General features: G+C 37.8%; 49 protein-coding genes and 1 pseudogene (1 of these 50 running past the window's edge). 14 read left to right on the top strand and 36 right to left on the bottom strand.

The annotated features are described in order from the left end of the window. The 3 genes in view from H592_RS0117160 to H592_RS22665 are tightly spaced (at most 51 nt apart) and all read right to left on the bottom strand, a layout consistent with a single transcriptional unit that may run on beyond the window. On the bottom strand, positions 1 to 476 hold the beginning of the coding sequence (locus H592_RS0117160) for a TRAP transporter large permease (protein WP_028869853.1). It extends 799 nt beyond the left edge of the window; only the first 476 of its 1275 coding nucleotides appear in the window; it begins with the start codon at positions 474 to 476; its stop codon lies beyond the left edge, outside the window. Positions 477 to 527: 51 nt separating this feature from the next. After that, positions 528 to 1514 (bottom strand): TRAP transporter substrate-binding protein, encoded by a 987-nt coding sequence (locus H592_RS0117155; protein ID WP_037072063.1) that lies wholly within the window; start codon positions 1512 to 1514, stop codon positions 528 to 530. A gap of 39 nt (positions 1515 to 1553) precedes the next feature. Continuing rightward, positions 1554 to 1970, bottom strand: a complete 417-nt coding sequence (locus tag H592_RS22665; RefSeq protein ID WP_051369234.1) for a cupin domain-containing protein — start codon at positions 1968 to 1970, stop codon at positions 1554 to 1556. A gap of 562 nt (positions 1971 to 2532) precedes the next feature. Between H592_RS22665 and H592_RS0117145 the strand changes: the two genes are divergently transcribed. After that, a complete protein-coding gene (locus H592_RS0117145) occupies positions 2533 to 3321 on the top strand; it encodes an IclR family transcriptional regulator (RefSeq protein WP_028869851.1) in 789 nt (262 codons plus the stop codon). Between the two features lie 156 nt (positions 3322 to 3477). On the opposite strand, the gene H592_RS24960 is transcribed toward H592_RS0117145, so the two are convergent. Continuing rightward, complete coding sequence (locus tag H592_RS24960; protein ID WP_169727672.1) at positions 3478 to 3861, bottom strand: transposase; 384 nt, start codon at positions 3859 to 3861, stop codon at positions 3478 to 3480. Positions 3862 to 4189: 328 nt separating this feature from the next. Here H592_RS24960 and H592_RS24090 point away from each other — a divergent pair, with 328 nt between their 5' ends. Then, positions 4190 to 4342, top strand: a complete 153-nt coding sequence (locus H592_RS24090; RefSeq protein ID WP_156916148.1) for a hypothetical protein — start codon at positions 4190 to 4192, stop codon at positions 4340 to 4342. 293 nt (positions 4343 to 4635) lie between these two features. On the opposite strand, the gene kduI is transcribed toward H592_RS24090, so the two are convergent. From kduI to H592_RS22660, 6 genes are all read right to left on the bottom strand, one after another. After that, positions 4636 to 5475, bottom strand: coding sequence for a 5-dehydro-4-deoxy-D-glucuronate isomerase (gene kduI, locus H592_RS0117135; protein WP_028869850.1), 840 nt, complete (start codon positions 5473 to 5475; stop codon positions 4636 to 4638). A 1430-nt stretch (positions 5476 to 6905) separates the two neighbouring features. Continuing rightward, complete coding sequence (locus H592_RS0117130; protein ID WP_028869849.1) at positions 6906 to 7235, bottom strand: YbaB/EbfC family nucleoid-associated protein; 330 nt, start codon at positions 7233 to 7235, stop codon at positions 6906 to 6908. Between the two features lie 38 nt (positions 7236 to 7273). Next, positions 7274 to 9928 (bottom strand): DNA polymerase III subunit gamma/tau, encoded by a 2655-nt coding sequence (gene dnaX / locus H592_RS0117125; protein ID WP_028869848.1) that lies wholly within the window; start codon positions 9926 to 9928, stop codon positions 7274 to 7276. Between the two features lie 3 nt (positions 9929 to 9931). Then, the gene (gene apt / locus H592_RS0117120) at positions 9932 to 10477 is read right to left on the bottom strand and encodes an adenine phosphoribosyltransferase (RefSeq protein WP_028869847.1); all 546 of its coding nucleotides are present in this window, start codon (positions 10475 to 10477) and stop codon (positions 9932 to 9934) included. A gap of 561 nt (positions 10478 to 11038) precedes the next feature. Beyond that, the gene (locus tag H592_RS24085; protein ID WP_156916147.1) at positions 11039 to 11194 is read right to left on the bottom strand and encodes a hypothetical protein; all 156 of its coding nucleotides are present in this window, start codon (positions 11192 to 11194) and stop codon (positions 11039 to 11041) included. An 8-nt stretch (positions 11195 to 11202) separates the two neighbouring features. Next, positions 11203 to 12159 (bottom strand): S49 family peptidase, encoded by a 957-nt coding sequence (locus tag H592_RS22660; RefSeq protein ID WP_037072061.1) that lies wholly within the window; start codon positions 12157 to 12159, stop codon positions 11203 to 11205. Between the two features lie 147 nt (positions 12160 to 12306). Here H592_RS22660 and H592_RS22655 point away from each other — a divergent pair, with 147 nt between their 5' ends. Continuing rightward, positions 12307 to 13224: a tetratricopeptide repeat protein gene (locus tag H592_RS22655; RefSeq protein ID WP_182692083.1), complete on the top strand. Its 918-nt coding sequence runs from the start codon at positions 12307 to 12309 to the stop codon at positions 13222 to 13224. Positions 13225 to 13491: 267 nt separating this feature from the next. Here H592_RS22655 and H592_RS23400 read toward each other — a convergent pair whose 3' ends face one another. Then, the gene (locus H592_RS23400) at positions 13492 to 13908 is read right to left on the bottom strand and encodes a hypothetical protein (protein WP_051369233.1); all 417 of its coding nucleotides are present in this window, start codon (positions 13906 to 13908) and stop codon (positions 13492 to 13494) included. Positions 13909 to 14191: 283 nt separating this feature from the next. On the opposite strand from H592_RS23400, the gene H592_RS0117095 reads away from it, so the two are divergent. The 6 genes from H592_RS0117095 (at position 14192) to H592_RS0117065 (ending at position 20704) form a co-directional block, all read left to right on the top strand. After that, positions 14192 to 14995 carry a class I SAM-dependent methyltransferase gene (locus tag H592_RS0117095; protein ID WP_028869846.1) on the top strand — a complete coding sequence of 268 codons (804 nt, stop codon included), beginning with the start codon at positions 14192 to 14194 and terminating at the stop codon, positions 14993 to 14995. A gap of 892 nt (positions 14996 to 15887) precedes the next feature. Further along, the gene (locus H592_RS0117085; RefSeq protein WP_028869845.1) at positions 15888 to 16841 is read left to right on the top strand and encodes a tRNA-dihydrouridine synthase; all 954 of its coding nucleotides are present in this window, start codon (positions 15888 to 15890) and stop codon (positions 16839 to 16841) included. A gap of 278 nt (positions 16842 to 17119) precedes the next feature. Continuing rightward, positions 17120 to 18121 (top strand): response regulator, encoded by a 1002-nt coding sequence (locus tag H592_RS0117080; RefSeq protein WP_028869844.1) that lies wholly within the window; start codon positions 17120 to 17122, stop codon positions 18119 to 18121. Next, positions 18118 to 19074, top strand: a complete 957-nt coding sequence (locus tag H592_RS0117075) for a sensor domain-containing diguanylate cyclase (RefSeq protein ID WP_028869843.1) — start codon at positions 18118 to 18120, stop codon at positions 19072 to 19074. Before H592_RS0117080 ends, H592_RS0117075 begins: the two co-directional genes overlap by 4 nt. Positions 19075 to 19998: 924 nt before the next feature. Then, positions 19999 to 20346, top strand: coding sequence for a YidH family protein (locus H592_RS0117070; protein WP_028869842.1), 348 nt, complete (start codon positions 19999 to 20001; stop codon positions 20344 to 20346). Next, positions 20336 to 20704: a DUF202 domain-containing protein gene (locus tag H592_RS0117065; protein ID WP_028869841.1), complete on the top strand. Its 369-nt coding sequence runs from the start codon at positions 20336 to 20338 to the stop codon at positions 20702 to 20704. The genes H592_RS0117070 and H592_RS0117065 overlap by 11 nt, the downstream gene beginning before the upstream one ends. A gap of 577 nt (positions 20705 to 21281) precedes the next feature. Here the strand turns inward: H592_RS0117065 and dauA are convergent. The 15 genes from dauA to leuC form a co-directional block, all read right to left on the bottom strand. Further along, positions 21282 to 22973 (bottom strand): C4-dicarboxylic acid transporter DauA, encoded by a 1692-nt coding sequence (gene dauA, locus H592_RS0117055; protein ID WP_028869839.1) that lies wholly within the window; start codon positions 22971 to 22973, stop codon positions 21282 to 21284. 245 nt (positions 22974 to 23218) lie between these two features. Next, positions 23219 to 24184: a PstS family phosphate ABC transporter substrate-binding protein gene (locus tag H592_RS0117050; protein ID WP_028869838.1), complete on the bottom strand. Its 966-nt coding sequence runs from the start codon at positions 24182 to 24184 to the stop codon at positions 23219 to 23221. A 273-nt stretch (positions 24185 to 24457) separates the two neighbouring features. Then, positions 24458 to 26287, bottom strand: a complete 1830-nt coding sequence (locus H592_RS0117045) for a DUF3466 family protein (protein ID WP_028869837.1) — start codon at positions 26285 to 26287, stop codon at positions 24458 to 24460. 7 nt (positions 26288 to 26294) lie between these two features. Further along, the gene (uup, locus tag H592_RS0117040) at positions 26295 to 28208 is read right to left on the bottom strand and encodes an ATP-binding cassette ATPase Uup (protein WP_028869836.1); all 1914 of its coding nucleotides are present in this window, start codon (positions 28206 to 28208) and stop codon (positions 26295 to 26297) included. Between the two features lie 6 nt (positions 28209 to 28214). Continuing rightward, positions 28215 to 28448, bottom strand: coding sequence for a glutaredoxin family protein (locus H592_RS0117035; RefSeq protein ID WP_028869835.1), 234 nt, complete (start codon positions 28446 to 28448; stop codon positions 28215 to 28217). Positions 28449 to 28476: 28 nt separating this feature from the next. After that, positions 28477 to 30762: a bifunctional 23S rRNA (guanine(2069)-N(7))-methyltransferase RlmK/23S rRNA (guanine(2445)-N(2))-methyltransferase RlmL gene (rlmKL, locus tag H592_RS0117030; RefSeq protein ID WP_028869834.1), complete on the bottom strand. Its 2286-nt coding sequence runs from the start codon at positions 30760 to 30762 to the stop codon at positions 28477 to 28479. Positions 30763 to 30923: 161 nt separating this feature from the next. Further along, the gene (gene udk / locus H592_RS0117025; protein ID WP_028869833.1) at positions 30924 to 31562 is read right to left on the bottom strand and encodes a uridine kinase; all 639 of its coding nucleotides are present in this window, start codon (positions 31560 to 31562) and stop codon (positions 30924 to 30926) included. Positions 31563 to 31717: 155 nt separating this feature from the next. Further along, the gene (locus tag H592_RS0117020; protein WP_028869832.1) at positions 31718 to 32074 is read right to left on the bottom strand and encodes a VanZ family protein; all 357 of its coding nucleotides are present in this window, start codon (positions 32072 to 32074) and stop codon (positions 31718 to 31720) included. A gap of 41 nt (positions 32075 to 32115) precedes the next feature. Continuing rightward, the gene (locus tag H592_RS0117015; RefSeq protein ID WP_028869831.1) at positions 32116 to 32985 is read right to left on the bottom strand and encodes a DnaJ C-terminal domain-containing protein; all 870 of its coding nucleotides are present in this window, start codon (positions 32983 to 32985) and stop codon (positions 32116 to 32118) included. Between the two features lie 291 nt (positions 32986 to 33276). After that, a complete protein-coding gene (locus tag H592_RS23745; RefSeq protein ID WP_084296321.1) occupies positions 33277 to 33489 on the bottom strand; it encodes a cysteine-rich CWC family protein in 213 nt (70 codons plus the stop codon). Between the two features lie 131 nt (positions 33490 to 33620). Continuing rightward, a complete protein-coding gene (locus H592_RS0117010) occupies positions 33621 to 34151 on the bottom strand; it encodes a hypothetical protein (protein WP_028869830.1) in 531 nt (176 codons plus the stop codon). Between the two features lie 520 nt (positions 34152 to 34671). Next, entirely contained in the window at positions 34672 to 35103 is a 432-nt protein-coding gene (locus H592_RS0117005) for a DUF3010 family protein (protein ID WP_028869829.1), read from the bottom strand. Between the two features lie 183 nt (positions 35104 to 35286). Next, positions 35287 to 36816, bottom strand: coding sequence for an alpha-isopropylmalate synthase regulatory domain-containing protein (locus H592_RS0117000; protein WP_028869828.1), 1530 nt, complete (start codon positions 36814 to 36816; stop codon positions 35287 to 35289). Between the two features lie 152 nt (positions 36817 to 36968). Beyond that, positions 36969 to 37589, bottom strand: coding sequence for a 3-isopropylmalate dehydratase small subunit (gene leuD, locus H592_RS0116995; protein ID WP_028869827.1), 621 nt, complete (start codon positions 37587 to 37589; stop codon positions 36969 to 36971). Positions 37590 to 37599: 10 nt separating this feature from the next. Beyond that, positions 37600 to 38997, bottom strand: a complete 1398-nt coding sequence (leuC, locus tag H592_RS0116990) for a 3-isopropylmalate dehydratase large subunit (protein WP_037072059.1) — start codon at positions 38995 to 38997, stop codon at positions 37600 to 37602. Positions 38998 to 39302: 305 nt separating this feature from the next. Here leuC and rnd point away from each other — a divergent pair, with 305 nt between their 5' ends. Together rnd and H592_RS0116980 are read left to right on the top strand one after the other, a co-directional pair. Next, positions 39303 to 40412: a ribonuclease D gene (gene rnd / locus H592_RS0116985; protein ID WP_028869825.1), complete on the top strand. Its 1110-nt coding sequence runs from the start codon at positions 39303 to 39305 to the stop codon at positions 40410 to 40412. A 139-nt stretch (positions 40413 to 40551) separates the two neighbouring features. Next, positions 40552 to 41895: an AmpG family muropeptide MFS transporter gene (locus H592_RS0116980; RefSeq protein ID WP_037072058.1), complete on the top strand. Its 1344-nt coding sequence runs from the start codon at positions 40552 to 40554 to the stop codon at positions 41893 to 41895. Between the two features lie 93 nt (positions 41896 to 41988). Here the strand turns inward: H592_RS0116980 and H592_RS22645 are convergent, their stop codons facing one another. From H592_RS22645 to pomA, 4 genes are all read right to left on the bottom strand, one after another. Then, entirely contained in the window at positions 41989 to 43413 is a 1425-nt protein-coding gene (locus H592_RS22645; RefSeq protein WP_051369232.1) for an MltF family protein, read from the bottom strand. 36 nt (positions 43414 to 43449) lie between these two features. Beyond that, on the bottom strand, positions 43450 to 44133 hold the full coding sequence (locus H592_RS24710; RefSeq protein WP_051369231.1) for a transporter substrate-binding domain-containing protein: 684 nt from the start codon (positions 44131 to 44133) through the stop codon (positions 43450 to 43452). Between the two features lie 386 nt (positions 44134 to 44519). Continuing rightward, positions 44520 to 45521, bottom strand: coding sequence for a flagellar motor protein MotB (locus tag H592_RS0116970; protein WP_037072056.1), 1002 nt, complete (start codon positions 45519 to 45521; stop codon positions 44520 to 44522). A gap of 2 nt (positions 45522 to 45523) precedes the next feature. Next, entirely contained in the window at positions 45524 to 46294 is a 771-nt protein-coding gene (gene pomA / locus H592_RS0116965) for a flagellar motor protein PomA (RefSeq protein WP_028869822.1), read from the bottom strand. Between the two features lie 219 nt (positions 46295 to 46513). Here pomA and xseB point away from each other — a divergent pair, with 219 nt between their 5' ends. The 3 genes from xseB to dxs are packed head-to-tail and all read left to right on the top strand — an operon-like array spanning position 46514 to position 49509. Next, a complete protein-coding gene (xseB, locus tag H592_RS0116960; protein ID WP_028869821.1) occupies positions 46514 to 46747 on the top strand; it encodes an exodeoxyribonuclease VII small subunit in 234 nt (77 codons plus the stop codon). Positions 46748 to 46756: 9 nt separating this feature from the next. Further along, positions 46757 to 47647, top strand: coding sequence for a (2E,6E)-farnesyl diphosphate synthase (gene ispA / locus H592_RS0116955; protein ID WP_028869820.1), 891 nt, complete (start codon positions 46757 to 46759; stop codon positions 47645 to 47647). Between the two features lie 2 nt (positions 47648 to 47649). Next, positions 47650 to 49509, top strand: coding sequence for a 1-deoxy-D-xylulose-5-phosphate synthase (dxs, locus tag H592_RS0116950; protein ID WP_028869819.1), 1860 nt, complete (start codon positions 47650 to 47652; stop codon positions 49507 to 49509). Between the two features lie 95 nt (positions 49510 to 49604). Here dxs and H592_RS0116945 read toward each other — a convergent pair whose 3' ends face one another. The 6 genes and pseudogenes from H592_RS0116945 to H592_RS24275 form a co-directional block, all read right to left on the bottom strand. After that, positions 49605 to 51143 (bottom strand): ABC transporter substrate-binding protein, encoded by a 1539-nt coding sequence (locus H592_RS0116945; RefSeq protein ID WP_028869818.1) that lies wholly within the window; start codon positions 51141 to 51143, stop codon positions 49605 to 49607. Positions 51144 to 51162: 19 nt separating this feature from the next. Further along, entirely contained in the window at positions 51163 to 51684 is a 522-nt protein-coding gene (locus H592_RS0116940) for a phosphatidylglycerophosphatase A family protein (protein ID WP_028869817.1), read from the bottom strand. A gap of 12 nt (positions 51685 to 51696) precedes the next feature. Beyond that, positions 51697 to 52779: a thiamine-phosphate kinase gene (gene thiL / locus H592_RS0116935; RefSeq protein WP_028869816.1), complete on the bottom strand. Its 1083-nt coding sequence runs from the start codon at positions 52777 to 52779 to the stop codon at positions 51697 to 51699. Further along, complete coding sequence (gene rluF, locus H592_RS22640; RefSeq protein ID WP_037072055.1) at positions 52776 to 53744, bottom strand: 23S rRNA pseudouridine(2604) synthase RluF; 969 nt, start codon at positions 53742 to 53744, stop codon at positions 52776 to 52778. The genes thiL and rluF overlap by 4 nt, the downstream gene beginning before the upstream one ends. Before the next feature lie 510 nt (positions 53745 to 54254). Next, positions 54255 to 57437 carry a sensor domain-containing protein gene (locus H592_RS23390; protein WP_084296320.1) on the bottom strand — a complete coding sequence of 1061 codons (3183 nt, stop codon included), beginning with the start codon at positions 57435 to 57437 and terminating at the stop codon, positions 54255 to 54257. Further along, positions 57385 to 57671: pseudogene (locus H592_RS24275) on the bottom strand (ISKra4 family transposase); the annotation flags it as partial. The gene H592_RS23390 and the pseudogene H592_RS24275, both read right to left, overlap by 53 nt.

The raw sequence follows: 57671 nt of genomic DNA, 5'->3' as shown, positions 1-57671 counted from the left end.
CCATAAATAACAAATGGAATACTCGGTGGAATAACTGGACCTATAGTAGAAGACGCAGCAGTGATAGCCGCTGCAAATTTTGCATCGTAGCCATTATCAACCATGGCTTTTATTTCAATTTTCCCAAGACCCGCTGCATCAGCAACAGCTGCACCAGACATACCAGAAAAAATTACGCTAGAAAGTATATTAACTTGCCCAAGTCCCCCCCAATAATGACCTACTCCGGCTTTAGCAAATCTAAAAATTCGATCGGTGATCCCACCCGAATTCATCAGATTTCCAGCTAAGATAAAGAAGGGAATAGCTAATAATGTAAAGCCAGTTGTAGATGAATACATTCTCTGTGCAAGCATAGTAAGAGTCGAAAAATCTTCATGCATTGCTACAATAGAGATCCCACCCAAAGAGATAGCAATCGGTACACCCAATAAAATTAGCGAGATAAGCCCTATAAATACAACTAATGCCAACATAAAAATAAACCTCCTAAATGGCGACTCACCAAGTTAGGTGAGTCGATTGCATCAATCCAACATATCAAGGAAAGTTTGAAGATTTTCTTTACCTGCATACTCGCCAATTTGTTCATAAGCAGGCCCCATTGCCGCTTTAAACTCAGCTTTATCTGGGTAGGTTATTTTCATGCCTTTTTCTTCAAGCAGCTTAGCTAAGTCAGCTTGATTTTTTTGCATAATATCACGCATCATATTGCCAGCTTTTACGCTTTCTTCTTTTAGAATGACTTGCTGTTCCGACGTTAATTTCTCCCATTTTTTCTTAGATATGACATTAACCATCGAGTTATATACATGTTCAGTCATAGCAAGATTACTTTGAACCTCGTATACCTTATTATGATAAATCACTGAAAGTGGGTTCTCTTGACCATCGACAACACCTTGCTTTAGCGCCATGTATAATTCATTAAATGAAAGTTGGGTTACATTCGCGCCAAGTGCAGACATTGCGGCTTGAAGTTGAACTTCCGGTGGAGTTCTTAGTTTAAGGCCTTTAACATCACTAGGGTGGTTAATCGCCCTTTTCCCATTGGTGATATTTCTAAAACCCCAGTCCCAATTTGATAAATAAACTAGATTATTTTGTGCTAGATCTGGAGATGCCCATTTGATAAATGGCCCATCTAAAACATCATACGCATGTTGTGCATCCCTAAATGCAAACGGAGTCATTACTGTCGCAAATTTTAATGAATACTTACTCAGATGCCCTTGAGTTGGCAGACTCATATCAATAACACCTAGTATATTTTGTTCTAATACATCATTAGGGCTACCCAGTTGGTTGGCTGGGTATATATTAATCTTCACTTCACCATTTGTTCTTTCTGAAACATTTTTTGCCATTTGTTTTGCGGCAATATCAGCTGGATGTCCGGATTCTGCAAAATGCGCTAACTTTAATTTCACTGCACTATATGCAGGGTTACTCGCTAGCAATCCCAAAGCAATGGCAGATAAAGTTAATTTTTTTAATGTAGGATAAATTTTCATTTTAAGGTCCTTCTCTGAATTTAAGTGTCCATTTAAGCGTTACTCTTCGATATTATTTTTCTTAGGGTAAGTACCATCAGGATTAGGAAATGTTCCATATTGCTTCATTTTCTCTAAATGGCCTCTACGCGGTGGCGCAAAAATATCAATTGCTTTCATACCCGTTTCAGATTTACCACCATGAGGCACATTCGAAGGGTGAACGGCAACATCCCCTGCTTTCATTGATATCACTTGATCACCAACTACATGTTCTTCAGAACCTTCTAACATAATCATTATTTGTTCACAGTCATGTGAATGGATAGGAAAATCTGCACCAGGAGGATTTTCAATGAAGCTCACTAATATGCTATCTCCAAGAAGAAATCGCGTACTAATTCCTTGATCTTCGACGATAGGAGTCATCGGAAGGTCTTTAATTGTGTATACATATTGTTTTCTTTCTACAGACATTTTATTTTCCTTTTAAGATAGATCGCTACACTGCGACACATAAACATTCCCATATGAATATACATATTCATATATAAACCAATGTTGTTTGCTATGTGAATCACATTTATTCATGAACTTTGTAACGAGCTAAAACTTAGGTCACATTTTTAAATGTCCAAAAAGGATCAATTATCTACTGTTCTTGCCTTATTACCTGGTTACTTGATAAGCCAAACTGGGGAGGGGGAATTATCACAATTAAATAAAAGCCTATGGAAAAATAAATATTTAGATGGAAATTTATATTAGGGACAAGGTAAAACAAATATCTATATTTGTGACCTAACATAAGTACAACGGGTGCTGAAAATTAAAAACCACACCATACATCGTAATTCTCTTAGTTTATTCAGCCTGTGAGCAGTGAATCTTTTCATATAATTATGTAACTCAAATATTAAGAACAAGTTACTCTTTGCTTGAATCCATATACAATCAACTACATTTGCATATGAATTTCGTTCTATGCAACAATAGCGCTCAATTTTTTTACCATTTGTTATTGAAAGAGGTTTTCTACATGTTACAAAATAAAGTGGAGTATCGAGCTCCTGCTCTTGAAAAAGCTCTTGATATAATTGAGTTACTTTGCAAGTCAAAACAACCATTAACAAAGAAAGAAATCTCAGTAAATTTGGATAAGACAGTAAACGAGATTTTTAGAATGCTTGAGGTACTTAAAGTTCGTGAATATGTCATTCACAATGAAGCTCAAGGAACATATGAATTAAGTCTGAAAATGTTTGAGCTTTCAAATTTACATCCTCCTATTAAACGATTACTTCGAGTTGCAAACCCAGAAATTCTTGAGTTAAGCGAACATATTCAACAATCTTGTCATTTAAGCGTTTACGACCAAAGACATATGCTAATAGTTGCGAGGCAAGAGAGCCCATATAAAATGGGATTTGTGGTTAGATTAGGTGCCAGAATAGATATATTTGGTTCGGGTTCAGGTATTGTCATGTTGGCGTTTAATGACTTAGAAACGAGAAATAGGATGTTGGAAAGTTCAGGAGCAACTGAAGAAGAAAAAAAATTCGTACAACAAGAAATTGAAAAAACACTAAAGGATGGGTTTTACGTTGGCGATAGTCCACAAATTAGTGGCGTCACTAACATTTCGTTACCTATTTTATCCATACACGGACACGCGGAGGCAGTTCTAACAATACCATATGTCACGATGAATGCGACAACATTGCATCACAATATTATCGATATAGATAAAGCCAAAATATTTGCACAACGAGCGGCAAAAAGATTGACTGAATCTGTTGGGGGTAAATGGCACTTACCAGAGGTATAACACTCCGATTATAATTTTAGTTGTTGTGCATTGGACACTAGGATGTTGATATTTCGTGCTTAAAATTATTCAATGCATTGGAAGTCACGTCCTAGTGAGTAATATGGGCAACCATACACGCAAAGTTTTGCTCTAATTTATCGCATTTCGTTGCTATTACTCGGTAGCTCTTGTTCTGCTAAAAGCATTTTCGACTAAATGACGATGTTTATACAGATACCAATCGATATCATCACTCCCTATTCGTCTAGTAAAGACCGGAGCTTCACCTTTTTCTTGTATATATGTTGTAAATTTTTCACTATCATAGCCTATATCAGCAACAATATATCTTGATAAAGGTGATTCATCTATAAGCTTTTCTGCATGGGTAAGAGCGTGTGATTGACCACCGGATAATTCGAGATGAACAGGAAGAGCGTAACTGTCTAGCGAAAAAAATTTAGTTGAGTTACCGCTTCTGCTTTTACCTCTCTTTTCATGACTATCTGTTACAGCATCCGTTCCTTGTTGGTGAACTCGTACAATACTACTATCAATAAATAACCATTCAGAATATTAATGACTTGATACCCAATTGAATAAATTAAGTAAAACACCTTTTTAAACCATAAATTAAAGCGTCGAAATACGATGATCCAGTTACCACACTCATTGGGTAGATAGCGCGAAAGGCAGTCCACTCTCATCCTATAAAGAACCATTATATACCTCTATCATTGTGTTCAAAACAGCATATGAAAAATCAACAAGCCCTAATGCCTGTACAATTTTAAGCGAGCTAAATCACACTTTAATGTTGACACAGGTCACAAAAAAAGACGATAATTGAATTCACATATAAATCATATTATTCGGAGTTAAAGTTATGAATTTAATTACATCACAATCAGAAAATTCTTCTCAAACGACTATCGAAGAAAAAAATTATTCTACTACTTTAGAAAATATTTTATTTATCATAAATTTAAGTGTAGCTATAACCACCATTTCGGTTCTAATTGGCTTAAGTTGGGCTTAAGAATACCTAAACTGACTATATTTCTTATCACATACACTTAATTAAGTATTGCGACTGAAATGCTCTATCAATAACTAAAATTGCTGAGGTAGTAGGAGACACTTGAATAGCGAGAATTAAAGAGATCGAATTCAGATAAAAATATGATTTATAAATATATTTTTATCTGAAGAAGTGGATAAATATCGATATCCATTAAAGTTTCAAAGGTGATACGTCTTATGGGTGACTTTGATTCTTTCAAGGCATAACCCAATAAGCCTCCGGCTAAGCCGGAGGATAAGTCAACTTTGTTAACGAATAGTAGCCATATCAACAAAATCCATATCATCGAAAGTTTGATTTTCGCCTAGCATCCCCCAGATAAAACTGTAATTTTGAGTGCCACAACCAGAATGAATAGACCAACTTGGTGACAGGACTAATTGTTTATCACGGACAATAATATGGCGTGTTTCATTTGGTTGCCCCATAAAATGAAAAACCACTTGGGATGGTTTTACATTAAAATAGAGGTATGCTTCCATCCTTCTTTCATGCGTATGTGCAGGCATTGTATTCCATACACTACCTTCCTGAAGGTGAGTAATCCCCATGCAAAGTTGGCAGGTTGGTAATACATCAGGATGTAAATATTGATTAATGACTCTGGCATTCGCATTTTCTAATGTACCTAACTCGACCTTCTTTGCATCTTCTTGTTTGATTAACATAGACGGGTAAGTATGATGAGCCGGCGCACTTAAGCAATAAAGTATTGAAGGTTGCTCTGAATCTAGAGATTCAAACTCAATCTCTTGTTCGTCTTTGCCAAGATATAGGGCGTCTAGGTGCTCAAGTTGGTAACTATTTCCTTTGCAACGAACTTCCGCTTTCCCACCTAAATTTACGATCCCCAGCTCGCGTCTTTGCAAAAAATAATCTGTACCAAACGCCTTTTTATCGACATATTCATCAAGTTTTAAAACTTGATCTGTAGGGGAAATACCAATGGCGACAATTCGATCAATATGGCTATATACCATATTCACGCTACCAGATATAAATAGATCTTCAGATAAAAACTCATCACGTAAACGCTGAGTATCATATGATTTTGCGTCGACAGGGTTGCTATTGTAGTTGATAAACATGTTTATACTCCTATTTGATATATAAACCATACCAATAATTTATATACAATCAACACAAGTCATATATGAATAATGGTATTTAAGATCTAGATCTATATTTTTTTGCAATAGCGTTTTTTTAATTAGAAAATTTATTAATTAATTCAAAACAAAAATATAAAATGCTTAATGAAGATAAGAAGTCTGCCCCATTCAGTCAGAATAAGTTAACGTCACGACTCTCAGTCATTCATGTACAACAAAATAAATGATCCATTTTTTAACATGGTGCGTTATGAAACCAAGCACTAGATTGGGAGGATATTGGTTTAGATAATACAACTGTAAATGTAATATTGACTGAAAAGGAAAACTAAAATTCACTAAAACACCTGCACCTTCTCGTGAGATCGAACTTATTCCAAAAGCATTGGAGGTAATAAAAAGACAGTTAGCGATAACCTATCAAAAGTGGCTTTATTAGAAATAGTGCATTATAAATATGATCGTACTGAGGTAGTGAAGCGTCAGCGACTTTTTTTGAGTAGGTGCGATCAGACTTATAAACACCTCGAATTAATGACTACTCCAAAGCAATCAAAAAAATGGCTAAAAGAAACAAATTACAACACTGCTCTGCTTATCACTGCACTATAAATTTGCTAGTCAGATGTTAATAATCGGCGCTGAAATAACATGGCTGGCAGGGAAATTTTCTCCATGAGAATTCATTGCTTTGATATGTTTGTCTAAGATTTTGGCTCGTCTTTGCTCGTCGTAGTTGTTTGATATTTATTAGCAGTGGTTTCGCCCTGTCGGCGGCACGCCTTCCTCTTATCAGAAGAGAAAGGCGACAAAGAGACTGACACCGGATCGTTTTCTGCTCCAAGTAATCAATTCCTTTTTTAACGCATCAGCTCATACAGCACATCCATGTGCTGAATGAGCTTAAGCCAAACGTCCTGTTTGGCTTTGCTAAAAGGAATGGATGACTTGGGAAAACTTTACGGTGGGGATATTGCAGCCACGTTGATCGACTTAGTTTGTAAATTGAAAGGGATTAATTGACTACCATGCTTCTGCAAATAAATTGCACTTGCATTGTTTGTGTTACAAAAACTCGGGTTGCCTCGTTCCAAATTCTCTGCGTGTGAATACTGCTTTTAGTTTGATAGTTTTGCTTTAGTTTTAGCTTGGGAAATCTTTACGCTGGGTTTGTTCGTCCACAGTGGTAATGGTTTTGTTGTGGCGATATCGGGTAGCAATATCTAGTCACATGCAAAGTGATAAGAAAAGGATAACTATTTTAGAATGTGAGAAATGAATATTACTAGGTGATTGATAGTAAAAGGTTTTAAAATTTAAAGTGGTAGTGATGAGAGAATGCTATAAATGGCTCTCGCTATTCACAGTAAAGGGAATGAGAGCCAAATTATTGGTTTTAATTTAGCCTAAAAAGGCATTTTAAAACCTGGCGGTAAATCCATACCACCTGTTAAACCACTCATTTTGCTTTTGTTTACTTCTTCAACACGACGTACTGCATCGTTCATTGCTGCTGCAACTAAATCTTCAAGCATATCTTTATCGTCTTCTAGTAAGCTTGGGTCGATCTCAACCTTACGTACATTATGGTTACCTAATAATGTAATTTTTACTAAGCCAGCACCTGACTCACCAACAACTTCAGTATTGGCAATTTCAGCTTGTGCTTTTTTCATATTTTCTTGCATTTCTTGGGCTTTTTTCATTAAGTCGCCCATTCCGCCTTTACTAAACATAATTTCTCTCTTTTATAAGTTAAGGTTAATGTGTCCGATTATAACGGCACTACACTATTTTCATAGACCTTTGCGGCATAATCTCGCACAAAGGTTTGTACAATTGGATCATTTTTAATCGATAATTTGGCATTATCTAAATATTGCTGATAAACGATTTTTTCTAATTCCATCGGTGTATGGCTGCCTGCTACATTACCCGCTTCAATAGTAATATTGAACTGTTGCCCGTAATAATCACGCAGTTTAGCTTTTAAATCTTCACATAAGCTTTGGTTATTTAGTAAATGTTGTTGTGATTCATGCAACGTTAGCTGAATATGTTGTTCGTTTTTTTGCATCACCGTACTCTTCGCTAATAGCTTTTCAAACCCCACCAACTGCATTGCTTTAATTGCTAAGAACCATTCATCGGTCATCTTGTCTTCGACATAACTCGCGATATCAATCTCAAGTGTTTGTAAGTTATTGTTACCAATCAGTTCAACATCCGTGGCATTATGCTGCCCCGTATTGAGTGCTGAAATATCATTATTGACGATCGCTTGAGGCGGGCTCTGTTGAGATTGCACTGGTTGAATAGGTGCTTGAACCGTTTGTTTGACAGGCTTTTCTTGAACAGGCTTAGGCTGAATAGATTGTGCCGGATTAGCATTCACAAGCGGAGCTATATTATGATCGTTTGCAGCATCTGCCGAGTGATCTTTTGCTGATACTGAATCACCTGAATAATTGTTTTGTGGCGCATACTCTTCAGGCATATTCGGTGCTTGTTGGTCAAAATAACCACCAGCATCATATTCGTTATAATCACCTTGAGGAGGCTGCTCCTGATAGCTACTCAACGGGGGTAATTCTTGCTCATTACTCGCTTTCACTGGCGGCTGTGATTGCGCTGTAACTTTATCTCCTGCTTTCGCCGCCATTTCAGGCGCTCTAGCTTTCGTCACTTCTACACTTTTTTGAGGGGTAGGTGTTGTTACTGCTGCGACAGACCGATCATGAATGTTCGATGATTGTTGTTCAGTTGCCGCTTCAGTCTTTTTTAACGCCTCTCTTTTCAAACGATGACTACGTAACATGTTGCGAGATTGACTTGTGTCAGCCACCGTCGAAGTAACCGGTGCCACAGCATGATGCGCTATATTATTTTCAGGGTTATTGTCTTGCGTTACAGGCTGATAATTAGTAGCTTGATGATGTTGTTCTGGGTTTGTATGATATTGCTCAACTTCCGCATTCGAGTATTGTTGATAGTCTGCAGATGAAGCTTGTTCAATGGGTTGCCCAGTAACGATTTCTGAATTGACTGCATCAGAAGGTGTTCTAGTAGGTGTAGTTGCGCTATTGTCGGTAACATCACGCTCGTTAATATTAGGTTCACCAATTTTAGGCTCAACAATATTAGACTCAATAGTACTGGGCTCTGAAGCAGGAGCGGCTGTTAGCGCTTGCGCAGTTTCAACAATAGGTGCAGTGGCAATCGTCGGTGCTGACTGAGGTGATAAATGCTGTTCTGATTCAGCTTTTGCGCTTGCTATTGTATTTGATACAGCAGGTAATTCAGGCTGATTTTGATTGACCTGTTCCAACATTGATTCATCAATATCAACATAATTGGCGGGTTTAAACGCCAACAAACGCATCACAGTCATCTCTAATGCGATTTTTCCGTTTGGCGCATAGGCGTAATCTTTAAACCCTTGTACTGCGATTTGATAAAATAACTGAACTTCTTCAGGTGTTAAGCGCTCAGCGAGCAGCTGCACTGCACTTTTTTTGCTGACATTAGCATTAAGCTGTAGTTGAATTAATGCAATTTGATGACACAGACTCGCCAGCTCTTGATGTAATGCTGAGAAATCGGCTCCTAAATGCACAAACTCTTGAATTTTTTCAAATACTTTTTGGCTATTACCCGAAGCAATGAAATGCAGTAAATAATGTAAATGAGATTGGTCTATCGTACCCAACATTTTAAGTACGGCGGCATATTCAATATGTCCTGCACCGAATGCTAAGGCTTGATCCGTTAAACTCAATGCATCTCGCATACTACCATCAGCGGCTTTTGCAATAACACCTAATGCAGCTTGCTCAAAGGTTGCTTTTTCATGCTTTAAGATTTCGGCTAATTGATGCTCTATTTGCTCTGGTAAAATCGCTTTTAAATGAAACTGTAGGCATCGAGATAATACAGTGATTGGTAACTTTTGCGGATCCGTCGTTGCTAGTAAAAATTTTACATACTCAGGCGGCTCTTCTAAGGTTTTTAATAATGCATTAAAGCTGTGCTTAGATAACATGTGCACTTCATCGATTAAATAAACCTTATAACGCCCTTGCGCCGGTTTATATTGCACGTTATCTAATAATTCACGGGTATCATCCACTTTAGTACGAGAAGCAGCATCGATTTCTAATAAATCTACAAATCGCCCTTGATCAATCGCTTGGCAATTCGCACACTTTCCACAGGGTGTTGCAGTAACCCCTACTTCACAGTTTAAGCTTTTTGCTAAAATACGAGCGATAGTTGTTTTACCAACACCACGCGTGCCACTGAATAAATAGGCATGGTGGACGCGATCTTGTGCTAACCCATTTTCCAATGCGGTTAATACATGGGGTTGCCCAATCACTTCTTTAAAAGTTTGTGGTCGCCACTTTCGTGCTAAAACTTGATAGCTCACTAATTATTCACCCGCATATTCAATCAAAGAGAAAACAGGAATCGACATTGTGGATAATTTATCTTCGCCATGTAAATCTGGTAAGGAAATAACAAAAGCAGCTTCAATCACTTCACCACCTAAACGTTGAATTAATTTAACCGATGCTTCAGCTGTTCCGCCAGTGGCTAATAGATCATCTATCAATAATACTTTTTCGCCTTGTTTAATGGCATCTTTATGGATCTGCAAAGTATCGTTACCATATTCTAACTCATAGTGTTCTTCGATAGTTTCACGAGGTAGTTTGTTAGGTTTACGAACCGGTACAAAACCTGCCCCTAAAGCTGCGGCTAATGGCGCACCAAAAATAAAGCCACGCGCTTCCGTGCCGACTATTTTATCGATTTTTTGGTTGTTGTAACGAGCTTTGAATAATTCAATCGTAGCAGCAAAAGCAGCACCATTTTCAATCAAGCTGGTAATGTCTCTGAATGTAATACCTGGCAACGGATAATCGTCGATGCTTTTGATACTGTTTTTGATTAGTGCTAGTGATTCCGTGCTCATCTTTTATGTCCTGTCATTATCTAATGCCATAAGGGTAAATAGTTGCTTGCGGTTGTGCAAGTTGTCTTGGCCAAAAGTGCGTAACTATTTTCATTTGTTGCATGAAAAATAATCTGATTAGCTTAGTAATATGAATTGAATGCAAAAGTAAGGCATGAATTTAAAAATTGAAGCAATCACTAAACCACTAAGCTACATCGAAAACATAAAATAAAGATTGAAATATGGGCATTATTTATAACGCCTTTGATCTACCCTTCTCCCTCCTTCGAGCCTTCGTGGTTAATTGCTTTATGCTTTTGACTTTTTATTTTAAAGAAGAAGCCATTATCTACAAAACGCCCTAGCCCAAACACAACAACAAAATCCCACCGTTAAATTTTCCTAAGCCAACAGCTTATTTTAGTAAAGACAAACAGGACGTTTGTCTTAAGCTCGTTCGGTACAGGGACGTACCGTAAGAGCTGGTACGGTTAAAATAAACTGCTGGTTTAGAGAAGAAAATGCTCGGTGTCAGTCTCTTTGCTTCTTTCTCTTCTGATAAGAGAAAGAAGATCGCCGTCAGGGCGAAATACGCTGCAAATAAACACCAAGATGCATCAATGAGCAAAGACGAAAGCTAAAGAACTTAAATAGCAAAGTAATTGCTTTTGGCTTACCTTCTTCACCCTTCGTGCCTTCGTGGTTAAATGCTTTTTTCTCTTGCTTTGTGTTCAAAAAGCATTTTACCTTAACGTTAGCGAACCGTTTGATGTACTAAGCAACTCACCTACCCCTTCACCGATCGATAAACCGAGGCTTTTAGTAAAGCTTTCTAATTTTGATTCTTTAAACGAATAATCAACAATCTCTTCCGCTTTAATCACCTCCCTTGCAACGTAACCAGGGCTACCTAAACCATCAATTAAACCTAACGCTAACGCTTGCTCACCATTCCAAATCAAACCAGAATAAAGATCTTTATTATCCTTAACTAAACGGTCGCCACGCCCTTCCTCTACCACCTTAATAAACTGTTGATGCGTACTATCTAACACCCCTTGCCAGAACTCAGCTTCTTCCACTTTAGCGGGCGAAAAAGGGTCTAAAAATGCTTTATGTTCACCAGAAGTATAATGACGGCGTTCAACGCCCACTTTCTCCATCAAATCAACAAAACCAAAGCTCGATGCAGTAACACCAATCGACCCCACTAAACTGGATTTGTCCGCATAGATTTGATCCGCTGCTACGGCCATATAATATCCACCCGACGCTCCTAACTCAGCGATAACAGCGTATAGTTTTTTATTAGGATAAATGCCACGTAACCGTTTAATTTCATCGTTTACATAACCGGATTGCACAGGGCTACCGCCGGGACTATTAATAACCAACATCACCGCTTTTGATTGTTCATTTTTAAAAGCCGCTCTTAAAGCACTCACAATATTATTAGCGTTAGCTTCTTTATCAGCTGCAATCACACCATTTACCACCACCATAGCAGTATGAGGTTGTTGATTTTTCTGATCTTTATCTAACACCCCCGTGTTCATAAATAAAAACAGTGCCACGAATAAATAGGTAAAAGTTAACAGTTTAAAAAATATCCCCCAGCGACGAGTTCTTTTTTGCTCTTTAAAGGTTTCTTTCATAAAACCAGATAACCACTTTTGTTGATTATTTTCAGGCTCTTGCATTGTTGATTCTCACAATAGGAATGGGTTAGCTATTCAACCCGTAATTAATCGTAAATTCAAGATAAATGTTACCTTTGGCTATTGTAAAAATATAGACATAGGTCATACTTTCAGATTACTTAAAGAGATCCAAAGGAATTAGAAGTCATGTCAAGAAAAGCACTGTTACTGTCATTCTGCAGCATCATTTCCATTGCCAGCTGGGCAGACGTTAAATCTACGGATGAAGACTCTGCGACTGAAACACAAGAACAATCATTGGCTGCCGTCGCATCAAAAACCAATAACATCGCAACGCCTAGCTTTTCCGAAAAAGCCTTGGTTGAACGCTATATTCTTGACGAACTAAAAGCCACTCGACATGATCTACAAGATTTAGAGCGCCGCCTTACTATTGAAATTACAGATAGAGAGTTAAGTGTTGCCGATAAATCTCTAAGCTATGCAGAACAAACCGTTAACTTTTTCTTCTATATCATTGCAGGTGTTGCGTCATTAGTCGCTTTATTTGGCTGGAAGTCATTACATGAAATCCGCGTTAACACCACTAAGAAAGCAAATACACAAATTAAAATGATTGCTGAATCTTATGAAGAAAAGTTTCAACGGTTGGAAAAAGATTTACGTAGAAAAACATTACGTATTGCTGATAACCATATAGAAATTGAAAAAATCAATGAGATCCATAACCTTTGGTTACGTGCTCAAAAAAGCCAAACGCCTGAACAGAAAATGTCAGCTTATGATGCTATTTTGAAAATCAGACCCGGTGATTTAGAAGCGCTGACTTCTAAAGCGGATGCCGCAATGGAAATGAAAGAATTCCACTGGGCATTAAGTATTTGTAACCGAGTGTTAGATATGGATGATAAAAATCAGGATGCCTTTTACCAGCGCGCCTGTGCTTATGCTTGCTTAGGAGTCGAAGATCAAGCAATCAGTGATTTAGAGAAAGCCATAGAGGGGCGTTCAGCCTTGAGAGAGTTAGCTGCAGAAGAAGATGACTTTGAAAATTTACGTGGCAACGATAGTTTTGATGCTTTATTAACGTCGACTGATAGCTAGTATTTAGAGGTTCAGCCATAAAATAGAGCCTAAGATAATTTAGGCTCTTCCTTTACATCGATGATAATAATTCTACTGACTTAGAGCAAACGCAACGGCTCTATGTAAACAACTTACCTAATCTAACCACAAGCGCTCAAATAAATAACTTACCTAACTGCAATGGCTCTGTTGAAAAAACACTTTATTATACGCACTTTTTTTATCAGCACTCCGCATAAACACAACGACTCTAATGCCTGCATTCAATTAACGAAACAAGGCCTGCTATTCTAAATCGATGGCACGAATCGCTTGTTTTAAAGCCTCAACCTCAGCGATTAAGTCGGCACGTTTATTAGGTGATTTTTGTGCATTTAATCTGCTTTCAACACCACTTAACTTTTGTACCAACCAGCCCCTTATCATTAGATAATAGCGGCTGTCGTCAGCAAATTTAGTGATAGTGTTTAACGCGTTTTTATCTGTCGGGGAGTTAATCGCAATATGTAAATGTTGAACCATTACGCCTGTTGCTTGTTGTTCATCTTGCTGCTCATATTGTTGTTCCGATTGATGATTATTGTCGATTTTAAAGGCAACTTTATGATCGAATTTCAAGCTGGACATAACTAGTAAGATGATGCTCAAAAAAGCAATAGCGATAATAATGATCATCACGATCTTACTATTCATTAGTTTCATAGTGTCACCTTATTTACATACAGGTTTGTGAATGAAGTTAACTCGAATTTGATAAATTAAAAAGCCTGAGTTGAATGGAGATAGTGAAGCGTAATAATGAATGAGAATAGTGAGTTTCAGCTACAATGTTGAGCCTTGTAAACCGTTAATAATGCGCGTAGCCATAACCTTGACCATGCCTATGACCACAACAATCGCCAGTGCATTACTGTAAAAAAATTAAAGGAAACATTCAACCTCCTATTTGTTATACTGCGCGCGATTTTTAAGATAGGAATAAAACATGATCATTAATAAAGAATGGCGCGTATTAACAGTGGGTGACGGTGATCTATCATTTTCAGCCTCATTATTAACACACCATAAACCATCAAGTTTAACGGCCACTGTCTTTGATGCTAGCGATACTTTATTAGCAAAGTATGCGGTCAATGATTATGACACCCTATTACAACAAAAATGCCCAGTTTTATGTGGTTTCGATGTCATGGATCCAAGCTCATGGGGCGCACTCAAAAAGCAACATTTTGATGTGGTTATTTTTCAATTCCCACTTATTCCAGCTTTTAAATCACATCAAGAATTCCAAGAGAAGTGTAAAGATGTGCATATCAATACTTTAAATCGTCAATTATTGCGGACGTTTTTAATCCATTCTTTTAAACATTTTTTAGACCCTAACGGCGCACGGTTATGCTATATCACCTCTAAAGATGTGCAACCTTATAAAGAGTGGAACATTGAGAACGCATTACATAGAAATACTGATATTGAATACTTAGGCTGGCATCACTTCGATATTGATGCTTTCCCAGGTTATAAAGTGCGTAATGTGGACCGAGATAAACATGTGAAAGATACTAAAGGTATCACTTATGTCTGGAGTGATAATAAGCAACACCCCTTAAAACAAGAGCTGAGCGCCGCGATATATCAAGGTGAAGCCTATTGTGAATTGTGTGCAACAGGCCCTTATAACAATACGGAAGATAAACTGCGCCATAACCAGACCAGGAAACATCTCAACATGCTCAATTACGAAGCCTTGTGGCAATTACTGTTAGACCGAGAAAACGAAGCAACATAAATGTAACCACAAAAACAAAAGCAACCACGAAGCCGCAGCGCTGCACAGAGAGCACGAAGAAAACCTAAACAATAAATGTATAAAGATTGAGTTTGTTGATTACTAATAAAGGTTTTGACCTTACCTTCATCACCCTTCGTGCCTTCGTGGTTAATAGCTCTTGATCTTGACTTTGATTTTAAAGAAGAAGCCATTATCTACAAAACACCCTAGCCCAAACACAACAAAAAAATCCCACCGTTAAATTTCCCTAAGCCAACAGCGTATTTTAGTAAAGACAAACAGGACGTTTGTCTTAAGCTCGTTCGGTACAGGAACGTACCGTAAGAGCTGGTACGTTTAAAATAAGCTGTTGGATTAGAGAAGAAAATGCTCGGTGTCAGTCTCTTTGCTTCTTTCTCTTCTGATAAGAGAAAGAAGATCGCCGTCAGGGCGAAATACGCTGCAAATAAACACCAAGATGCATCAATGAGCAAAGACGAAAGCTAAAAAAATAATGTTTATTACTTACATAGATTTTGACCTAACCTTCTTCACCTTTCGTGCCTTCGTAGTTAAATGCTTTTGCTTGGGATCTTAAAAACACAAAGCAACCACGAAGCCGCTATGCTGCACAGAGAGCACGAAGAAAAGCGAAACAAAAACCAGTGAATAAATATAAACTTTAAATGCTGTTTAATAATAGTAATGATTTTGACCTAACCTTCTTCACCCCATCGTGCCTTCGTGGTTAAATGCTTTTGCTTGTGATTTTAAAAACACAAAACATTATTTCTAACGTTTTTTACCTAATTTCTTCGGTCACCCGCCCTTGGTCGTTAATTGCTTTTTGCTTTTGCTTAAATAAACAGAGCGGGTATAATCCTGCCTCCCTAATAAACTGAGAAAAATAATGCATATAACGCTTGCCCCAATGGAAGGTGTGATGGACTTTCACATGCGCCAATTTTTAACCCAGATTGGAGGTATTGACCGTTGCGTGACCGAGTTTGTACGTGTTGTCGAATTACCCTTACCTTCTCGTGTATTTTATCGTTTATGCCCTGAATTACGCAATGCTAGTCGTACCGAATCTGGTACACCTGTGCGTGTGCAATTGCTTGGACAAGATCCTGCGTGTTTGGCTGAAAATGCTTTTCGAGCGATTAAGTTAGGCTCAGAGGGGATTGATTTAAACTTTGGGTGTCCGGCTAAAACAGTTAATAAAAGTCGCGGTGGTGCCGTGCTATTAAAAGACCCTGAAGCTTTACATCAAATCGTTAAAGCAGTACGTGATGCAGTACCTAGTGAGCATATTGTTAGTGCCAAAATTCGTTTAGGGTATGCGGATAAAAGCTTAGCGATTGAAAATGCGCAAGCGATTGCCGAAGCTGGAGCCAGCGAGTTAGCGGTTCATGCGCGTACCAAAGAGGAAGGTTATAAACCACCCGCACATTGGCATTGGATAAAAAAAATTAAACAATCAATCGATATTCCAGTGATTGCGAATGGTGATATCTTTAGTTTTGAGGATGCACTACGTTGTATTGAAATCAGTGGTTGCGACCATTTAATGATTGGACGTGGTTCTCTGGCAGTGCCCAACCTTGCGAATGTGTTAAAAGGTACTGAGGCGCCCTATTCCTGGTTACAAAACTTACAGGTGATGGAGCAGTATTTTCAATGGCTACGCGAAATTGAAGATAAAGAAAAATTTATGCCAAGTCGTATTAAACAGTGGTTGATGTTTATGAAGTTACAGCATCCTCAAGCGGATCCTTTTTTACAATCAGTGCGTGCAATCCGTCAGCCAAATGAAATGTTACTCGCTTTACAACAAGCGCAACACACAGAATTAGCTATCTAAGTAGGCATTTAAAAGTACATCCATTAATGATTAAAATAAATCACTACACCCAGTAAATTAGCCCTATTAACAACTATATCGACATCTATCTTCACATAAATTAATGATATTTTAATCCAACCCGTAATAAATTTAAAAAAAGCATTCAAAATCAGTTCTATTTTGTCATTATTAGCCTACCCTTATTGCAGTAAGAATAATTGTAGGCGCTGTTAGCTTAGTTACATTTGCTTTACAACTTCGCTAGTCTTGTACCGATGACATATAATAGGAATAATATGCCCTTACCCATTTTAATCTGTGATGATTCTGCATTAGCCAGGAAACAAATTGCTCGCTCATTACCCAAAGATTGGGATATTACTGTCAATTTTGCTGAGAATGGCAAAATTGGCTTAGAAACTATTCGTCAAAAAAAGGGAGATATTGTATTTCTTGATTTGAATATGCCGATCATGGATGGTTACCAAGTTTTAGAAGAGATTCAGCGAGATGATCTACCCGCGATTGTGATTGTTATCTCCGGTGATATTCAACCGGAAGCACATCGCCGAGTAAAAGAACTAGGTGCGATTGATTTCATAGAAAAACCGATCAACAATGTTAAATTAATGACCATTCTGGAACAATATGGCATTTATAAACCAGGTAGCCATAATTCACTTACAAGCCCTGAAAGCCTAGAAAAAGTGAGTGTTCGAGATGTATTGCAAGAAGTATCTAATATTGCAATGGGCCGAGCCGGTGACTTATTAGGCCGACTATTAGATGTTTTCATCTTATTACCTATCCCCAATGTAAATACCTTTGAAAGTAGTGAGTTGCACATGGCCCTCACGAATATAGCTAAAGATAATGCTGTTTCTGCCGTCACACAGGGATTTATTAGCTCTGGGATCAGCGGTGAAGCAATTGTTATTTTCCATGACTCAAATTTTGATGAGATGACGAAACTGCTCAAATATGAAAATATGATCTGTGATCATTTAGAGTTGGAAGTGATGAACGATATTTCTAATATTCTGGTAGGTGCATTTTTGAATGGCTTAGCTGAGCAGTTAGATATTCACTTTAGCCAAGGTCAACCTAGCGTGTTAGGGCAACATGGAAAAGTCGAAGATTTGATTAAAAGTCGTCAAAAAGATTGGCAGAAAACATTAACTATCGAGGTCAGCTACAGAATTCAAGATCACGACATTAAATGTGACCTGTTACTTTTATTCACTGAAGAGTCGATTAAAGTCATTCAACATAAAATAGGATACCTCTTAGACCAATGAGTGCAAACATAGAATTAAAAGATATCCACTGGCTCATTGATATGGTTCATAACATAGATGTAGGGCTAGTGATCATCGATAAAGACTTCAATGTCAAAGTATGGAATGGTTTCATGGAAAATCATTCTGGTTTATTAACTGCGCACATGGTTGATAAAAAAATAACCGATGTGTTTACCAGCATTCCTGAGGACTGGTTACAACAAAAAGTGAACAGTGTTTGTTTATTAAAAAATAAAGCGTTTACTACCTGGGAACAACGCCCTTATTTATTTAAATTCAAAAGTTATCGACCGATTACCAGCAATGCTGAATTTATGTATCAAAATGTAACCTTTTTACCCTTAACCGACATAGTTGGTACAGTCACACAAATATGTATGATTATTTACGATGTAACCGATGTGGCATTAAATCGACAAGCTTTGCAAGAAGCGAACCACAAGCTTGAACATTTAAGCCATATAGATGGATTAACACAACTGATTAATCAAAGCTACTGGCAAGAAAGGTGTAAAATTGAATTTAAACGCCATCAGCGGGCGCACCACAAAACATCGATGGTGACGTTAAATATTGATCATTTTAAAAAGATTAATGATACCTACGGGCACCCTTTTGGTGATCAAGTGATCAAAGGCGTTGCAGAAAGTTTACGTCAAAATCAACGAGAGACAGATATTGTCGGTCGTGTTGGCAGTGAAGAGTTTTCACTTTTATTAGTTGATACTGACCTAGCGGGTGCAAAAGTTGCCGCTGAACGCATACGTGCCGCTATTGAAGCAATGCATTTTGACTGTGATGGAAAAAAAGTTAAAGTCACCGTCAGTTTAGGTATTGCACAAATAACGGATAGTATTGAAGACTTCGAGGCTTGGATTAAAATGGCCGAGTTAGGTTTGTACTTGGCCAAAAATAATGGTCGAAATCAAGTCGGATTTAGTGTCCACTAGTCTTATCGATCAGATAATTTAGAGACTGTGACTAAATGACAGCATTTAAAATGAGTATTAAATGCTGTCATTTTTTATCTTGTTCAGAAGCATTATCGGTATAACTAGATTGTCACTAACTAAGTTGGTATAACTGAATCGGTACAAACTAGTTGTTATTGATTGGTAGATAGTCAGTTCTATTAACCTGCAGCCTTTCACTTCCTTGTATTACCTCTGATGGTGAGTTTTCTTGAAACTTTTACTAAAGTGAAATTGTTCATAAAAATTCAGCTCAATAGAAACTTGATTAACGTTACAGTTTTTCTTGTCTATTAAGAAAAAAACGTTTCTAACTTATACCATATTCCGTTAATTTAATGATCAAATATTACGCAGGAAAAAAGGAGCTAGTTTAAGGTAAAAGTTGCCGTAAATGTTGATCTCCTTACAAAACTTTTAATACAAAAATAGTTCCTTTTAACCAGTAAAATTGATCAGTTAGTTAGCTGAGCTGGTATTAATCACGATTATAAATTAGTGATTCATTTGCTCACAAACGATGAACTATACGATAGAAAAAATGCCTCCGATGAGTTAAACAATATTATTGCATCACCAAAACATGAAGTGATTCGAGACTAAATACATGATACTTTATTAGCCTATATGGACTCCCTTTCCGAAGCTATTAATGGGCAATTAGACCATGGCGAAAAGGGCTTGAAGCACATTGAATGGGCCTTTTAGACCCAAACCACGCGATGGATTCTCTAACGTAGTACGAGATGATGATACTGACATGCCCACTTAAGGTATCAAAGTCGAAGATAAAAAACAAAAGTTCTAAACGACTATTTAATTTATGCCCAAGTGAAGTCCAGATAAAACTTAGGCATATAAAATATATTTTAATAATGTGTTTATTATGACTCGAGTAATATTATGAAATGGATCAAACAAGGCAATGCCCCTGACTATCGCTTCTCATTAGCCAATGAACGTACTTTTTTGGCATGGATCAGAACCTCACTCGCGTTTTTAGCTGCGGCGATTGGTTTAGATCAATTAGCGCCCAATTTAGCGTCGCCAGCAATCAGAGAAATGCTTTCTTTGGCTTTGTGTTTATTTGCAGCTTTGTTAGCGCTTTATGCTTATTTACGTTGGGTCGCAAATGAAAAAGCAATGCGCCAAAATACAGACCTGCCATACACTAAAATTTTGCGTTTGGTGAGTATTTTCATGACTCTCATCGCTTGCGCCATAATATTGATGATTAGCAATGCCATCTAGCCGTATAGCAAGACGCCATGACGACCCTGGGTTACAACCCGAAAGAACCTCATTATCATGGTATCGAACGCTGTTTTTAATCGTCGGTGTTTCGATGTTATTTTTAAGGTTAGGGTTCGTTAAAAATGACCTAATTTTAGTCGCAGGCAGTATTATTTTATTGCTTTGTAATGTTGGTGTTTGCATCTATGCCTATCAACGCAATTTGTTCGATGTGAAAAGTACTGTACTCACTTCTTACGGCTCAGTAATAGTTAAAAAAATGATCTGTTTTGCTATCATTTTTAGTGCGCTTGTATTTGCATTATCAATCATTATGTCTAGTTATAATCGTATATTTGAATCGTATCTGATCTAGATAAATTACGTCAGATGAATTGTTCAATAAGTAATTGGTGAAACAGAGGGGTAAGATAAATAGTCGCTGTCATGTCATGGCCAAACCAACTTTCTCGATCTGTAATTTAGACTGTACTTATTACTGCTATTTAGAAAAATATAAATTGTATCCAGAAAACTCAGCAACTTCAAAAAATACGCTAAACATAAAAAATCAATAATTGCTTACAAGCTAATGGCCTCATACACCCCGCTCTTGGTGTGAGTTTTTTACTGATTTATACCCCACCCAACATGGTGTTTGGAGTAATGTTTGTGTGCAGAATGCGTTTTCTCGGGAGGTTAAGTACAGGTAGTAAGTTATTCAGTGATTACCTCAAAGAACGACTTCAAAATAGACCTTAAAATAACGCATCCACTTAATATTAAAACCAATCTTCATGGCTGTATCGCATGAGAAAAATCGATTAACATAAATTCTACTCGCCATCTTTTCTAGCCAATCAACATGCATTGATTTTAGGCTATTGGTACAAAGAGCCCACCGAGAGGCAAGCATCTAGTTTTCATAAGGTTTATAATCCGTAGTTACCGCATCAATGCATATTACGTGCAATTGCAATCCCATCTTTAAGTGTTCGAGAGAATTGTAATTTACGTGGTTTAAAGCGAATACCAGCACGTCGTAATTTCAACACCATACGCGGCTGCAGATTATTAATCACTAAGCCTATCTGCTGTTTATCAAGACTTTCTTTAATCGATTCAATTGCAATAATAGCACTCATATCCAGCATAGTGACTTCCGACATATCGAGTATGATAACGCGAAGGTTGGGTGTGACAATTGAAATGCTTTGTAATGCTTTTTGTGCTGACCCAAAAAATAATGAACCGTTAATATCATAGATAACAATGCTGTCTGAGAGATCATCATAAACTTCATGATCTTTCTCCACTCGCGAGGTATCTGTCAGAGTAATGCTTCGGCGAATAAACAACATAGCAGCTAATCCAATTCCAACGGCTACTGCAATAGTCATATCAAACAGTACCGTCAGAACAAAACATAAAATAAGTACAATAACATCATCTTTAGGTGCAACTTTAACCGTGCGGATAAAATGTTTCGCTTCACTCATATTCCATGCAACGACTAATAGTAAAGCCGCCATCGATGCCATGGGTATATAAGCTAACAAAGGTGTCAATGCGAGTATTGAGCCAAGAATAAATAAACCATGAACGACAGCAGCTAAAGGAATCGTACCGCCTGCTTTGATATTTGCCGCCGTACGCGCTATCGCAGCGGTTGCTGGAATACCACCAAACAATGGAGCAATCATGTTACCAATACCTTGACCGATAAGTTCATCATTGGGGTTATGTTTCTTGCCTGACATTCCGTCAGCGACTACTGCACATAACAAAGACTCAAGCGAGCCTAAAATCGCAATAGTGATCGCAGACGGTAATAGCATTTTGATAAGATCAAAGCTGATACCAATTGGCTGGCCATCTGCATTGGGTAAATTCCATGGCCATTCAAAAGCAGGTAAAATGGCGGGGATACCATCACCGGTTATGCCGTTTATATCATAGTGAAAGCGACTGCCAATAGTCGCAACGGAAAAGTCCGCATAAAAATATTGAATTCCCCAAGCAGTAAGAGAACCAACAAGCAGTGCAATCAGATGGCCTGGCACTTTTGAGTGTACTCGTGGCCACAATAACAAAATGACAATGGTAAGCCCACCGATGAAAAATTCTTGAAAATTGATCGTCGGTAATGAAGAGATGATTAAAGAGAGTTTATCAAGATAATCCCCTTCAAATGATGCAATGCTCAGCCCTAAAAAATCTTTTATTTGCAATGTACCTATAACAACCCCAATACCCGCTGTAAATCCAATAATGACTGGGTAAGGAACAATCTCAATCAGCTTTCCAAGCTTACCTACCCCCATCAAAATTAAAAAGATACCCGCCATAAACCCACTAATTAACAATCCACCGATTCCAAATTGATGAACAATTGGTAACAAGACAACCACAAAGGCGGCTGTAGGTCCTGATATATTTACTTTTGAGCCACCACAAACAGCAATAAAAAGGCCGGAAATAATAGCGGTATATAATCCATGTTGGGGGGGGACACCACTGGCAATAGCTAATGCCATAGAGAGTGGTAAGGCAATAACGCCTACGGCTAACCCCGCTAATACATTTGCTTGAATATCAAAAAGTGTCGGTTTGCTCGAAATAGATTTTTTTAATGCAGAAAACAAGATGTGCTCACTTATAGGCTCTAACGATAAAATTCGATCTTACTCTTTCATCTTACATTTCTCAATAATTCATAAAAAAATAGAAGTTTAACTGAATTATTACCTTTAAAGTAAAGACTAAATTATGCAGTTAGCTAGCAGAGTTGGTATTATATAGCCTGAACAACACTGTTACAGCAGAAACAAAAACAGCGCTAAAAAGCGCTGTTTTTTATTACTTTATTTACTGGGACTTTACTAGGAAATTAAAGACCTAGTTTAGCAAGTTCTTTTTCTACTACAGCGACTGGTAGTGGTATGTAACCATCTTTTTTCACAATACCTTGACCTTGCTCAGATAACATTAGTTTAATGAACTCAGCTTGCAGCGGTGAAAGTGGTTTGTTTGGATGCTTATTAACATAAACGTATAGGAAACGAGATAACGGGTATTTACCGCTAATTGCATTTTCCATTGTTGCTTCAACGAATGGTCCGCCTTTCTTAGACAACGCAACTGCTTTAACACCCGCCACTTTATAACCAATACCAGAGTAACCGATAGAGTTTAAAGAAGAGGCTACAGACTGAACCACTGATGCAGAGCCAGGTTGTTCATTAACAGAGTTCTTATAATCGCCTTTACATAACGCTTTTGATTTAAAGTAACCATAAGTGCCTGATACCGAATTACGACCAAATAATTGAATATCTTTATCTGCCCAGTTCCCTGTCAAGCCAACATCTGACCAACGAGTGGCATTTTTATCATTGCCACATTTTTGAGTAGATGAAAAAATAGCATCGACTTGTTTGATTGATAAACCTTCGATTGGATTATCTTTATTAACAAATACGGCTAATGCATCAATCGCTACGCGAATTTCTGTTGGTTTATAACCGTAATGCTTTTCGAATGATTCTATTTCTTTAGACTTCATTTTACGGCTCATTGGACCGAACTGAGAAGTACCTTCAGTCAGAGATGGTGGCGCAGTTGACGATCCTGCCGCTTGAATTTGAATGTTAATATTTGGGTATTGGCGTTTAAACTCTTCCGCCCAAAATGTCATCATATTTGCTAAAGTATCAGAGCCAACAGATGAAAGGTTGCCAGAAATACCACTTACTTTCGTGTAAGAAGGCAAAGTATGGTCTGCTGCAAGAACAGGTGTCGACATTAATGATGCAGTACCTAAAGTAACCGCTGCGGCTAACATTTTAAGTTTCATTCAAAACTCCATTTTCTACTAAGTTAATTTAGTTGATTTGTATTTCATTAATTATTTAACAAAATATCCATTACGCTTGGTAGCGATGTTGCTTAATATGAAGCTTTAATGTGACACTTTGATTACAAGTGAATTATTTTATTCATTTTTTATTAATTTTTTTATGGGCAGAAATAAAAAAAGCTTATTACATTCTTGCAATAAGCCTTTAAATCAACAAGTTAAAAAATAGTCAAATTATAGAAATTACGTCATATAACTTAACTGTTCAATTTATGCTGTTTTATTATTTTTTCTAAAGAAGCGACGTGTCAGTAACAACGGTAAAGCAAATAACCATAACGCAAAACTTGCACCGCCACCGCTACGCTCGTAAGAAGCATCACTATTAACTAACGCTGACGACTCCCAACAGTTAGGGCTGTTATTCGGCTCAGAGGTTAAATCAGGCGTTAATTTCACCATTATCTGTTCTGCATTAGCTTTATTAGTATAGTCGTCAATTGTATCGTACTGATAACCTTGAGCCAGGATCACACCGTTATCATTAATCGCCGTTGCACTTTGTAGACGAATTAATGGGTGCGAAACTTTACCATTCGCATCCGCGCTACATAGTAAATCCTCTAAGAACCAACTATCACCGCTGGTATTCTCATATAAAAATGCACTTTGTGTACGAGGGCTACCACCAGTAACAGGACCAATTTGGTCATAAGCATCGGCTTTACCGACAATCAGACCACTGTTATTCATATCATAACCTCTACTGTTCGCACCGTCTCTAGCACTACTATCGCCTGCTAAACGTTGTTTAGTCGATAATACTTTTTTATTTAACAGAGGGAAATCAATGCTGTTATTGTCGATATCATAAATAAACATTTCAACAGGTTTATTTACATTTTTAGATGATGAGTATTGTCGATTACCCATTACGATATTATCGTCAGTAATCGTTTGAGCCCATGAGTTATAGTAAGTATCTTCATCATCATAATCACCACTTGCATCATAACTTTCATCTGTTGCTGAAGTAATTACTGTTGGCTCCCCATAAACGCCATCGTCGCTAGGGGTCATGATGATCGCACGTTGACGCGCGCCTAGATCACTATCACTATATTCAAATGATGAAACACCAACCGCAATACCCGCACTATTAATATCTAACGCTGCTGCACTGTATGTCGCCTTACTGCCTTCGTTTGTTGTATTATCATCTAACCACTCGGTTGCCAGAGCAAAACCTGTTATTTCAGTTCCAGCACCGTCGTACTCCCAAGCCCAAGCTTGTGTATCAAAACCGGGGCAATAAACAAGGTCATTGAGAGTCTCAACCTCATTGGTATCACCGCTGCTATAACAAAGGTCAAAATTATCAGTATCATCATCACCACCAGACAATGACTTGCTGCTGTTACCTACAATTAGCGTCTTCTTATCGCCATTGCTGTATTCCACATCACGCATTTTATACGCGCTAGTAAAACCACCGTCGGTATCAAAATCTGGCATCAATGAAACAGATGCAGTACTAGTACTCGCATCAGTGATAAAACCACGACGAACAAAATCACGTGTGGCATCTGATGCGTAAGGCGCAGAGCCATATCCGACAGCAAAACTGCGACTTAATAAACTAGAATCTACAACATCAGTCACTTTAACATCGGTATCGCTGCCAAAACCTTCAACATTGATATTACTGGTTGCACCAAAGAAATAACTACTTGGATCAGCATTACCTGCATCAATATCAAACATTGCATTACGCCAAGCTTGATATGCATTTTCAAAACTTAACTCAGTACTACTCTCACTACCTTCAAATGCGGAATCACAAACGTCATCATCATAAAAACAGGTTTGGTTAAAGGTAAAAGGTAGCCCTAAGTCTATATCTTGTTCTAATTGCGCTTTGAAAGCGTATGCAGCAAATAAACTACCTTCTTCAGTGATCGCAGAAGGAAACGGTCCAATATTACTGCCGTCTGTATCAACAGATAATATTTCAACATCATAATAAGGTGTTGTAGTCGCGGCCCAAGCACTGCTTGCAGATAATAGGGCGATAATTGAGATACTTTTTGTGTATTTCATGTAAACATTACTCTCCGTTTTGTAACTCGTCCAATTCTTCCCAACGTGCAAAAGCAGTGTCTAGCTTCTCTTCCGTTTCAGCTAATAGCGCTAAGAATTGGTCGGCTTCTTTTTTATCTTTAGTAAAAAACTCAGGCGTATTAATGGTTTCTTGTAATGTACCTACTTGCTCTTCTAATTGTTCTAGTAAAGCGGGTAAACCATCTAACTCAAGTTGAATTTTATATGACAATTTTTTCTTTTTAGCAGGTGCTTTAGACACCGTTTTTTCAACAGTAGCAGGTGCTGATTTTTTTTCTTTAACCACTTTGATTGGTGCTTCACTTTGCGCTTTATGACGCACAGCATCACTGTAACCACCAACAAATTGTTGAATATTACCATTGCCATCAAAAAACCATGTATGGGTTACTGTGTTATCAACAAAACTACGGTCATGGCTCACTAATAATAAGGTGCCTTGGTAATTTGCTAATAACTCTTCTAATAACTCCAGCGTTTCGACATCAAGATCATTAGTCGGTTCATCTAAGATCAAGAAATTACTTGGTTTTAGGAATATTTTTGCTAATAGGAGACGGTTTTTCTCTCCACCTGATAATGCTTTAACTGGCGTACGCGCGCGATCTGGGTGGAACAAGAAATCTTGTAAATAACCTAATACATGGCGTTTATTACCATTGATTTCTACTTCTTGTTTGCCTTCTGCTAGGTTATCAACCACGGTTTTTTCAGGATCTAATGCATCACGGTATTGGTCAAAATAAGCCACTTCTAACTTAGTACCACATTTTACCGTACCTTGATCAGGTTCAAGATTACCCAGTAACAATTTAAGCAGTGTACTTTTACCACAGCCATTTCGGCCCACTAATGCAATTTTATCACCACGCATGATCGTTGTTGAAAAGTCACGCACAATACGTAAATCATCGTAACTGTAAGTTAGACCTTCAGTTTCAAAGATAATTTTGCCAGAGCGTGCAGCTTCATCGACAATAATTTTGGCTTTGCCTTGCACATTAGTTCGCTCTGAACGTTCTTGTCGTAAAGATTTAAGCGCACGCACACGGCCTTCATTTCGGGTTCGACGCGCTTTGATACCTTGACGGATCCACGTTTCTTCAATGGCTAATTTACGGTCGAATTCTGCATTCTGTTCATCTTCAACACGTAATGCTTCTTCTTTAGCAATTAAGTAATCTTCATAACCACCTGGCCATGAACTTAACTTACCACGATCAATATCAACGATACGGGTTGCTAAACGACGAATGAATTCACGGTCATGACTGATAAAAACAATAGAACCTTGGAATGACATTAAAAATTGCTCAAGCCATTCGATAGTTCCCACGTCTAAGTGGTTAGTAGGTTCGTCTAATAATAATAAATCAGGGTCATTCACTAACGCTTTAGCCAGTGCGACTTTACGTAACCAACCACCGGACAATTGATCTAATGTGATTTCAGGATCAATGGCTAAACGGTCTAAAATTTGATTAATTTTCGAATCTAATTGCCACGCATCAAGTTGGTCAATTTGTTCCTGTAAGCGTTGTAATTTATTCATCGCTTTTTCACTGCAGTCTTCAGCAATGATATGTAATTGTTCATGGTATTGACTCAGCACCACACCCGCATTTTCCATGCCTGATGCCACAAAGTCATAGGCACTCATGGTACTTGCCGTTGGTGGATCTTGCTCAAGACGCGCGATTTTTACATCGTTGTTAATTAATAACGAACCATCGTCTAATTGAATACGACCATCAAGGACTTTTAACAGTGTCGATTTACCGGCACCGTTTCTTCCTACTAAACAAACACGCTCGTTTGGTTCAATAACTAAATTTGATTTATTTAATAACGCACCACCGCCAAAAGCCAGTTCTGCGTTATGTAATGTTAATAATGCCACGGTTATTCACTCTTTATTAGGTGATAAGAATTGTTTGATTTGAGGTGACGCAAAAGGCCAATCAAGATGTTGGCCGTTTGCGTTTTCTAATACTGGAATACGAATACCAAATGAATCGACTAAGTGTTGTTCGCTAATGATATCGACTAACACATAGTCAACTTGGCATTGCGCTAACAATGCCATTGCTTGCTCACAAAGATGGCAACCATCGGTATGATATAAAACAGGTAAATTCATTTTTTAATTGTCTATTACTTATAATTTGTTAACTATGCTTGGTCAGTAACCAACACTGGTGGATTTTATCATTACCTTTAAAATCTTCAGGGATGGATGCTTTACTAATATCTTTGACATAAAAACCAAGTGCTTTGATTGCTTCAAGGTCAAGTTTAAAGCCACGTTTATTATTCGAGAAAATAATCTCTCCGTTTGGATTAACACGCTCACTCGCCGATGTTAATAATGCCACATGGTCATCTTGCACATCAAACACATCACTCATACGTTTAGAGTTCGAAAAGGTAGGTGGATCAATAAAAATAAGGTCATACATTTCATGCGCATGTTGTAACCATTTAATACAATCCTGTTGAATAAATTCATGCTTACCTTGAATGCCATTCTCAGTGAAGTTTTCTTGGCCCCAATTTAGGTAAGTATTAGACATATCGACACTGGTTGTTGATTTAGCGCCACCTAATGCCGCATGAACAGAAGCGGTTGCGGTGTAACAAAATAGGTTTAAGAAATCTTTGCCCTTGGCCATATTGCCAATACGTAAACGTGTTGGACGGTGATCCAAAAACAGACCAGTATCTAAATAATCTTGTAAATTTACAATCAGTTTTGCAGGCCCTTCTTGCACCACTAAACGTTGTTTTTTACTGTCTAATTTTTCATATTGTTGGCGTCCTTTTTGACGCTCACGCACTTTGATGATTAATTGGTCATCGGTTAAATCTAATAAATAACGCGTAGTTGAAACGATATCTAAGAAACGACGACGTACTTTCTGTGCATCAATTTCTTTAGGAGCGCGGTATTCTTGAATAATTAAATATTCGTTATAACGATCAATGGCTACGTTATATTCAGGTAAATCAGCATCATATAAACGGTAACATTGAATATCTTCGCGTTTAGCCCATTTGTCTAAACGTTTCATATTTTTTAATAAACGATTCGCAAAATCTTCCGCATAGATAGCAGGCTTAATTTGCTTAACTTCTTTAAATACGATTTCAGATTCAGATTCTTCAGCCATTGGGAATTCTTGCGTTGGTGTAATGGTTCCCCATGGATTATCATCAGTTGATTCTTTATAAACCACTTCAGCTGCTTTTGCCTGTTTAGGCTGCTTAGCAGGTTTAGGTGTTTCTTCAACAATTGCCGCACCTTCAACTAAACGTTTAGGCGAAATTCGGTAGTTTTTAAGTACACACTCAATTGGACCATTAAAGAATTTAAAGCTTTTGCCTGCGCGCATTCCTAAACAACTTAATAGTTCAGTGTCCATCGCGAACATACTTAAGTTCCAACCTGCAAAAGCTTCTTTAAAGTGATGACCTAATTCAGTATATAAACTGATAGTGTCACTAAAACCGCCTAAACGTTCACCGTATGGTGGATTTGAAATTAACAGCCCAGTACTTAATTCTTCAGGTGGTAATACTTTTTTAGCATCTTGCACGCTGAATTCAATTAACTCTGCAACACCAGCGCGTTGTGCATTTTGGCGTGCAATCGCGATCATATCTTTGCTTAAATCAGAAGCATAAAAACGTGTAGTACAATCTTTCACGGCTCGCTTAGCATAAACCTGAGCCGTCGTTTTTAATGTTTTCCACGTTTCAGCGTCGTGTTTTTTCCAATGCTCAAAACCAAATGTTTCACGTAATGAACCCGGCGCAATATTTAACGACATCATTGCTGCTTCAATAATAAGCGTACCAGAACCACACATTGGATCTAATAACGCTTCACCTTTCCAACCACTACGTTTAATAATACCAGCGGCTAATGTTTCACGTAACGGCGCTTCACCAGCAATAGTACGGTAACCACGAAGGTGCAATGGTGAACCAGAAAGATCGATATAAATTGACGCTTTATCTTTAAATAAACGACCGTTAAAACGAATATCGGCATCACGTTTTTCAACGTTAGGACGCTCATCGAACTTTTTACGGAAACGATCCACAATCGCATCTTTAATTTTTAATGCGCCAAACTGTGTGTTACGAATTTCGTCGTTACTACCAGAAAAGTCAATGGAGAATGTTTTATCAACATCAAAGTGCGTTTCCCATGGGATATTGCTACACCCAAGGTATAAATCCATTGGATCGATAACTTTGAATTCACTTAATTTAAGTAATACACGAGAGGCAAAACGAGACCATAAACATACTTGGTAACCTTGCTCTAATGAACCGTCGAAGCTAACACCACCAGCAATTTGCTTAGTATTTTCAATACCAAGATCTTTAAGTTCTACTTCTAATAAAGGCGCAAGCCCTTTCGCGGTGGGGATAAAATAACTGAACATAGACACTCTCATGCAATTGTTGAATAAAAAAATAGGGCATATTATACCTTGCAAACAGCATTATCCCTATGGAATTTTACTCCTTTCTGATGTGTAACTAAAAATAAAAAACGCCTCAAAATAGAAGCGTTTTTTAATGGTTGTAGAGTTTGGAAATGAACTTATTTATTCAATAAGTATTTGATACGTGTTTTTAATATATCCGTAGCGATACGGTTTTTCCCACCACGAGGAATAATGATATCGGCATGTTGCTTTGATGGTTCAATAAATTGTAAAAACATCGGTCTTACTGTTTTTTTGTATTGTGACATCACTGAATCTAATGTTCTTCCACGCTCCATAATATCGCGTGTTAAACGACGCATTAAACAAATATCCAATGGTGTATCGATAAAAATACTGGCATCAATTTGGGTGCGCAATGTTGAATCTGTTAGTAATAAAATGCCTTCAATAATAATGATTTTTTTAGGCGATAAGTTAATCACTTCATTAGTACGGGTATGCTCAGTGTAACTATAAACAGGAATTTCAACAGATTGGTTATTTTGCAGCAATTTTATATGCTGACTTAATAACTGATGGTCAAAGGCTTTTGGGTGGTCGTAATTAGTTTGTACACGCTCTTCCATTGGCATATGGGATTGATCTTTATAATAAGCATCTTCAGAAATAATGCCTATTTGATCGGTGCCTAATTCTTGTCGAAGCTCATTACAAATAGTATGTGCAATTAAACTTTTTCCTGAGGCTGAAGCCCCTGCAATTGCGATAACGACACAGTGATTTTTATTCAAAATTGACCTTCATAAAATTAATTAAATGTTAGAAATATAAAATAGTATAGCGCTGTAATGACAACCTACAATAATGCCCTTAACTTTTTTTAATAATGACTTAAAACAGGTTAAGGGCAAAATATAAATTCTATTAACGCTAGATTTGTAAATGTTTACTGTTTGCGAGTAAAACGATTAATAAAATAAGCAACGATCGAACCACAAACTAATCCACCGACATTGGCCACCATATCCAACCATTCACCATATCGGTTTACATAAGGTTGTATTAACTCAATGGTTCCACTTAACAGGGCATACAAGATAAAAACAACCAGCCAATTATTCGGTTTTTTTAACATTAATGGGAAAACCAAAACACTGTATGCAATAAAATGATGGGTTTTATCACTTCCCGGTACGCCTGGTAAATTGGGTAAAGGAGTTAATGATAGTGAAGCAATTATCGCCACTAATAATAACGATAATGCTATCCAATATTTTCTTATTAGCTGTAATAGAGTGTTCATAAAATAGTATGGGCCTTGTTGCTCAAATCTAAGTTAATGTATTAAGTCATTGTCTCAGCTAATTCACTTAGTAACTTATGCTGATGTTCTGTTAGTTCTGTTGGCGTTGGGATCACAACGGTGTAAATTAAATCACCAATATGGTCACTATTCATTGATTTAACACCGCGTCCTTTAATTCTAAATTTACGTCCCATTTGCGTTCCAGCAGGTATTTTCAGATTAATATGCCCACTAAAGGTTGAAGCCTTAGCGGTTCCACCGACAGCTGCCACCGGAAATGAAGTGATTAAATCACAGTAAAGATCATCGCCTTTTCGAGTAAAAAAATCATGTGCTAATAACACTACTTCGACAAATAAATCACCGCGTCCAGCACCTAATGTTCCAGGATTACCTTTGCCCGTAACACGTACTCGTTGCTTATCATTAATACCTGCTGGCATGGTCACTAATAACGGTTCGGTTGTATTCGGTAAACGCACCTCTTTAACACAACCTTCGACAGACTCTTCTAAGGTCATATCGATTTGTAAAATGATGTCTGAGCCCTTTTGTGGCTGAGGTTGGTAACGTTCTTGACGCTGTTGGCGTTGACCGAACATATCACCAAACATATCATTGAAATCACCGCCTTGGCTGAATCCACCCTGTCCAAAACCACCTCGCCCTTGGGCTTGGCCATTTTCAAAAGCGCTATGTCCAAAATCATCATATTGCTGACGTTTTTCTGGATCATTTAATATTTCATACGCCGCTTTAACTTCACGGAATTTTTCTTGCGCAACAGGGTTATCTGGATTTCTATCAGGATGATATTTCATCGCTAATTTTTTATAAGCTTTTTTAATCTCTTTCTCAGATGTACTTTTACTAACACCTAATACTTCATAACAATCACGTTTCGACATTTTTCTCTCAATAATTCCATTGTAGTTACTATAATGCGGCGATATTGTGCACTGGTTTAGTCGTTCGCTGCTTAAACAGCGATAGCCGTTATATAAAATGGTGGCAGTTTTTTAGTGTACAACAAAGCGCGCGAATTATAGCGTAACTAAATTTAAATCACATAAAAATTGCTAAAGGAAAAAACAAAACAGTAGCAAATAAAGTTACTTGTAAATGATAGTGATAATATCAACGAATCTTTTATCAGAAAATTAGCATACTTTAAAAAGTATGTCATAAAGGGGAAGGGTTTATTTTTTTAAAAATAGTGAGGGATTATTATTAAAACTGACAATACATTGTCGACAAATGCAGCTTGTATTTTTTAATGGTTCAGGTAATAAATTTAGTAGAGCCTGTGGTACGGTTAAATCATTACACCAACAGCCCTGCCTCGCTGCGACATCGCATCGATTAGTTTGTAAGCAAAATGGACAAGCATCTTGATTTGTTGGTTCGGTCATTTAAATCATCTAATTTATTTAAGAAGCTAGCATTGCAAAAGTAAAATACAAAGCCCAGTTAAAAGCAAGACCGCCACCACTATTTGGGCTCACTTCAATTAACTAAATAAAGGGCTTTATATTAACTTATACTAATGCGCACTGCATGTATCGTGCTGACAATTTTCATCATGCTGATGATCGTCTTCACTATGCGCATTTGAGTATGCAGCTAATACCTCACTACTAGGGCTATAATCATCATCATTACCTGCAATATAACGTAGGTGCTCCCAAGTCAGCATATAAGCAAAAAACAAACGATGTTGGCGTTTTGTTTTAATGCTTTTTGAGGCAAAGAGTTGGCTACCGGCATAACCTTGTAAAGATTCGATAATGTTAACGTAACGTAACCAAGGCAATGTATTGTGCTTGCTTGGGTTAAAGTTAATTTTATTAAACGCGGTTAATGCATTCCAAAAATGTTTATTGGTATCAGCATTGTGTGTTTTCCTAGCTTCTTCAATTAACGAAAAAAAACTTCTCTCGGTTGATTGCTCAACACTAAGGTAATCCTTTAATTGTGTTATTAAGTGTAACTCTGCTTGATAAAAAAACGCAGCTAATGAAACTGGCTGTTGTGCTTTAAATTGCGTAACAAAATTTTCAAAATTTGTATCCACAGGTTTCTCCGTGTCATTTTTAGTAAAGTACGGTCAACTCATTTCATCATGGTCGTGTTATGACGATCAAAAGTTGTTTACTAATAAAATACCAACTCAGCTAACTAGCTGACCCCATACAGAATGAAATTGGTAAAATAGCGATAATAAATGTGTAAACAATCCCCGTTCCCATTCAAGATGCAACATTTAGCAAGTTGTGAGCTGAGTCGCTTTTAAGCAGAGAGTTGAAGAGCTAACTCGTTTAATCGACACTTCACTCCCTTTTTATAACCGCAACAAAGACAACTTGCCTCACCACTTGCACAGTGGTTCATTAGCTCAACAAGTAATTCAGCATTGCAACATTCGATAAGAACTAGCCATTAAAGGTGTAAAACTTGTTTTTACACCTAGTGATAGAGAGTTAACGAAATTAATGGCTCAAAGGTCATCATGTTGCGCTTTATCTTGCTGTTCGAGCTAATGGTCGAAGGAAGCATCTCTATTAGTAACGGGTATAAATAGTAACGGATATAAATTAACCTAATTTATTTTGCAAATAACCAAATGCGGTTAACATCGCTTGCTCTTGGAACTTCTTAAGTCCTAATTCAACCGCTGTTGGTGTATTTTGCGCTTGCTTAAGGCCTTTTTTGATATAGTCAGATGAGATAACTTGTACCTCTACATCACGCATTAATTGCAATGCACCTTCAATTTTAAAACTTAAAGTATGACCTGCAAATTTACCTTTTAGTGCACGTTCACGAATGATCACCTTATCAATTTGGTAATCTTTCATTAACTGCGCAAAATCAAACTGGAACTTTTTTAACGGTTCAGTATTAATAGGGTCATTTAATGTTAGTTTTGTTGTACGCACAGGTGGCACGTCGTAAAGACCGTTTTTAAACTGCATAATCGCAATGACGGCTTCGTTACCTGTTAATTCAACACCACATACTCTCATTTTCTTTCCTCTTATCTTTCGATCATTATCCATCTGCTAATAGTATATTAGCCAAAAAACAAAAGCCCTAATCAAAGATTAAGGCTTTTCTAATAACTCGCTGAACAATAAATGAACATTCATCTGGTATTCGCGTCGCAAATTATTTTTATTTTTCATATAAAACGCGAGTATACACTTTAACTAGTTAGCATGCATACGTAAATTTATCATACGAATAGTTGCGCCAATACCTGCTAGTACTTGGTTAGCATTTACACCACGTGTGGTAAATTGCTCATCACCATCGGCCCAAGTAACGGTACACTCAGTGAAGGCACTGGTTTTACCACCAGGTGGAATACGTAATTCAAAATCCATCAGTTCAGGGAACACAAAAGCACTTTTATCTAAGACTTTAGTCATTGCACTAATAAAGGCATCAAAACCACCATTACCACTACCACTGCTTTTATAAATTTTATCTTTTACACGCACTCGTATACTTACCGTTGACTCTAAATCGAGCCCAGAGTTAATTGAACAGTTTAACAGTTCAACATAGTTATAATCGTTACGCTCTAATAAATCCGCAATAATAAAGGGCAAATCATCAGCAGTAATGGACGCTTTTTGATCGCCTAAACGTACAACACGTTTTAATAGTTTTTTCTGTTGATCCGCATCCAACTCAATGTCCAGTGCTTCTAAGTTTTTTGCTAAAGAGGCTTTACCGCTCATTTTACCTAGTGCATAACTGCGTGAGCGTGCAAAACGTTCCGGTGTCAGTGCTGAAATATATAAACCTCCTTTGCGGTCGCCATCGGCATGAATACCACTAGTTTGCGTAAATACATCAGCCCCTACAATAGGCGTATTATCAGCGATACGTTTACCTGAAAAGTTTTCCACTAATTTACTTAAATTATGGATTTCCGATTCATCAATATTGACTTTTTTGCCTAGTTTATCTTTCAAGACCACTGCGACTTCAGTCAATGATGCATTACCGGCACGCTCACCCAAGCAATTCATCGTACAATGAATAGAAGAAACCCCTGCTTTAACAGCGAACATAGCATTCGCGGTTGCCAAACCGTAATCATTATGGGGATGAAAATCGAATTGTAAACTAGGGAAACGAGTCACCATATCACTTAAACTCGCAAACACTTCGTCCGGAGACATCACCCCTAAAGTATCGGGCAACATAAAATGCTCAATACCTGTATCGGCTAGTTGAGTGACCATATCATAGACATATTGTGGGCTATCTTGGTAACCATTTGACCAATCTTCTAAGTAAATATTAACTTTTAGACCTTGTTCAAGTGCATAATTTATCGTTTGTTTAACATCTGCTACATGTTCATCTAAGGATTTTTTTAATTGCTCAGTACAATGTTTTAAACTGCCTTTAGCTAATAGGTTAAGTACTTTACCACCGGTATCTTTGATCCAATCCACGCTTAAGGTGTGATCAACAAAGCCTAATACTTCAATTCGATCCACTAGACCTTCTTTTTCAGCCCAAGTATTCAACTTGGTTACCGCTTCTTTTTCTCCTTCAGAAACACGTGCTGACGCGACTTCGATACGATCGATTTTAAGCTTTTGTAATAGTGCTTTCGCTAGGCTAACTTTTTCTGCAGGAGAAAATGAAACTGCTTGCGTTTGTTCTCCATCGCGTAATGTTGTATCCATCAACTGTACAGTGACATTATCTTGAGCCATTGTTTACTCCACTTGTAATCTTAAGAAAAAAGCTTATTGCAGTCAGTACATTCAGCCTTCACTGCAATAAGTTTTCGATAAAAAAGGCGCAACCAGTGCGCCTTTGATTTTTCTGTTTAAACTATTTTTTGAATAGTTTAAATCTTTATTGATTAAGCGCTAGGCCATAACCATGGAAGACGTTTTTTCTGTGCATTTTCGTACGCAGAAATTTGTTCTTCATGCTTTAGTGTCCAAGCAATATCATCAAGACCATCAAGTAATGATTCTTTACGGAATGCATCAACTTCAAAAGAGATTGATAAACCACCTGGTGTTGTTACTTTTTGTGCTTCTAGATCAACTGTGAATTCAACACCTTCATTAGCAGAAATTTCAGCCATTAAAGCAGCAAGTTGCTCATCAGTTACGATAATCGGTAAAATACTATTTTTAAAACAGTTGCTATAAAAAATATCAGCAAAGCTAGTTGAAATAACAGTATTAAATCCATAGTCAGCAATTGCCCAAGGCGCATGCTCACGAGATGAACCACAGCCGAAGTTTTCACCAGCAACTAATATTTTAGCGCCTTTAAAAGCCGGTTTGTTTAATTCAAACTCTGGGTTTGGTGTAATGTTATCCGCAAGGTAACGCCAGTTATGGAATAAGTTAATACCAAAACCTGTACGCTCCACTTTTTTCATGAAGTTTTTTGGGATGATTTGATCCGTATCGACGTTACTACGATCCATTAACGCGGCGATACTTGTATGTTTAATATATGGTTGCATTATCTAGCCCCTATTTCCAATCTCGAATGTCTACAAAGTGACCTGCAACTGATGCTGCAGCAGCCATTGCTGGTGATACAAGGTGAGTACGTCCACCTTTACCTTGACGTCCTTCGAAATTACGGTTTGAAGTAGATGCACTACGTTGTCCATCTTCAAGTTCATCACCGTTCATAGCTAGACACATTGAACAACCTGGATCACGCCATTCCCAACCTGCATCTAAAAAGATCTTATCAAGACCTTCTTTCTCTGCCTGTACTTTAACAGGGAAAGAACCTGGTACTGCAAACGCTTGTACGCCAGCAGCTACTTTTTTACCTTTCAGTAATTCAGCAGCAGCACGAAAATCTTCAATACGACCATTAGTACAAGAACCAATAAATACCACATCGATGTGGATATCAGTAATTTTTTGACCTGCATCTAATGCCATGTACTTAAGTGCATTGGCACAAGCTTGTGATTTAACTTCATTTGTGAAATCAGACGGAGAAGGAACGACACCTGTTACAGAAATAACTTGCTCAGGTGATGTCCCCCAAGATACTTGTGGTGCAATATCTTCTGCTTTTAATTCAATAACGGCATCAAACTCTGCACCTTGATCAGATACAAGCGATTTCCAGTATTCAACAGCAACAGGCCAATCTTCACCTTTAGGTGCAAACTCTTTACCTTCAAGGTAATCAAAAGTCACTTGGTCTGGTGCAACAAGACCAGCACGAGCACCCGCTTCAATCGCCATATTACATAGCGTCATACGACCTTCCATTGTGAGGTCAGTAATTGTGTTACCAGCGAACTCCATTACATAACCCGTACCGCCAGCAGTACCTGTTTTAGCAATAATAGCTAATGCGATATCTTTAGCTGTTGAGAAAGCAGGTAATTTACCTTCTACTTTCACTAGCATTGTTTTTGCTTTTTTCTGTTGTAATGTTTGTGTTGCCATTACATGTTCAACTTCACTCGTACCGATACCAAACGCTAGTGCGCCAAATGCACCGTGTGTTGCTGTATGGCTATCACCACAACATACAACCATACCAGGGTGAACGAAACCATGCTCAGGCACAACGATGTGAATAACGCCGTTTTGCTTACTGTCCATACCGTAAAGATTAATATCATTTTCTTCACAGTTAGCAGTCATCGTTTCAACTTGTTTTTTTGCAATAACATCAACAATATTAAAACGATCTTTAGTTGGTACACAGTGATCGATTGTACCTAGAATACTATGTACGTTACGTACTTTACGGTTTTGCAGACGAAGGCCTTCAAACGCTTGTGGGCTTGTTACTTCATGCATTAGATGTCTATCAACAAACAAAAGCGGAGAGCCTGCTTCTGGTTCATGAACTAAGTTCGCATCCCAGATTTTTTCATACATTGTTCTAGTCATTGTTTCCCTTACCACACTATTACTTAAAATCTTTTCCCGGCCTAAACATATTTAGATAATACGAATGATTATCAATAAGCAGATCGCGGCGCATTTGTAAAGCCTCATTCTAATTGATCAAGGTCAATCCTACAATATAGTGACCTCACTTTATCTGCAGCAATTAGATATTTATGCACTAATTAATACATTTTATGCACCAAAATTAAAGCAAATGAAAATTATATAATCAATATTTCAATAGAAAAAAGATAACAAACTCCGTAATATAGCGGCATATTAACTCTCTATTAGGCTTACCGTTGATGCAATTTGAACTCATCACTACACTGACACAATTATCTGAGTATATTGCCACATTAGATAACTCTCCTATTTCTTTAGACACTGAATTCGTCCGTACCCGTACTTTTTATGCCAATTTAGGTCTATTACAAGTATCACAAAATGAAAAGATCGTATTAATCGATCCTATCTCGATCGGAGATATTAGTGCTTTTTGGCAGGCGATAGATAACAAAGCCTGTATTTTACATGCCAGTAGTGAAGATTTAGAAATTATCAGGCAACAAAAGGGTGACCTAAATATTAAGTTGTTTGATACACAGGTAGCCTGTGCATTTTTGAATCACGGCGCGTCATTAGGTTATGCCAAAATGGTCGAATTAATAGATGGTGCAGTGTTAGATAAAGGTGAGTCTCGTACCGATTGGTGTGCACGACCATTAACCCAAAAGCAACAACATTACGCCGCCGCCGATGTGTTGTACCTTGAACCGAGTTTAGTTGTTTTACAGGCGCAGCTTGCAGAAAAGAAAATGACCGATTTTTTTGAACAAGAATGCCAAATGATTTTAGATCAAAAAATGAAACCAATTGACCCGGATAAAGCTTATAAATCTTTAGATAATCTATTTAAGTTAGATAGACACAGCTTAGCCATCATTAAAGCGTTGGCGAAATGGCGATTACAAACTGCACAAGCGCGTAATCTGGCGCTTAACTTTGTAGTGAAAGCTGAGCATTTATGGTTATTAGCTTATTATCAGCCAGCTTCAATCAATGATTTAAAACGCTTAAATTTATTACCCAATGAAATTCGTATTCACGGACAAAATATTTTATCGGTTATCGCAGAAGTGTCCGCACAAGATCCAGAAACCTATCCGCCCCTCATTTCTCGTTTAATTGATTTTCCTGAATACAAAAAAACCTTAAAAGAGATGCGCGATAAAATCAAAGCCTGCGCAGAAAAATATGAGCTACCAGTTGAATTAATTGCCTCTAAACGTGTCATTAATGAGTATTTAAGTTGGTCTTGGAAATTAACTGATCAACAGCGTTTAACAGCGACCAAACCAAAACTGTTAAGCGGATGGCGATTTGAGCTGATCGGGCATCAATTTAACTATTAACATTGGCTGATTTTGATCAGCGAATAAGATAACCGAATCTAAAAACCGTCTAATTCATCTAGACGGTTAGCCAACAGTCTTATATTAATTTCTTTTGTGCATCTGATGCATATCGATTAATACGTAACTAGGGTAATAAATGATAATAAAAAAAACATCGCCCACCGATAAACCAACATGGTTAGAAAGCAGCAAAATTTATCTACAAAAGCGAGTTGCTATATTATTTTTTCTTGGTTTCTCCGCAGGCCTTCCAATTTTATTAGTTTTTTCCACTTTATCATTTTGGTTACGAGAAGCGGGAGTAAGTCGGGCTAGCATTGGCTTCTTTAGCTGGATAGCCTTGGCTTACGCTTTTAAATGGATCTGGTCACCGTTTGTGGACCGTTTATCTATTCCATTGTTAACCACTTGGCTTGGGCGACGACGCTCATGGTTATTGCTATCTCAACTAGCCATTACCGTTGCAATTATTGGCATGGCAATGAGCGATCCTCAACAAAATCTCACCTTATTCGCTATTTGTGCTTTAGTCGTTGCTTACAGTTCAGCGACACAGGATATCGTCATTGACGCGTTCCGTATCGAATCTGCTCCCGAGAAGTTTCAAGCGGCAATGGCAGCGGCCTACATGACCGGATACCGACTCGCAATGATCATGGCCGGAGCCGGTTCTTTAGCTATTGCAGCATTAGTCAGTGACTCACAGGCTTACCAATTATCGGCCTGGTCAACATCATACTTTGTAATGGCAGCTTGTATGAGTGTAGGTATTATTACCACATTTATTGCCCAAGAACCGGAATATGAAAGAGCTTTACAGCCACATACAAAAATACATTTAACCCCTATTGCACGTTTTATGGCATGGTTAGAAATCGCCATTGTTGCGCCTTTTTCAGACTTTTTTACACGCTATGGCAAGCATGCTTTATTAATATTATTACTGATAGGTAGCTATCGTATTTCTGATATTGTAATGGGTATTATGGCTAACCCTTTTTATGTTGATATGGGCTATAGCAAAGGGGAAGTAGCTGCCATTTCTAAGGTATTTGGGGTAATCATGACCCTGCTTGGCGCAGGATTGGGCGGCATATTATTAACACGCTATAGCACCTACACGATCCTATTTTTGGGTGCATTTTTGGTTGTCGTGACTAACTTTATATTTGCTATTTTAGCCTTTGTAGGAAAAGATTTAACGTTATTAACTCTGATCATCTCGATGGACAATATCAGTGCAGGTATTGCGACCACAGCCTTTATCACTTATATTTCTAAACTAACCAATATTGAATTTTCTGCTACTCAGTACGCATTATTTAGTTCAATGATGCTGTTATTTCCGAAATTTATTGCCGGTTTTTCTGGCGTCTATGTAGATAGTTTTGGTTATGTTAACTTCTTTGTCGGATCCGCCTTAATAGGTGTTCCTGTGCTTGGTTTAATTATACTGTTAAAAAAAATCATCGAAGAATAAGCCAATCGATTTAACTATGACCAATGTAACTATGGCCAATTCAACTATAACCAATGTGACTATAACCAATGTAACGTTAAATATTACATTCTATTATTGATGATTTGAAATATTCAAATAAGTATCATATCGCCGTTTTATTTCACGCACATAAGTCACGGGCTCTTGTCCTCGAACATACCCATAACGCGCTTTGGCTGCATACTTAGGTTGTGATAAAAGTAGCATAGCTTTTTCAACATGATTAAACCAACGATCATCTTGCCAACCTTTTTTCCTCGCTAAGCGAATAGCATCTCGAACATGCCCTGCACCTGCATTATATGAGGCTAATGTAAACCAGGTTAACTCTGATTTAGGGATCTTATCTGCTTGCATTCGCTCTCTTACCCAATCCATATAACGAATGCCGGCTTCAATACCCTGCTCAGGATCATGCATATCTTGGATCCCCAATTGCTCAGCAGTACGTGGCATGACTTGGAATAACCCTTGTGCCCCCGATAAAGACTTTGCATTGGGATCAAAGCGGCTTTCTTGATGCATTTGCGCGACCAATAAACGCCAATCAAACCCATACTTCTTAGCATGTTTTTTCACTAAGTCATCAAAAGGAGACATAACACCTGACTCTATTTCAGCCACATAACCTTTGTATTGCTGATCTAAGCGTTTTTTGTTTTTAAAGTATTTATTATAAATTACATTATAAAACAATCCTTTATAATGTTTTTTGATAAAAATATTGATCTCTTTTAATAACGCTTGATTACCCGCTTTGATCCCCCAACTTTGTGCCTTAGGCTCTCCTAACGCCATAAAGGATTGAATATCATCACGGAAGGTTAGCTCTAAATCAACAATATGACTGTCGGCTATAGTCATGTCATACTTTTTATCCGCCACCGCTTCAATAATTGATTCCGTTTCCATATTCTCAGGAACTGCAATCAATTTAACACTCGGCACTGTTTTTTGCAGCTGCAATGAAGTACTCCAGTATGCACTTGAAGAGCGTGTGTAAATTTTATGGCCTTTGAGATCTTGAGGTGTTTCTATTCCTGTGACACCGGATTGCCCAACCACCAACTCAGAAGCATAATGATAAGGGCGAGAAAAACCGATCCCCTTCGCTCTTCTTGCCTCGGTCGGAGTTAAAAAACCTAATGCAATATCTGCCTTATCGTCAATTAAGTAATCTAGCAATGCCACGTTATCTGGAGCAACTATAATCTCGTAACGCAATTTATTTTCTTTAGCAAAGCGCTTCGCTAATTCATAATGAAACCCTAATAATTCACCCCGCCAAATATAATAAGATGAAAGATTATTTCTTAAGACAAAGCGCACTCTGCCCTTAGCTTGTATCGTTTGCCACTGTGTGAGATTGGATTTTTTGATAGTTGATGAAGGCACAACTTTAGTACTTGAAGTATTACCTGTTGTTGAATTCGATGAGGAATGTGCTGTTTTTAGCAACTCAGATACTAACTGCTGCGAATCAATGAAAGCATTCAATTGTGTTAATAAGTATTCATTTTCAATATTAACCGCTCATGCTATATCACGCTTGCCACTTGCTTGAATACTTTTTTTAATATCATCCCGATAGGCTAAAGCGGAGGCGATCAGGTTTGCATCTTGTATCGCAAGGTCATATTCCCCACTCGCAAGTCGATCGTATAAAAGTTCGGTACTAATACTATTATCAATATAACGAATACGCATCTTAGGGTATATTTTCTGCAGTCCTAGCGCGGTTGTTTGGTAGCTTTTACCTTTTTGGATGACCACTTCTCGCCCATTTAATGCACTCCCTTTTTTCAGTGGAGGTGAATGCTTGCCCATAATGAAGTACTCATTACTTTGAATAAAAGCATCACTAAAATTAACGCGTTTTTTACGTGCCGTGGTGATAGTTAAGTTCGCTGCGATCACATCCCCTTCACCTGCAATTAATTTGCTAAATAGTTGATCAAATTTGGTCACCTTAATTTGTTTAAACTGGAGGTTTTGCTGTACAGAGAATTGCTGTAGGTATTGTAATTCGAGGTCTTGAGGATGACCAGCGCGTGGTAAATAAGTTTCACCACCAACCCATGTTAACACGGTCAAAGTAGGTTTTTGGTTGAAAAAATAATGCTTTAAAAGAAAAAAACTCGCTATCAACATCAGCACCAAACACACAATTTTTGATAATAAAAATAAAGTGTTACGTTTATTTTGACCCTGACTCATAGGCTAGTGTTCCTTCAATGATTATAAAAATTCATTTATATGCACAACAGCTTTAGCGCATTAAGTTTATTCACAATAATCGAGCCTGTCCTCCTTTGATCTCAACATTTAAATAATAATAAAATGCAATATACCTTCCTTGAGGGCTTTACATTCAATAAGACAACCAAGAGATAGTTTGTCGCTATTTCTATTTATCTCGCACTGATTATTTTAATCTACAAAGAACCTAAATCGTGGCAATTACAGTATCACTGACTAAAACTAACTCCCTTATAATAGATACCAATTTTGATTGTTCTATAACATGTCTTAGAGCAAAAATTTTAGCGGCCATCCATTAGTCCACTTTGAACTAATGGATGATAGGTAATTTTTAGCACTTATTATTCAGTAGCAATCTCATCACTTTCAGCAGCTTCACCTTGCATAATGGTAATTTCAACCCGGCGATTGCGACGTTGCTCGGTAATAGTATTACCCAGAGTGAGCGGTTTACTGTTTGCATACCCAACCACCTGCATTTTTTTATCTTGAATGCCGTCAACTTTAAGCATTTCATGTGCTACAGATACTGCACGTTGCGCAGATAAGTCCCAATTAGAGCGATATAATTCCGACTGTATTGGTTCATTATCCGTATGACCAGAAATAGTCAATACTCCGGGTACATCCACTAATATTTTCGCCACTTTTGCTATTACAGGCCTAAAGCGAGGCTGTAAAAATGCAGAACCAGCAGGAAAAGATCCTTTTTCTCTTAATCGTATAATTAACTGTTGTCCTAAAGACTCGATTTCTATTGCACCATCAACAATTTCTTCTTTTAAGTTTTCTGCTACTTTTTTAGCTAAAGCTTGCTGTGCAGCCACTTCAGGAGCAGGTACTTCACTATCCGCTTGCTGCGATGATGTCTCTGTTGAAGAGGCATCACTTTCATCATCCCCTTGCGCTCCTACCGAGGTATCCTGTTGTTCCTTAGAAACCTCTTCGTTAGTATCTTCATTAACTTCAACTGCGGTCTCTTGCGCAGGTACATTGGCATCTCCTCCTGAACGGCTACTTTCACCCTCTTCAAAATCTAAATTTGTTTTAGTAATATCAATAGTATTCTGCATAATCACTTCGATTGGTGTAGGGTCAGGTCTTCCTGGACTGAACTCCTGAGCGATCACAGATGTACCTTTAGGGATATCTTTTATTTCCAGTCTGTTTTGAACCCCAAAAGCAAACTCCATTGATCCTGCGATTTGTTTAAATTTAGCAACATCCATTTCAGAAAATGATAAAAGTAAAACAAAGAAGCACATAAGTAATGACATCAAATCGGCAAAGGTTCCCATCCAGGCTGGTAACCCCTCAGGGGGACATTTACATTCTTCTTCCATTATTAAGCTCCTTCACCAGCAGCACCACTACCCCGCTTAGATTCAGGTAAATAGTTTCGTAACATGCCTTCAATAACACGTGGGTTTTGACCGTCTTGAATACCTAAGACGCCGTCTAGAATAAGACTACGATTCAATTTCTCTTCCGCGGCTCTTAGTTTTAATTTATCTGAAATAGGCAAGGCGACCATATTGGCGACAACCGCACCATACAAAGTGGTTAATAATGCGACGGCCATCGCAGGGCCAATAGATTTAGGGTCATCCATGTTAGAAAGCATGGCAACGAGTCCCACTAGTGTACCTATCATGCCCATCGCAGGCGCAACATCACCAAAGTTCTTGAAAATCTCTGCGCCAACTTCATGACGTTCTGCAGTTAATCGAATATCATTTTGCAGTGTACTACGTACCACGTCTGCATCATGGCCATCCACCAGCATATCGACACCTTTTTGCATAAACGGATTGCTAATTTGGGCTTCTTCTAATGCCAAAAATCCACCTTTACGCGCCGCGTCAGCCATCTCAACTACTTTTACAATTAATTCTTCTGCAGGATCTATTTTGAACATAAAGGCTTTCATGGCAATTTTAATTGCCCCAAAGAATTGCCCCATATTATATTTCATCATTACAACAAAAGCGGTACCGCCAAAAACTATCAAAATAGAGGTCATATCAATAAACATATCAATGGTCCCCCCCATCAACATCGCCATGATAACAAAGCCGAAGGCGCCTATTATTCCAACTAGAGTTGCTAAATCCACAGATTAATCCTTTTCAATTTTAATAGTTAAACATTACTAAGATGATAGTATAGCCATTTCTGGTTAGTTTGCAGTCAAAGATATTTTATTTAAAACAACATTTTACATAAGTATTTAAACAGCTAACAACTTCACTGTTTGGGAATTATTTTTAGCCCTTAGTTTGACATCCTTAACAGTCACGGTAATCTTGCACAAAATATTCAAAAGAGATGCCCCATGGCCCTAAAAAAACCTGAAAATATGCAATATGAAGAAGCAATTACTGAGCTTGAACAAATAGTACAGCATCTAGAGCAAGGTGATTTACCTTTGGAAGATGCATTAAAACAATTCGAACGAGGTATTTCTCTCGCCCGTAGTAATAGCCAAAAATTACAACATGCACAACAACAAGTTAGTATTTTAATGCAAAATGATGCACAAGCACCTTTGCAAAAATTTGAAGAATAAGCAGCTTACATGACACTATTAATTTCTACCATGCAGCAACTTCAAGCACGTGTAAACGATCAGCTTGAGCAATATATTAATCATCCCGCTTCTTATTCAAAAACATTAAATGAGGCGATGGCCTATGGTGCCTTGTTAGGAGGAAAGCGTGTTAGACCATTTTTAGTTTATGCAGTAGGGCAAATGCTTGGCAGTAAATTAGAGACACTTGACCCGATTGCAGCATCAATTGAATGTATCCATGCTTACTCTTTAATTCATGATGATTTACCTGCCATGGATGATGATGCACTGCGTCGCGGTAATGTTACCTGCCATATCAAATATGATGAAGCAACGGCTATCTTAGCGGGTGATGCGTTACAAACATTAGCATTTGAAATTTTATCTAATGAAATACCTGCATTACCAGCACAATCGCAATTAAAAATACTTAATATTTTGGCAAAAGCTGCTGGCGAAAAAGGCATGTGTGCAGGCCAAGTGTTAGATATTGCGGCAGAAAATACAGCGATTTCATTAACTGATTTAGAAATGATTCATAATGCAAAAACAGGCGCATTAATTATCGCAGCGGTACAAATGGGCGCGTTAAGCAAAATAGACATCGATGACGCTGAATTTTTGCTCTTAACAAAATTTGCGACCGCGATCGGTTTAGCGTTTCAAGTACAGGATGATATTTTAGATATCATCAGCGATACCGAAACTCTAGGCAAACCTCAGGGTTCTGACCAACAGTTACATAAATCAACATACCCTGCTTTGCTTGGTTTGCAAGGTGCACAACAAAAAGCTCAAGACTTATATCAAGAAGCGCTTCATGCTTTATCACAATTGCCTTATAATACGCAGTTACTCGAGTTGTTTTCTCATTACATCATCAAACGCGATAAATAAATATGCCATTGGATTTAAAAAATTACCCGTTGCTCGCTAACATTAATTACCCAGAAGACCTGCGTTTATTAAAAAAACAGCAGCTCCCTGCATTTTGCGAAGAGCTACGTCGTTTTTTGTTGACCAGTGTTAGTCAAACCAGTGGCCACCTTGCCTCAGGATTAGGTGTCGTAGAGCTTACTGTTGCTTTGCATTATGTTTATCACACGCCTTTTGATCATCTGGTTTGGGATGTTGGGCATCAAGCCTATCCGCATAAAATTTTAACCGGTCGTCGCGACCAAATGGATAGCATTCGACAGTTTAAAGGCTTACACCCTTTCCCTTGGCGTGAAGAAAGTGAATACGATGTGCTTAGTGTAGGCCATTCTTCGACATCAATTGGCGCTGCCCTAGGGCTCGCTATTGCCGCGGGTAAAGAACAAAAAAATCGTAAAGTAGTCGCTGTGATTGGTGATGGTGCTATTACTGCCGGTATGGCTTTTGAGGCATTAAACCATGCAGGTGCATTACACAACGATATGTTGGTAGTACTTAATGACAATGAAATGTCTATTTCTGAAAATGTGGGTGCATTAAATAATCATTTGGCAAAAATATTATCCGGTGATTTATATACTCAGCTACGTGAAGGGGGCAAAAAAGTGCTGTCCACTGTACCTCCGATTAAAGAGCTAGCAAAAAAAACCGAAGAACATTTAAAAGGCATGGTTTCTCCTGCGACTATTTTTGAAGAATTTGGCTTCAATTATATTGGTCCAATGGATGGCCATAATGTGATCGACCTAGTGGATACGTTACGTAATATGCGCTCCCATGCAGGACCGCAATTTTTACACGTAATGACTAAAAAAGGTAAAGGTTATAAACAAGCAGAGTTAGATCCTATTACTTATCATGCTGTGCCAAAATTCACCCCCGATGAAGCTTTGCCAGTGCCTAAACCCTGCGCACCTACTTTTTCTAAAATATTTGGTCAGTGGTTAAATGACATGGCCGATCAAGACGAAAAACTAACCGCTATTACCCCAGCAATGCGTGAAGGTTCTGGGATGGTTGAGTTTTCTAAACGTCACCCAGACAAATACTATGATGTTGCTATTGCAGAGCAGCATGCTGTTACCTTGGCAGCTGGTATGGCTATTGCTGATTTAAATCCGATTGTTGCTATCTATTCCAGCTTTTTACAACGCGCCTATGACCAAGTGATACATGATGTTGCTATTCAAAATCTTGGTGTGTTGTTTGCCATTGATAGAGCGGGAATTGTTGGCGCTGATGGCCCGACACACCAAGGAGCTTATGACCTAAGTTTTTTACGTTGCATACCTAATATGACCGTGATGACCCCTTCTGATGAACAGGAATGTCGGAACATGTTATATACAGGCCATTTACTTAATACACCTGCCGCAGTTCGCTATCCGAGAGGCAGTGGAACAGGTGTTGAAGTTGATAACAGCATGACAGTGCTAGAAATAGGCAAAGCCAAGGTGATTGCTGAAGGTCAAAAAACAGCTATCTTATGTTTTGGCACCTTTTTACAAGCAGCAATTCCCGTCGCAGAGGAGTTAAATGCAACGATAATCGATATGCGTTTTGTTAAACCTTTAGACCAATCATTATTAATCAAGCTCGCACAAACACATTCGCAAATAGTCACTGTTGAAGAAAATAGTATCTTAGGTGGTGCAGGCTCTGCGGTGAGTGAATTCTTAATGTCACAACAATATACAGGCAAAGTTTTACATTTAGGACTACCTGATTCATTTGTAGAACAAGGTACGCAGGCGGAAATTTATCATATGTTACAACTAGACAGTGAAGGTATTGCAGAACAAATTGATGCATTTTTTAACTAACCGTATCTGTTAGTTTCTAGCGTTTATACCTTTTAGCTTATTGCTCTTAAACCTCTTGTACATACGAACAACAGACCTTAAGGCCTGTTGTTCGTTTAGCCGTCCTGATTTAATAGCGTACTATCTTTGTTAACTTTAAACAGAGACCAGTAGGGAATACCATTACTTGAAAAAATATCTTGTAGGTTAAACTGATTGTTTTGAGCCCAAATTTTATCTTGGTAAAATAGTGGGAAAATCCAGTTATCTTGTTGCAATTTTTGAAAGTAGCTCGTCTGAGATTGAAAGTTTTCAGCAATCTTTTTTTGTTTAAATTTATTTTCTAGGTAACCCGTTAAAAAGCTATTCTTAAATAAGTCCTCATAAATATTATCTTTACTCATCAAATTTGTCTGCCAACTAGAGAGAGCAAAATCGTAATAAAGGTTAGTATTATCCCAAACGTCCTGAGAGCTTACCTCTTGTACCACAAGATTGACGCCAATTTTATCTAGCATATGTGTTAATGCATCAGCAACCTTGCTTGTATTGCCAACATCATCCAGCATAACTAATAATGACATCTGCTTAGGTAAAGGTTGTACCTGTAATATTTTTTTTGCTTTTTCTAAATTGTACTCAGGCATTAACAGCGTATTTTTATCTTCTTTCTGTACCAGGCTATTATCGGTAAAGGCCATCACGGAAGGTTGAATTTGGCCATTATCTTTTAGAATGTATTTCAACATACCCGGTTGATTAATGGCCATATGGATTGCCTCACGTACTTTTTTATCACTTAATATAGGTGACAACTGATCATTAATAGCAAGAAATATGGCATTTGATGAGGGTACTTGTACTAGTCGTGTAGCGGTGTTTTCAGCAAGGTCATTGATAAACTTATTAGGAATAGCATAACTGACTTGTACATCATTTGCTAAGAGTGCAAACAAACGCGATTGTGGTTTATTAACACGCATAAAACGAAAGAATTTGGTAGGTAACGCCCCTTCCCAATAGTTATTGTTTGCAATCACTAACACCCCTAGCACAGGATTATATTTTTGTACTAAATACGGGCCAGTACCAGACATAGTCAACTGGGTAATAGGCGGCAAAATGATTGAAGGTGGCGTATCTAATAATCTTTTATTACTTTGATAAAAGGCTGAGTCTAAAACAAACAAATTAGTTAAATCATCCAATAACTGAATTTCACTCAATTCAGAACGAATATCGAAGCTATTACTATCATTGGACGTTATGGTCTCTATTTTATTAAAAAATCGTAACTTAGCATTATTTTTTGCCTGCTCAAAAGACCAAATAACATCTTTTGCTGTCAATATATTACCAGAATGGAAATGGACATTTTTACGTAAATAAAAACGAATTGTTTTGTTATTAATTCTTTTCCAATTTTTAACTAAGCGAGCTTCCAACTGTTGCTGCTGATCCCAACGAAACAGTGGATCAAATAATAGGTGCTTAAATTGTTCTTCGATTAATTTTTGATCTGCAAAGGGATTAAATGAGGTGGGTATTTTATCAACGGCAACGGTAATCGCTTGAGGATTAAATACATTTGGATTTTGTGCGAAACAACCAACAGCGTAAAATATTGAAGTAATAAAAAACCAACGTAAACGCATATTTACCTCTGACAATTGCTTATAAAGAATAGAATTGGATGAGCAAGAATAAACCTATCGCAGCAAAGATACCAGCCACAATATCGTCGATCATGATCCCGAAACCACCCTCTACTTTTTTATCTAACCAACTAATTGGAAAAGGTTTTAATACATCAAAAAAACGAAATAATAGAAAACCAATGCACACCCAAACAAAGGGAATAGCCATGCCATTTTTAATCTCTGGGTAAACCAATAAAAGCGGCAGCATGGTGATCCAATAACCTACAAACTCATCCCAGACAATCGCTTTATGATCATGCACGCCCATTGCTTCGCTGGTCACGTGACAAAACCAAAACCCAGCAAAACTGGTGATCACTAATACCGCTAGATAATATTCAATACTCAGCATCGCTAATAAATAAAATAGGGGAACCGCTGCTAAAGTACCAAATGTTCCTGGCGCTTTAGGTGCTAATCCACTACCAAAGCCAACAGCAGCAAGGTGTATTGGGTTAGAAAGCTTTAAACCTTTCAAATCATCTCGATTTAACATGTATGTGCGACCTTATTTAAAATGATCCCAGCTACTATTGTCTAATGTAACAAGCTGGTCATGATGAGTAAAAATGATTTCTGGTTGTTTATGTCTAGGCAAGTTAGTAGATAAGTTAGTAGATGAATCAACAACGGCATCAGTAGTCGCTGTCATTGCGTTGATTTTACCAATTTCAAAACACAATAAAGATGATACGTCATTCTCAATTGCCAACTGCTCTTTTAGTAAAGCGAGTTTATGAGGAGAAATGGTAAACAATAACTCATAGTCATCACCACCATTAACAGCAAACTGCCATGCCTGTGAAAGCGTGATAGTGCCTGATTTAATTTCTCCAATCATCGCATTAGAGAAAGGTAAATCCTGTAACCATATTTCAGCGCTACATTGCGATTGCTTTAAAATATGCGATAAATCTTGATTCAATCCGTCAGAAATATCGATGCAACTCGAGGCGTTCCCTACCAATAACTCGCCCATATCTAACCTTGGCTCGGTAAGTTCTAAGGCATCGATAAACGCTTGTGGGTTATGGAGTGATAAGGTCGGATGCTGATTGTCTGATTGCAGCTGTTGCAATTTTACAGCTAATCCTAGCGCCCCATCTCCTAAACAGCCACTCACACAAATAATATCACCTGCTTGAGCTTGTTTACGGGTTAATGCTTGTCCTGATTTTATGATACCTTTTGCCGAGACTGTTATTGATAAAGGCCCCTTAGTCGTATCACCACCAATTAATTGCACATTATACTTATCTGCTAACGCAAAAAAACCGCGACAGAATTCAGCCAACCAAGGCTCATTTATGCTCGGTAAAGTAATCGCTAGTGAGACCCACTTCGCACTCGCCCCCATCGCGGCGAGATCACTTAAGTTAACCGCCAATGATTTATAGCCTAGACGGTAGGGTTCTACATTTTCAAAGAAGTGTACACCACTGACTAAACTATCAGTAGTAACGGCAAGTTGATAACCATTAGCGATATCTAAAATCGCACAATCATCTCCAATGCCAATCACCACATCCTGTGATAGATCTGCCTTACGCTGGAAATAACGTGAAATAATGTCAAACTCGCCCTTACTCATTTTCTTTTTAATGACAATTTAGGTTTAGTCGTTGGATTATTTTTTGATGTAGAAGTCGTTTTTACATTTTTATTCACAAATACTTTTTTCGCTTTAGGCGTTGATTTAAAATCTGTTTTTTCACCTTTCCCATAATATGGGCTGCTGTCGTTACTTTGATTCTGACGAGACAACTTGGCACTGTTTGCATGATCGCTTGATTGTTGAGATTTAGGCAAAGCAGTATTGATAGCTGTCTTTGAAGAGCCAGCCACAGCTGCATTAATGTCAGCCATTTCCTGAGCTGATAAATTACGCCATTGACCCGCTTTTAAATTATGAAGTGTGACGTTCATGATCCGCGTTCTTTGCAGACGTGTCACTTCATATCCTAAATACTCACACATACGGCGTATCTGGCGATTTAAACCTTGCGTCAGAATAATAGTAAATACAAAACGACTTTCAACTTTCACAATACACGGTTTAGTGATCGTATCTAAAATTGGCACACCGCGTTGCATCCTGTCAACAAAGCGTTCACTTAATGGGGTATCCACTGTGACACGGTATTCTTTATCATGAGCATTTTCTGCACGTAATATTTTATTAACAATATCGCCATCACTGGTTAAAAAAATCAGCCCTTCAGAGGGTTTATCTAAACGACCAATGGGGAAGATACGCTCTTTATGCTTGACTGCATCGATGATATTTCCGTACACATTTCGTTCAGTGGTACAGGTAATGCCAATCGGTTTATTATAAGCAATATAAATACGATCAGATTTATTTGTCGCTATTTTATTGATACGCTTGCCATCAACAAAAACTTCATCACCGGGTTGCACTTTAGTGCCAAGTTCAGGAACTTGCCCATTAATTTTAACGCGGCTTTGTTCAATTAATTTATCAGCTTCACGTCGAGAGCAATACCCCGAATCACTGATAAATTTATTAAGACGTTTCTCGATATCTTGACTCACAGTAAACCCCAATGTTATTTATTTTATGACTATATACCCATCATACTTCAAGAAGTATGGTCTGGTGCTAACTGCATATCAGTACAAAGACAATACTAACAATCATCGCCTAACTCGATTGTTACAATATGAAGCGGTACCTGAATTCAAGTAGCTAAGTTCAAGTAATTAAATTCAGATAACCGGACACAATAAAGCTAATACCAATATGCTCTGCAAGTACCACAGTGTTATAAAATAGCCAAATAGTATTACTAGGTAAAATAGGTATCTAGACTAGCGAACTAAAAAGCGAATCTGTAACTTTATGCCTAGTATTTTGGGCGAGTTTTACTGCTGACTTTACATGTTGAAGTGTCATGGATATAAAAACGCTATATTAAAGCATAACGGAGAAGTTAACGGAAATGAAATGCACAGCGATTAACACAATCGTACCGAGAAACGCCAAAAAGTAACTAGATACCTTGCCTTACCTAGCCTTAGCTTTTAGAGCGGTAAGTATTAGCTTCATTTTTTTACCTGTGTCCAGGTTTTATCTGGTCTCCAACTATTCACCCAAGAAGGTAATTTAGCAGCCGGCATCGGTCTTGCGATACCAAATCCTTGCGCGAAGTGACAGCCTAAATGCAATAACGCAACACCATGTTGTAACGTTTCCACCCCTTCGGCAATGACTTCTCGTTTAAAGGCTTTAGATAAACCCATGACACCTTCAACAATAGAAAGGTCATCAGGATCATGTAACATATCACGAATAAAAGTCTGATCTATTTTGATCACATCCACTGGCAACTGTTTTAAATAGGTAAGAGAGCAATACCCAGTGCCAAAATCATCAAGTGCAAACTCAACCCCAAGCTTAATGCAATCAGACATAATTTTTGAAACCTTCTTGATGTCAGCAAGCGCGCTCGTTTCTAGTACTTCTAATTGTAATGAACTTGGATCAACATCTGGGTGTGCATTCAATAACTCTGATAAGCGTTGAACAAAGTTATTCTGTTGCAACTGCAGTGCATCAATATTGACACTGATAGTGGTATGAAGACCTATTTTTTTCCAATCTGAAATTTGTGTAAGTGCACTATCAATAACCCATTCACCAATAATAATAGTCAATTCATGACGATCAACAATCTGTAAAAAGTCATCTGGAGAAAGTAACCCTCTTTCAGGGTGCATCCAACGGAGTAACGCTTCCACGCCAATCATTTCGCCACTACGCATATTCACTTTAGGTTGATAATACAAAACAAATTCATGTTTTTGCAAAGCAGCACGAATACGCAGTAAGTTCTCATGTAAACTTTTTAACGCTATATCCTGAGCCATATCAAATAGATGATAACGGTTTTTACCTTCTTGTTTTGCACTATACATGGCTTGATCTGCATGACGTAAAAGTTGCTCTGCATCAACGCCATCATGAGGATAAATAGTGACACCTACGCTAGCTGAAACGTTGATAGTCAAATGATCGATGGCAACAGGTGCAGAAACTGATTTTAACAATCTCTCTAATAAAGGCTCACAGGCTTCCGGCGCCTCTAAGTTAACTAGTACTGCGACAAACTCATCGCCACCGAAACGAGATAACGTATCCTGATCACGCAGTGTTTTTTGCATACGCTGCGATATTTCAACTAATAATTTATCGCCAACATCATGTCCATGAAAGTCATTAATCGCTTTAAAATTATCTAAATCGAGAAAAACGACCGCTAATGAAAAATTATTACGTTTACATAAGCCCATTGCTTGCTTTAAACGGTCTGCGAGCAAACTACGATTAGGTAAATTCGTTAATACATCATAATGCGCAATATGCTCAAGCTGCTTTTGATGTGCTTTAATCGCAGCAATGTCAGTATAGAAAGCAATAAAATTTTTCACTTTACCTGCATCATCAGACACGGTACTGATGGTTAATAAATGAGGAACAATATTGCCATTTTTGCAACGGTTCCAAATTTCTCCAGTCCAATACCCTTGATAAGAAATTGCTTGCCACATTTCATGGTAAAAATCATCTGAATAATGTCCTGATTTAAAAATATTCGTTTTTTTACCAAATACTTCATCGCTCGAGTAGCCGGTCAACTGAGTAAAAGCACTATTAACTTCAATAATATTATTATTTTGATCGGTAATAATAATGGCTTCTTTGGCATGTGTGAATACACCCGCTGCCAATTTCAATTTATCTTCAGCTAATCGACTGTCAGTGATGTCCACACCCACGGCATAAATTTTCTGTTGCTCTACCGATGCGGTTGCAGACCACATAATTAAACGATACTGTCCTTGTTTATTCATGTATCTATTTTCAAAAGAGTAAGTATTTTCTCCTGCTCCCAAATTCATCATTTCTGATGCTGTATTATCGGTATCATCAGGGTGAAGTAAATCGAAAACATTACTATTTAATAAATCTTCACTACTAAAACCAAGTATCGACTGCCATCCTGCATTCACCTTAAGAATCAAACCATCAAAACTTACTATTAGATGTAAATTCATCGGCAGTTTAAAAAACTCATTTAATGTATCGCGATTATGTTTATCAACCGTCATATCTTTTACAAAAGCACCCATTCCGGTTACCATCCCGAGACTATTAAGGATCAAGGTGTTATACCAGTTGCAATAGATGGTGCGACCGTCTTTAGTGATATTAGGGATGCTAAATTGCTTTCCTCCTTGGTGAGCTAACAAGGAGTCATAATGAGTAATAAACTCATTACGTAATTCAGTCATTACAACCAATTCAATGATGTTTACACCAATAGCTTCTTGTTCTGAATATCCAAAAATATCTTGTGCTGCATCATTCCATTCAGTACAGATAAAATTAACATCCCATGCTACTGATCCTAATGGGGTATTTCGTAAATGTCTTGATAAACTGGCTTCGCTTTCCCTTAAAAATATTTGGCTGTTTTTTAGTTGTTGCTCTGCTTCTAGTCTCGTTTTGGCCATTGCTGAAAAGTTTTTTTGTAAATCAATAAGCTCCTTTGTTTCTCCAACAAAATCTAAATCAGTTTTTTCACCTAATTCAAGTTGTTTACTGGATACTTCAAGTGCTTTAATCGGCTTTAAAATATTTTCCCTTATTACCCAGACTGCAAATAAAGTGATCAATAAGATAAAACCCACAAGAAATATAACAACTCGTGACAATCTTGAGTCGATAATCGCTAATTCATGATCAAAAGGTATACCTACGATAAATCGTACAGCTTGATCATTAATCTCAGAACTTAGTTTTCTATTGACAAATATTCTCATGTAACCGTGTTGATCTTTTCTTATTTGGGTTTGTTCAGCTGATGTTATTTTACTAAAGCTTGGAATATCTTTAGCTGATTTTCCAATGAGAGCTTTATTTTCAGGATAGTTAGCAATGATTTTGTCATTAACATCAGTGATATAAGCAACGGTATTTACCGGTAAATGCGTAGACTCTAGCTTTTTACTCCACCACTCTAGTGATACTACAGCAACGGCCACTGCAACAAGCTGATCTGTTTTAGTATCAATCACAGGATAAGCAAAGTTAATACTGGTGGTCTGGCTAGCTCTATCAAATTGAAATGGGTGTAGTTCCTTTGAATCGACGCTTTTTTCAATAAAACAGCTATCCATAGATCCTTTGCCTCGATTGCTTTTTGTGGAAAACCCAATAGTCATTAAAGTCACCACTTGATTTTAATGACCGTAATTTCAATATTGCTTCTGCTCCCTTTAAACTCCAACGGGCACCTGTAATATCTAACCTGTCATTTATAAGGTGTCGGCAAGCCCCTTCAATGACGCCGCTCGCGATAGGGTAGCCTTTTTTTAATGCTTCTCCATATTGTAAACGAAGCTTGTTTTTGAGTAGGTAATCTGCACATTTATTAATATTATCGCGCTTGGTTAACC

The organism is Psychromonas arctica DSM 14288 (assembly GCF_000482725.1).
In the GTDB taxonomy this organism is placed as follows: Bacteria; Pseudomonadota; Gammaproteobacteria; order Enterobacterales; family Psychromonadaceae; genus Psychromonas; species Psychromonas arctica.
Note: the sequence above shows the minus strand (reverse complement) of the source record. Positions and strands in the feature narration are given on the sequence as shown.

Coding starts and splice junctions, on each gene's coding strand:
- xseB (WP_028869821.1), top strand. CDS start 46,514: ATGGCCCTAAAAAAACCTGAAAATATGCAATATGAAGAAGCAATTACT.
- apt (WP_028869847.1), bottom strand. CDS start 10,477: ATGAGCACGGAATCACTAGCACTAATCAAAAACAGTATCAAAAGCATC.
- H592_RS0116945 (WP_028869818.1), bottom strand. CDS start 51,143: ATGCGTTTACGTTGGTTTTTTATTACTTCAATATTTTACGCTGTTGGT.
- H592_RS0117070 (WP_028869842.1), top strand. CDS start 19,999: ATGAAATGGATCAAACAAGGCAATGCCCCTGACTATCGCTTCTCATTA.
- H592_RS0117005 (WP_028869829.1), bottom strand. CDS start 35,103: ATGAGAGTATGTGGTGTTGAATTAACAGGTAACGAAGCCGTCATTGCG.
- H592_RS23745 (WP_084296321.1), bottom strand. CDS start 33,489: ATGACCGAACCAACAAATCAAGATGCTTGTCCATTTTGCTTACAAACT.
- leuC (WP_037072059.1), bottom strand. CDS start 38,997: ATGACTAGAACAATGTATGAAAAAATCTGGGATGCGAACTTAGTTCAT.
- rnd (WP_028869825.1), top strand. CDS start 39,303: ATGCAATTTGAACTCATCACTACACTGACACAATTATCTGAGTATATT.
- H592_RS0117085 (WP_028869845.1), top strand. CDS start 15,888: ATGCATATAACGCTTGCCCCAATGGAAGGTGTGATGGACTTTCACATG.
- H592_RS0117130 (WP_028869849.1), bottom strand. CDS start 7,235: ATGTTTAGTAAAGGCGGAATGGGCGACTTAATGAAAAAAGCCCAAGAA.
- H592_RS0117080 (WP_028869844.1), top strand. CDS start 17,120: ATGCCCTTACCCATTTTAATCTGTGATGATTCTGCATTAGCCAGGAAA.
- H592_RS24090 (WP_156916148.1), top strand. CDS start 4,190: ATGAATTTAATTACATCACAATCAGAAAATTCTTCTCAAACGACTATC.
- H592_RS23400 (WP_051369233.1), bottom strand. CDS start 13,908: ATGAAACTAATGAATAGTAAGATCGTGATGATCATTATTATCGCTATT.
- H592_RS0117095 (WP_028869846.1), top strand. CDS start 14,192: ATGATCATTAATAAAGAATGGCGCGTATTAACAGTGGGTGACGGTGAT.
- H592_RS24710 (WP_051369231.1), bottom strand. CDS start 44,133: ATGAGTCAGGGTCAAAATAAACGTAACACTTTATTTTTATTATCAAAA.
- H592_RS0117045 (WP_028869837.1), bottom strand. CDS start 26,287: ATGAAATACACAAAAAGTATCTCAATTATCGCCCTATTATCTGCAAGC.
- H592_RS0117155 (WP_037072063.1), bottom strand. CDS start 1,514: ATGAAAATTTATCCTACATTAAAAAAATTAACTTTATCTGCCATTGCT.
- H592_RS0117145 (WP_028869851.1), top strand. CDS start 2,533: ATGTTACAAAATAAAGTGGAGTATCGAGCTCCTGCTCTTGAAAAAGCT.
- H592_RS22660 (WP_037072061.1), bottom strand. CDS start 12,159: ATGCAAGAGCCTGAAAATAATCAACAAAAGTGGTTATCTGGTTTTATG.
- ispA (WP_028869820.1), top strand. CDS start 46,757: ATGACACTATTAATTTCTACCATGCAGCAACTTCAAGCACGTGTAAAC.
- dxs (WP_028869819.1), top strand. CDS start 47,650: ATGCCATTGGATTTAAAAAATTACCCGTTGCTCGCTAACATTAATTAC.
- rlmKL (WP_028869834.1), bottom strand. CDS start 30,762: ATGTTCAGTTATTTTATCCCCACCGCGAAAGGGCTTGCGCCTTTATTA.
- H592_RS0117050 (WP_028869838.1), bottom strand. CDS start 24,184: ATGAAACTTAAAATGTTAGCCGCAGCGGTTACTTTAGGTACTGCATCA.
- H592_RS22655 (WP_182692083.1), top strand. CDS start 12,307: ATGTCAAGAAAAGCACTGTTACTGTCATTCTGCAGCATCATTTCCATT.
- H592_RS0117000 (WP_028869828.1), bottom strand. CDS start 36,816: ATGGCTCAAGATAATGTCACTGTACAGTTGATGGATACAACATTACGC.
- kduI (WP_028869850.1), bottom strand. CDS start 5,475: ATGTTTATCAACTACAATAGCAACCCTGTCGACGCAAAATCATATGAT.
- thiL (WP_028869816.1), bottom strand. CDS start 52,779: ATGAGTAAGGGCGAGTTTGACATTATTTCACGTTATTTCCAGCGTAAG.
- H592_RS23390 (WP_084296320.1), bottom strand. CDS start 57,437: ATGACTATTGGGTTTTCCACAAAAAGCAATCGAGGCAAAGGATCTATG.
- leuD (WP_028869827.1), bottom strand. CDS start 37,589: ATGCAACCATATATTAAACATACAAGTATCGCCGCGTTAATGGATCGT.
- H592_RS0117035 (WP_028869835.1), bottom strand. CDS start 28,448: ATGAATTTACCTGTTTTATATCATACCGATGGTTGCCATCTTTGTGAG.
- H592_RS0116970 (WP_037072056.1), bottom strand. CDS start 45,521: ATGGAAGAAGAATGTAAATGTCCCCCTGAGGGGTTACCAGCCTGGATG.
- H592_RS0116980 (WP_037072058.1), top strand. CDS start 40,552: ATGATAATAAAAAAAACATCGCCCACCGATAAACCAACATGGTTAGAA.
- H592_RS0117075 (WP_028869843.1), top strand. CDS start 18,118: ATGAGTGCAAACATAGAATTAAAAGATATCCACTGGCTCATTGATATG.
- H592_RS0117020 (WP_028869832.1), bottom strand. CDS start 32,074: ATGAACACTCTATTACAGCTAATAAGAAAATATTGGATAGCATTATCG.
- H592_RS0117015 (WP_028869831.1), bottom strand. CDS start 32,985: ATGTCGAAACGTGATTGTTATGAAGTATTAGGTGTTAGTAAAAGTACA.
- H592_RS0116940 (WP_028869817.1), bottom strand. CDS start 51,684: ATGTTAAATCGAGATGATTTGAAAGGTTTAAAGCTTTCTAACCCAATA.
- H592_RS22665 (WP_051369234.1), bottom strand. CDS start 1,970: ATGTCTGTAGAAAGAAAACAATATGTATACACAATTAAAGACCTTCCG.
- H592_RS0117065 (WP_028869841.1), top strand. CDS start 20,336: ATGCCATCTAGCCGTATAGCAAGACGCCATGACGACCCTGGGTTACAA.